45 protein-coding genes (1 of these 45 only partly in view) are annotated in these 45,976 nt (G+C 66.7%); 14 read left to right on the top strand and 31 right to left on the bottom strand.

Features of this window, described 5'->3' with window-relative positions:
- Both I7X39_RS15890 and I7X39_RS15895 read left to right on the top strand, forming a co-directional pair.
- Positions 1 to 45, top strand: the 3' end of a protein-coding gene (locus I7X39_RS15890; protein WP_198112141.1) for a sensor histidine kinase. 1,026 nt of this gene lie to the left of the window's left edge; 45 of the gene's 1,071 nt are visible here — the last part of the coding sequence; the start codon falls outside the window, past its left edge; its stop codon occupies positions 43 to 45.
- The gene (locus tag I7X39_RS15895; protein WP_198112142.1) at positions 42 to 800 is read left to right on the top strand and encodes a LytR/AlgR family response regulator transcription factor; all 759 of its coding nucleotides are present in this window, start codon (positions 42 to 44) and stop codon (positions 798 to 800) included. Before I7X39_RS15890 ends, I7X39_RS15895 begins: the two co-directional genes overlap by 4 nt.
- 9 nt (positions 801 to 809) lie before the next feature.
- Here I7X39_RS15895 and I7X39_RS15900 read toward each other — a convergent pair whose 3' ends face one another.
- The 3 genes from I7X39_RS15900 to I7X39_RS15910 all read right to left on the bottom strand — a co-directional run bounded on the left by I7X39_RS15900 (position 810) and on the right by I7X39_RS15910 (position 3,977).
- Positions 810 to 2,195 carry an MHFG family PEP-CTERM protein gene (locus tag I7X39_RS15900; protein ID WP_198112143.1) on the bottom strand — a complete coding sequence of 462 codons (1,386 nt, stop codon included), beginning with the start codon at positions 2,193 to 2,195 and terminating at the stop codon, positions 810 to 812.
- 221 nt (positions 2,196 to 2,416) lie between these two features.
- Complete coding sequence (locus I7X39_RS15905; protein WP_198112144.1) at positions 2,417 to 2,836, bottom strand: SWIB/MDM2 domain-containing protein; 420 nt, start codon at positions 2,834 to 2,836, stop codon at positions 2,417 to 2,419.
- Positions 2,837 to 3,017: 181 nt separating this feature from the next.
- Positions 3,018 to 3,977, bottom strand: coding sequence for a TerC family protein (locus I7X39_RS15910; protein WP_198112145.1), 960 nt, complete (start codon positions 3,975 to 3,977; stop codon positions 3,018 to 3,020).
- 236 nt (positions 3,978 to 4,213) lie between these two features.
- Between I7X39_RS15910 and I7X39_RS15915 the strand changes: the two genes are divergently transcribed.
- Positions 4,214 to 4,558, top strand: a complete 345-nt coding sequence (locus I7X39_RS15915) for a phage holin family protein (protein WP_198112146.1) — start codon at positions 4,214 to 4,216, stop codon at positions 4,556 to 4,558.
- 1 nt (position 4,559) lies between these two features.
- Here the strand turns inward: I7X39_RS15915 and I7X39_RS15920 are convergent, their stop codons facing one another.
- Positions 4,560 to 6,131, bottom strand: a complete 1,572-nt coding sequence (locus tag I7X39_RS15920) for a M48 family metalloprotease (protein ID WP_198112147.1) — start codon at positions 6,129 to 6,131, stop codon at positions 4,560 to 4,562.
- Between the two features lie 101 nt (positions 6,132 to 6,232).
- On the opposite strand from I7X39_RS15920, the gene moaC reads away from it, so the two are divergent.
- Together moaC and I7X39_RS15930 are read left to right on the top strand one after the other, a co-directional pair.
- A complete protein-coding gene (gene moaC, locus I7X39_RS15925; protein ID WP_198112148.1) occupies positions 6,233 to 6,775 on the top strand; it encodes a cyclic pyranopterin monophosphate synthase MoaC in 543 nt (180 codons plus the stop codon).
- A 94-nt stretch (positions 6,776 to 6,869) separates the two neighbouring features.
- Complete coding sequence (locus I7X39_RS15930) at positions 6,870 to 7,286, top strand: GtrA family protein (protein ID WP_198112149.1); 417 nt, start codon at positions 6,870 to 6,872, stop codon at positions 7,284 to 7,286.
- Here I7X39_RS15930 and I7X39_RS15935 read toward each other — a convergent pair.
- The 17 genes from I7X39_RS15935 to recA all read right to left on the bottom strand — a co-directional run bounded on the left by I7X39_RS15935 (position 7,268) and on the right by recA (position 23,010).
- Complete coding sequence (locus I7X39_RS15935; protein WP_198112150.1) at positions 7,268 to 8,059, bottom strand: glycosyltransferase family 2 protein; 792 nt, start codon at positions 8,057 to 8,059, stop codon at positions 7,268 to 7,270. The genes I7X39_RS15930 and I7X39_RS15935 overlap by 19 nt on opposite strands.
- A 153-nt stretch (positions 8,060 to 8,212) precedes the next feature.
- Positions 8,213 to 9,154 carry a class I SAM-dependent methyltransferase gene (locus I7X39_RS15940; protein WP_198112151.1) on the bottom strand — a complete coding sequence of 314 codons (942 nt, stop codon included), beginning with the start codon at positions 9,152 to 9,154 and terminating at the stop codon, positions 8,213 to 8,215.
- Positions 9,155 to 9,400: 246 nt separating this feature from the next.
- Positions 9,401 to 10,579, bottom strand: a complete 1,179-nt coding sequence (locus tag I7X39_RS15945; RefSeq protein WP_198112152.1) for a glycosyltransferase family 2 protein — start codon at positions 10,577 to 10,579, stop codon at positions 9,401 to 9,403.
- The gene (locus tag I7X39_RS15950) at positions 10,576 to 12,513 is read right to left on the bottom strand and encodes a hypothetical protein (protein WP_198112153.1); all 1,938 of its coding nucleotides are present in this window, start codon (positions 12,511 to 12,513) and stop codon (positions 10,576 to 10,578) included. The genes I7X39_RS15945 and I7X39_RS15950 overlap by 4 nt, the downstream gene beginning before the upstream one ends.
- 3 nt (positions 12,514 to 12,516) lie before the next feature.
- Positions 12,517 to 13,290, bottom strand: coding sequence for a hypothetical protein (locus I7X39_RS15955; protein ID WP_198112154.1), 774 nt, complete (start codon positions 13,288 to 13,290; stop codon positions 12,517 to 12,519).
- 64 nt (positions 13,291 to 13,354) lie between these two features.
- Positions 13,355 to 13,816: a pilin gene (locus I7X39_RS15960; protein ID WP_198112155.1), complete on the bottom strand. Its 462-nt coding sequence runs from the start codon at positions 13,814 to 13,816 to the stop codon at positions 13,355 to 13,357.
- Between the two features lie 156 nt (positions 13,817 to 13,972).
- Positions 13,973 to 14,770, bottom strand: coding sequence for an MBL fold metallo-hydrolase (locus tag I7X39_RS15965; RefSeq protein WP_198112156.1), 798 nt, complete (start codon positions 14,768 to 14,770; stop codon positions 13,973 to 13,975).
- 133 nt (positions 14,771 to 14,903) lie between these two features.
- On the bottom strand, positions 14,904 to 15,560 hold the full coding sequence (locus I7X39_RS15970) for an FHA domain-containing protein (RefSeq protein WP_198112157.1): 657 nt from the start codon (positions 15,558 to 15,560) through the stop codon (positions 14,904 to 14,906).
- 47 nt (positions 15,561 to 15,607) lie between these two features.
- On the bottom strand, positions 15,608 to 16,408 hold the full coding sequence (locus I7X39_RS15975; protein ID WP_198112158.1) for a Stp1/IreP family PP2C-type Ser/Thr phosphatase: 801 nt from the start codon (positions 16,406 to 16,408) through the stop codon (positions 15,608 to 15,610).
- Positions 16,405 to 17,478 carry a serine/threonine-protein kinase gene (locus tag I7X39_RS15980; protein ID WP_198112159.1) on the bottom strand — a complete coding sequence of 358 codons (1,074 nt, stop codon included), beginning with the start codon at positions 17,476 to 17,478 and terminating at the stop codon, positions 16,405 to 16,407. Before I7X39_RS15980 ends, I7X39_RS15975 begins: the two co-directional genes overlap by 4 nt.
- A gap of 4 nt (positions 17,479 to 17,482) precedes the next feature.
- Positions 17,483 to 18,187, bottom strand: a complete 705-nt coding sequence (locus I7X39_RS15985; protein WP_198112160.1) for a TerC family protein — start codon at positions 18,185 to 18,187, stop codon at positions 17,483 to 17,485.
- 62 nt (positions 18,188 to 18,249) lie between these two features.
- Positions 18,250 to 19,143 (bottom strand): succinate--CoA ligase subunit alpha, encoded by an 894-nt coding sequence (gene sucD, locus I7X39_RS15990; RefSeq protein ID WP_198112161.1) that lies wholly within the window; start codon positions 19,141 to 19,143, stop codon positions 18,250 to 18,252.
- A gap of 17 nt (positions 19,144 to 19,160) precedes the next feature.
- Positions 19,161 to 20,321, bottom strand: a complete 1,161-nt coding sequence (gene sucC, locus I7X39_RS15995) for an ADP-forming succinate--CoA ligase subunit beta (RefSeq protein ID WP_198112162.1) — start codon at positions 20,319 to 20,321, stop codon at positions 19,161 to 19,163.
- A gap of 22 nt (positions 20,322 to 20,343) precedes the next feature.
- Positions 20,344 to 20,910: a DUF2889 domain-containing protein gene (locus tag I7X39_RS16000; RefSeq protein WP_198112163.1), complete on the bottom strand. Its 567-nt coding sequence runs from the start codon at positions 20,908 to 20,910 to the stop codon at positions 20,344 to 20,346.
- Positions 20,911 to 21,017: 107 nt separating this feature from the next.
- The gene (locus tag I7X39_RS16005) at positions 21,018 to 21,530 is read right to left on the bottom strand and encodes a regulatory protein RecX (protein ID WP_198112164.1); all 513 of its coding nucleotides are present in this window, start codon (positions 21,528 to 21,530) and stop codon (positions 21,018 to 21,020) included.
- Positions 21,521 to 21,967: a nuclear transport factor 2-like protein gene (locus I7X39_RS16010; protein WP_198112165.1), complete on the bottom strand. Its 447-nt coding sequence runs from the start codon at positions 21,965 to 21,967 to the stop codon at positions 21,521 to 21,523. Before I7X39_RS16010 ends, I7X39_RS16005 begins: the two co-directional genes overlap by 10 nt.
- Positions 21,964 to 23,010: a recombinase RecA gene (gene recA, locus I7X39_RS16015; protein WP_198112166.1), complete on the bottom strand. Its 1,047-nt coding sequence runs from the start codon at positions 23,008 to 23,010 to the stop codon at positions 21,964 to 21,966. Before recA ends, I7X39_RS16010 begins: the two co-directional genes overlap by 4 nt.
- 177 nt (positions 23,011 to 23,187) lie before the next feature.
- Between recA and I7X39_RS16020 the strand changes: the two genes are divergently transcribed.
- Both I7X39_RS16020 and I7X39_RS16025 read left to right on the top strand, forming a co-directional pair.
- Positions 23,188 to 23,874 (top strand): response regulator, encoded by a 687-nt coding sequence (locus I7X39_RS16020; RefSeq protein ID WP_198112167.1) that lies wholly within the window; start codon positions 23,188 to 23,190, stop codon positions 23,872 to 23,874.
- A 30-nt stretch (positions 23,875 to 23,904) separates the two neighbouring features.
- Positions 23,905 to 25,338: a sensor histidine kinase N-terminal domain-containing protein gene (locus tag I7X39_RS16025; protein WP_198112168.1), complete on the top strand. Its 1,434-nt coding sequence runs from the start codon at positions 23,905 to 23,907 to the stop codon at positions 25,336 to 25,338.
- Here I7X39_RS16025 and rodA read toward each other — a convergent pair.
- The 5 genes from rodA to I7X39_RS16050 are packed head-to-tail and all read right to left on the bottom strand — an operon-like array spanning position 25,325 to position 30,981.
- Positions 25,325 to 26,482, bottom strand: a complete 1,158-nt coding sequence (gene rodA, locus I7X39_RS16030; protein WP_198112169.1) for a rod shape-determining protein RodA — start codon at positions 26,480 to 26,482, stop codon at positions 25,325 to 25,327. The two genes, I7X39_RS16025 and rodA, sit on opposite strands and share 14 nt — an antisense overlap.
- Positions 26,479 to 28,488 carry a penicillin-binding protein 2 gene (gene mrdA / locus I7X39_RS16035; protein ID WP_198112170.1) on the bottom strand — a complete coding sequence of 670 codons (2,010 nt, stop codon included), beginning with the start codon at positions 28,486 to 28,488 and terminating at the stop codon, positions 26,479 to 26,481. Before mrdA ends, rodA begins: the two co-directional genes overlap by 4 nt.
- Positions 28,489 to 28,492: 4 nt before the next feature.
- Positions 28,493 to 29,014, bottom strand: a complete 522-nt coding sequence (mreD, locus tag I7X39_RS16040; RefSeq protein ID WP_198112171.1) for a rod shape-determining protein MreD — start codon at positions 29,012 to 29,014, stop codon at positions 28,493 to 28,495.
- Positions 29,011 to 29,922, bottom strand: a complete 912-nt coding sequence (mreC, locus tag I7X39_RS16045; RefSeq protein ID WP_198112172.1) for a rod shape-determining protein MreC — start codon at positions 29,920 to 29,922, stop codon at positions 29,011 to 29,013. Before mreC ends, mreD begins: the two co-directional genes overlap by 4 nt.
- A gap of 15 nt (positions 29,923 to 29,937) precedes the next feature.
- On the bottom strand, positions 29,938 to 30,981 hold the full coding sequence (locus I7X39_RS16050) for a rod shape-determining protein (protein ID WP_138858138.1): 1,044 nt from the start codon (positions 30,979 to 30,981) through the stop codon (positions 29,938 to 29,940).
- 213 nt (positions 30,982 to 31,194) lie between these two features.
- Between I7X39_RS16050 and gatC the strand changes: the two genes are divergently transcribed.
- The 3 genes from gatC to gatB are packed head-to-tail and all read left to right on the top strand — an operon-like array spanning position 31,195 to position 34,431.
- A complete protein-coding gene (gene gatC / locus I7X39_RS16055; RefSeq protein WP_198112173.1) occupies positions 31,195 to 31,494 on the top strand; it encodes an Asp-tRNA(Asn)/Glu-tRNA(Gln) amidotransferase subunit GatC in 300 nt (99 codons plus the stop codon).
- Positions 31,491 to 32,978 (top strand): Asp-tRNA(Asn)/Glu-tRNA(Gln) amidotransferase subunit GatA, encoded by a 1,488-nt coding sequence (gene gatA / locus I7X39_RS16060; protein ID WP_198112174.1) that lies wholly within the window; start codon positions 31,491 to 31,493, stop codon positions 32,976 to 32,978. The genes gatC and gatA overlap by 4 nt, the downstream gene beginning before the upstream one ends.
- 1 nt (position 32,979) lies before the next feature.
- On the top strand, positions 32,980 to 34,431 hold the full coding sequence (gene gatB / locus I7X39_RS16065; RefSeq protein WP_198112175.1) for an Asp-tRNA(Asn)/Glu-tRNA(Gln) amidotransferase subunit GatB: 1,452 nt from the start codon (positions 32,980 to 32,982) through the stop codon (positions 34,429 to 34,431).
- A gap of 6 nt (positions 34,432 to 34,437) precedes the next feature.
- Here the strand turns inward: gatB and I7X39_RS16070 are convergent, their stop codons facing one another.
- The 3 genes from I7X39_RS16070 to I7X39_RS16080 form a co-directional block, all read right to left on the bottom strand.
- On the bottom strand, positions 34,438 to 35,160 hold the full coding sequence (locus I7X39_RS16070; RefSeq protein ID WP_310739936.1) for a DUF4124 domain-containing protein: 723 nt from the start codon (positions 35,158 to 35,160) through the stop codon (positions 34,438 to 34,440).
- 4 nt (positions 35,161 to 35,164) lie between these two features.
- Entirely contained in the window at positions 35,165 to 35,824 is a 660-nt protein-coding gene (pyrE, locus tag I7X39_RS16075; RefSeq protein WP_198112177.1) for an orotate phosphoribosyltransferase, read from the bottom strand.
- A gap of 128 nt (positions 35,825 to 35,952) precedes the next feature.
- A complete protein-coding gene (locus I7X39_RS16080) occupies positions 35,953 to 38,190 on the bottom strand; it encodes a TonB-dependent receptor (RefSeq protein ID WP_198112178.1) in 2,238 nt (745 codons plus the stop codon).
- A gap of 136 nt (positions 38,191 to 38,326) precedes the next feature.
- Here I7X39_RS16080 and I7X39_RS16085 point away from each other — a divergent pair, with 136 nt between their 5' ends.
- From I7X39_RS16085 to I7X39_RS16100, 4 genes are read left to right on the top strand one after another with little or no spacing between them, the layout of a single operon-like run.
- Positions 38,327 to 39,109 (top strand): exodeoxyribonuclease III, encoded by a 783-nt coding sequence (locus I7X39_RS16085; protein WP_198112179.1) that lies wholly within the window; start codon positions 38,327 to 38,329, stop codon positions 39,107 to 39,109.
- Between the two features lie 44 nt (positions 39,110 to 39,153).
- Positions 39,154 to 40,212 (top strand): ABC transporter substrate-binding protein, encoded by a 1,059-nt coding sequence (locus I7X39_RS16090; RefSeq protein ID WP_198112180.1) that lies wholly within the window; start codon positions 39,154 to 39,156, stop codon positions 40,210 to 40,212.
- Positions 40,209 to 41,930 carry a sensor domain-containing diguanylate cyclase gene (locus tag I7X39_RS16095; protein WP_198112181.1) on the top strand — a complete coding sequence of 574 codons (1,722 nt, stop codon included), beginning with the start codon at positions 40,209 to 40,211 and terminating at the stop codon, positions 41,928 to 41,930. The genes I7X39_RS16090 and I7X39_RS16095 overlap by 4 nt, the downstream gene beginning before the upstream one ends.
- Complete coding sequence (locus I7X39_RS16100; protein WP_198112182.1) at positions 41,930 to 43,615, top strand: ABC transporter ATP-binding protein/permease; 1,686 nt, start codon at positions 41,930 to 41,932, stop codon at positions 43,613 to 43,615. The genes I7X39_RS16095 and I7X39_RS16100 overlap by 1 nt, the downstream gene beginning before the upstream one ends.
- A 1-nt stretch (position 43,616) precedes the next feature.
- Here the strand turns inward: I7X39_RS16100 and I7X39_RS16105 are convergent, their stop codons facing one another.
- On the bottom strand, positions 43,617 to 44,909 hold the full coding sequence (locus I7X39_RS16105) for an ABC transporter permease (RefSeq protein ID WP_198112183.1): 1,293 nt from the start codon (positions 44,907 to 44,909) through the stop codon (positions 43,617 to 43,619).
- 3 nt (positions 44,910 to 44,912) lie between these two features.
- Positions 44,913 to 45,848: an ABC transporter ATP-binding protein gene (locus I7X39_RS16110; RefSeq protein ID WP_198112184.1), complete on the bottom strand. Its 936-nt coding sequence runs from the start codon at positions 45,846 to 45,848 to the stop codon at positions 44,913 to 44,915.
- Positions 45,849 to 45,976 lie beyond the last annotated feature (128 nt).

The raw sequence follows: 45,976 nt of genomic DNA on the forward strand, positions 1-45,976 counted from the left end.
CAACCCCAGGGCTGCGAGGCCCGCATGCTGCTGCCCCTGCCATGACACCCAGCGCCCGCCTGCTGATTGCCGACGACGAACAAGCCCCGCGCGAGCACCTGCGCCGCCTGCTGGCCCAGCACTGGCCCCAGGCCAAGTTGGTGGCCGAATGCGCCAATGGCGTGGACGCCTGGGACGAGGCCCTGGCCCAGGAGCCCACCATCTGCTTTCTGGATATCCGCATGCCCGGCCTGACCGGTTTGCAGGTGGCGCAGCGCCTGGGGCAGTTGTCGCAGACACCGCAGGTGGTGTTCGTCACTGCCTACAACGACCATGCGCTGGCGGCCTTCGAGGCCGGAGCGATCGACTACCTGGTCAAGCCACTCGATGCCGAACGCCTGCAACGTGCCGTCGCGCGCGTGCAGCAGCGCCTGCAGCAGGCGGCCCCGGCACCCGATCTGCAGGCCCTGCTGCAACAACTGCTGCCACGCCGCGGCACGCCGCGTCCCATCCAGGCCAGCGTGGGCAAGGAGGTGCGGCTGATCCCGCCGGATGAGGTCGTCTACTTCGAGAGCGATGCACGCTACACGCGTGTCGTCACCGCCGACACCGAGGCCCTGATCCGCACGCCGCTGAAGGAGCTTATCGCCAGCCTGGACCCCGACCAGTTCTGGCAGGTGCACCGCTCCATCCTGGTGAACAGCCGCTGCATCGCCAGCGCGCTGCGCGTGGACGAGAACAACATGCTGCTGAGCCTGCGCGGCCGCAATGAAAAACTGCCGGTCTCCCGGCAGTTTCAAGCGCTGTTCAAGGGGCAGTAAGCCCCGGCTTCAGCGGCGACGCGCGGCCGCCAGGCCCAGCAGCCCCAGCAAGCCCAGCATCAGACCGCCCGGCTCGGGCACCTTGCCCCCCCCACCGCCGGGGGTGCCGCCAAGAGGCGGCGGGAAGGGGTCGCCCTCCGGCTTGGGAGGATCCTTCGGGTCGAAGGGAGGCGGCGGCGGCAGCGGATCGGGATCCGGGCCGAACGGCGGAGGCGGAGGTGGGGGCGGGTTGCCGCCGCCGCCGGGAGGCGTACCGCCGCCACCGCCGGGAGGCGTACCGCCGCCACCACCGGGAGGCGTGGCACCGCCACCACCGGGAGGCGTGGCACCGCCACCACCGGGAGGCGTGCCACCGCCACCACCGGGAGGCGTACCACCGCCACCACCGGGAGGCGTACCACCGCCACCACCGGGAGGCGTACCACCGCCACCACCGGGAGGCGTGCCACCGCCACCACCGGGAGGCGTACCACCGCCACCACCGGGAGGCGTGCCACCGCCACCACCGGGAGGCGAGTCGGGCGAATCCGGTGTATCCGGCTGCAAGGGCGGCAGGGGCTCGGGCTTGGGCGGCACGGGCGGGTTGGGCAGCAGCGTCGGCGGCTGCGGCACTTCAGGTGGCACCGGGCCAGGCGTAGGCGTCCCGGGCGGCAGCGGCTCGGGCGTGGGCTGCGCTTGCGAAGGCAGACGGCCCGGCATGTCCGGCTGCGGCCAAATGGTCGGCAGGGTCGGCATGCCCGGCAATGCGGGGCTGCTGGGGTCGCTGAGCTGGTTGAAGCTCGGGCTGGCGGGGACGAAACCGGTGGGCCGGCTGTGCGGGCCCAACTCAGATCCCTCAGGAGCACCGGCCAGGCTGTCGAAACTGGCGCCCGCCAGCGGCTGGTCGCCGCCCGCGCCCGGCGCTTCGAACTCGAGCGGTGCATCGCCGTCGAGCGCGGCGGCAAGCACCATCGGCTCTTCTTCTGCCGCACCGGCAATCGGCTCCAACTGGTTGCGCACGATGCGGCTGAGGTTGCGACACACCGTCGGCACGATCAGGCAATGGCCGTCCTGGCAGTACACCAGCCCGCGCTCCTGATGCGTGTCGCTCCAGCGCTGGCGGCTCACGGTCTTGCAGACCTGGCCACTGCCGAAGTGCATGTCGCTGATGTCGGCGTTGTAAGTCGACTTGCCCAGGATGGCGCCGCGCGTGATGAGCGCGATTTCGTCGTACTCGCGCTTGGCCATGCGCGCCTTCAGCTTGGCCCGGGTGGCTTGCGGAATGTCCTGGTAGCGGTCCACGGCCGCAATCAGATCCCCGGTGAAGGGATTGGCCCCTGGACGATTCCAGGAGCAGTGCGGCAGCGTGGCGGTGGAGGTGCTGGCAGCCAGGGCCAGCGCGGCGAGGAGGGACATGGTGGCGGTGCGCGCGCCCCCGCTGGGGGGGCAATGGGAGCGGACTCTAGGGGCCGCCCTTCGCGCGAGCCGGGAACAAAGTCACACCTGCACACACTTCCCGACAATCTGCCACCTGATCGCGGGGGTGCCGTTCCGGCGCGCGCGGCAGCAGAAACGGCAAAAAAAAGCCCGGCAGGTGCCGGGCGCATTCAGCGAACCGGCCCGCAGGCCGGCGCGCTTCACTTCAGGTGACTGCTGATCAGCTTGGTCATCTCAAACATATCGGCCTTGGCCTTGCCGAAGATTTCCTTCAGCTTGGCATCGGCCACGATGACGCGCTTCTGCACGGCATCTTGCAGCTTGTTCTTCTTGATGTACTCCCACACCTTCTTGGTGATCTCGGTGCGGGGCAGCGGCTTGTCACCCACGATGGCCGCCAGCGCAGCGCTGGGGGTCAGCGCCTTCATGAAGGCGGCATTGGGAGTGCGCTTCTTTGCCGGAGCAGCGGCCTTCTTGGCCGGAGCGGCGGCCTTCTTGGCGGGTGCAGCCTTCTTGGCCGGGGCCGCCTTCTTTGCGGGAGCGGCGGCCTTCTTGGCCGGAGCCGCCTTCTTCGCGGGCGCGGCCTTCTTGGCCGGGGCCGCCTTCTTCGCAGTTGCCATGTAATTCTCTCCGTGCGTTGAGGGGATTGCCGGGCCGGGTGAAGGTCGTGGATTCGCCTTCAAATTCTCTCTAGCACCGAGCGGCCGCAATCGTACTGCGCGCCTCTATGAAATTGAAAGGCTTTCATAGGGAAATGATGCTCAGAAACCCTTGGATGTCTGCGCGAGGTCAATCGGCCCGTCATCGCACCGGCAACTTCGGGGCGGTGCGCACGCTCAGCACCATGGTCACAGCCAGGATGCCGACCACCACGCCGAGCGACGCCACCACCGGGATCTTGACCAGGTCGATCAGCATCATTTTGGTGCCGATGAAGGCCAGGATCACCGCCAAGCCGTAGCTGAGCAAATGGAACTTGGCCGCCACGGCGGCGAGCAGGAAGTACATCGCCCGCAGGCCCAGGATGGCGAACACATTGCTCGTCAGCACGATGAAGGGATCGAGCGTGATGGCAAAGATGGCCGGGATGGAGTCGACAGCGAAGATCACATCGGTCACGCCCACCAGGCACACCACCATCAGCAGCGGCGTGGCGATGCGCTTGCCGTTTTCCACGGTGAAGAACTGCTCGCCGTCAAAGCTCTTGCTGACCGGCATCAGGCGACGCAGCAACTTCAGGGCGGGGTTGTCCTCCAGGTCCGGCTCCTTGCCGGCCGCCCACCACATCTTGACGCCGGTGAGCAGCAGGAAGGCGCCGAAGACGTACAGGATCCAGTGGAACTGCTGCAGCAACCAGCCGCCGGCCAGGATCATCAGGGTCCGCAGCACGATGGCGCCGATGATGCCGATCATCAGCACCCGCTTCTGGTAAGCCGCCGGTACCGCGAAGTAGGTGAAGATCATCAGGAAGACGAAGATGTTGTCGACCGCCAGCGACTTCTCGATCAGGTAGCCGGTGAGGAACTCCAGCGCCTTGGTGTTGGCCAGGGCCACATCGCCCGTGGTGTCCTTCACCGCCCACCAGAACAGGGCGTTGAAGGCAAAGGACACCGCCACCCAGACCACCGACCAGCGCAGCGCTTCGCGCACGCCCACTTCGTGTGCGCCCTGCTTCTTGAGGACAACAAAGTCGATGAACAGCGCGACCAGAACGGTCGCCACGAAGAATCCCCACAGCCACAGGGGCGCAATGGTTTGCATGCGTCACTCCAACAAGACCTGAAGCCAGCCCACCGGGGCCGGAACGATTCGAAAGGTCTTGCGGGGACGGTGATCAAGCACCGGCTGCGCGTCCCGGGTCTGCCGCGGGCAGACCGTCTTGACGGGATCGCGCCATGCCGGCTTTGCACCGGCACGTGGCTACTCCCCTCTCGAAGCGGGCCGCATTGTGCCAAAGCCTCCATTGCCCACAAACAGCAGCGGGCTATGCTCGCGTGATGAATTGGTTGCTGCGCTGGATCCTGCTCGCCGCTGCTCTGCTGGGCGTGGCCCATTTGTACCCGGGCGTGCAAGTGGGCAGCTTCGGCAGCGCCCTGATTGCCGCGGCTGTGCTGGGCCTCTTCAACGCCTTGCTACGGCCCTTGCTGGTGCTGCTGACCCTGCCCGTCACCCTGCTGACCCTGGGGCTGTTCCTGTTCGTCATCAACGCCGCGCTGTTCTGGTCTGCAGCGGCGGTGCTGGATGGCTTTGCGGTGCAGGGCTTCGGCGCGGCCCTGATCGGCTCGCTGATCTACAGCCTGCTTGGCCTGTTGATCGACCTGCTGCTCGCCAAACGCAGCTGAGTCATTCCGCCTCTGGCGGTACACCGCGCGGGTAGACCTCGCGCAAGAACTGGCGGCGCTCGTACAGCAGGGCGCGCAGTCGCGCATCGATGACCGACACCTCGATCGGATCGGCGCCCGGGCCACGCGACTGACGCAATGCCGCACGCAGGCGGTCGATGGCCCCCACCGTGTCACCCCGCGCGGCGTGCGCCTCCGCATGCGCACGCAAGGCGCGCAGGGCTTGACCCTGCAGCTCCCACAGCCGCGCCGCACGCGCCCAGGCACCCGCATCGCGAGGCTGCAGGGCCAAGTGGGTCTGCAAGGCCTCCAAGGCCGCGGCTCGTTGCTCGGCCGGAGCGCCGGCCGCCGCCGCGGCCTGGGCGCGCAGTTTCAGCAGCACCGGGTCACGTTCGGCCACCCAGGGCTGGAGCAGGGCCAGCGCGGCCGCGCCATCCTCGGTCAGCGCCGCACCTTCGGCTTGCAGCAGCACGAGCAGACGCTCCGCGCCCGCACGTTCGGCCTCAGGCAATTCCGCCAGGCTGCGCCGCGCCGCCTGCACGGCGGCGTCGCCGCGAGCGCGCTGCCGCAACTTGTAGGCGGCCAGCGCCGCGCTGTAGCGCGCAGCCAATTGGGGCAGCACACCCGGCTCTCGCCCGCCGGCATCCAGCGCAGCAGCCTGTTGCAGCGCCTCGGCGCGCTCATCCATCAGCACCCGGGCGCGGGCCGCCATCAGGGTGTGTTCCGCCACGCCCGCGGGCTGGGCGGTGCTGGCCTCCATGCTGACGCGCTGGCGCGCCTCGCCCACCCGTTCGCTGTTCAGCGGGTGGGTGCGCAAATAGGGAAAGGCACCCGAGTCCATCAGGCGCGTGGCCTGATCCAGGCGCTCGAACATGCGCACCATGCCCTGCGGCACATAGCCCGCGCCGCTGAGCACGGCGTGCCCCACGCGGTCGGCCTCGCGCTCCATGTCCCGCGAGAACGAAAGGCGCTGGCGCTGCGCTTCCGTCTGAGCGGCAGACATCACGCCCAGGCCGACATCCGTACTGCCCGTCTTCGCCGCGGCCAGCACGCCGAGCAAGGTGCCCAGGATGGTGATGGCAGTGTTCTTGCCCTCGCCCGCGATGCCGCGTGCGATGTGGCGTTGCGTGACGTGCGACAGCTCATGCGCCATCACGGACGCCAGCTCGTCGCGCTGGCCCGTCATCGCGATCAGGCCAAGATTGAAAACGAAGTACCCCCCCGGCCAGGCCGACGCATTGATGACACGCTCACGGACCAGCAGGGTTTCCCACGCAAAGCGCTCCCACAGCTCGTCACTGATATGGCCCTGCTGGCGCGCGGACTGGATCAGCGGCTGCCAGAGGCGCTCCACATAGTCCTGCAGCAGGGGGTCGTCGAGCACGGAAGGGTCCGAACGCGCCTGCGACATGATCCAGTCGCCATAGCGACGCTCTTCGCCCAGGCCAACCTGCTCGGAGACGGAGTCTCCGAGCGTGGGGAGCTGAATCGGATTGCTGCGGGGCGCCTCGGCATGACCATTCAGGCTCAGCAGGCACAGGGCAAGGGCCAGCGGACGCAGGCCTGAAGGCATGGGGACAGATCTCATGGCAGCAGCAACGCGGGCGTGACCGAAGCGGCCGACGCGACCGTCCTATCATCGCCGCCCCTTGTTGCTGTCTCATTTCTCCGGCCATGAGCAATCCGCTGACGCACTTCGATGCCCAAGGCCAAGCCCATATGGTGGACGTGGCCGGCAAGGGAGCCACTCACCGTGTGGCACGGGCGTCCGGGGTGATCCGCATGCAGCCTGCCACCTTCACCCTGATCGCCCAGGGTCAGGCCGCCAAGGGTGATGTGTTGGGCGTTGCCCGGATTGCCGCGATCCAGGGGGCCAAGCGCTGCGCGGATCTGGTACCACTCTGCCACCCTCTGCCACTGACGCGGGTCGCGGTCGAGTTTGAGTTGGATGCAACAGCAAGCCTGGTGCGCTGCGACGCGCAGGTCGAGACGGTCGGCCGCACGGGTGTCGAGATGGAGGCCTTGTGCGCGGTGCAGATCGGGCTGTTGACTATCTATGACATGTGCAAGGCGGTTGATCGGGGGATGGTGATCGATGCCGTGAAGGTGTTGGAGAAGCGCGGGGGGAAGTCTGGCGATTGGAAAGGAGAGTCGGTCACCCCGGCAGCGGGAGCAGTTGAAGTCGTGCGCAGCGGATGCGCCCCTTACCCTGATTGACATTGGAAACCGTGCCCGGCTGCGTCAGGAGGTCAGCAAGCTGGCCTAGGCCCCAAAAAAGAAACCTCTTCGCTCGCCAACCGAAAGCGTGCAATTGACGCCTCACAACAGGTTATTGCGCTATTTGATTGTGGGGGCCTGCAGCTTTCTCGCAGCTCAGTCCATTTTCGCAGCGCTGATCTATTTGGCGCGGTGGCCCTACTTGGTTGCCTTCACGGCCACCTTTTTTGCAGTAAACATCGCCAGCTACATTGCCTCCCGCCTCACAGTATTCGGGAGCACAACAATTGCACTTGGCGAGGGGATGGCCCGATGGTTCGGGGTAGCTATCTCCACCCTGGCAATCAACAATCTATTGATGTTCGTGCTGGTCGATGGAATGAGCTGCCACCCACTCGTCGCGAGCATTGCTCTTTCCATTATCAACATGCCAATCAGCTACTTGTTGCACCGCCGGTTGACCTTCAATGTGCAGGCAAGCCACACGGGCAATCAATCGTTGCCTCGATAGGCCAGTCGATAGGCCTGGAACAACAACCAAGCAATAGGCATGGGCCAGAAGCGGCGGAGCATCAGAATATCTTCCGCTTGGCGGATTGAGTTGGCAATGAGTTCCGTTGTCGCGCTCTGCTTGTGCACCCTATGGGCCACAAGTGCTTCCGTCACGAATGCAATATATCCCGGCCTCCGCGCCAGTCGCTCCCAAGCATCCCAGTCAAGATTGCTGGAGAAATTCCTGTCAAATTGGAAATCCGGCACCAGCGCACGATTGATCATCACACTCGGGCATGATAGTGGATTACCCCAACCGAGCAATCGCCGCCGAATCGATGGCCCGAATTGAATACCGCTCGCTTTGAAAACTCGGCTGACAAGCAGCCGCTTTATTTTCAAATTCAGCGATATGGCCCGAGGGCCCAACGTGGATAGCTCGGTATGGTCGCAAGCCGCGAAAAGAACGTCAGGAGCGAGATCAAAGGCTGCCGCAATACGCTTCGAAAACGTTGGTGCGTACTCGTCGTCTTGATGACAGAGAACCACCAATGGTGCCGCACCGACTGATAAAGCAAAGTTCCAGTCGGATGCAATCCCTTCATGCTTGGAGTTCACAACGCATTGTGCGCGATATTGCGTGGCGGCGCGAAGTATGTGGGAGTTCGGCGTTGAAGTCGAAACCCACAACGCAACCCCCTCTCCGACCTGGGGCTCAAGCGAAGCCAAGCAGCGGTCCAGATAAGGTGAGCGCCCATGCGCGCACACCACCAAATCAACAGCGCGCGTCATTCACAAGGGCGCAAATTTGTGACGCCGATGGAGCCGAATCACCCAATGCACACATCCGAAATTCAAACGAAGTCCATGGCATACCGCTCTTCTAGAAGGCCATTTATTTCAGCAGCAGGACTAGGACCAAAAGAACAATTTTCAATCATTTAATCAACCAATCTCGGCCCGCATGGAAACACACATGCTCAAGCTAATCGCGTCTCTCTTTTCTCTTGCGGCGGCGCGATATTGCCGCGCAATGAAAATCCTTGCAATGGACTTTGAAAGGGATGGCCATCGCGCAATGAGCGCCCTTGCAGCTGTATTTACAAGAGAATCACAAAAAATTACCCGCCCATCAGCATTCAGACTCTGCGGCTTACTTCTGATGTAATTTTTCGCGCCAGAGTGCGTAACACCGTAGTACGGCCCAAAGTCGACAAACGAGGGATGCAAGCCACATGCCCATGCAATGCGCCGCATCGATGTCGCGGAAAACCACCACAAATGAACAGGCGCTGGATCGGTATGCCAAGCCAAGCGGCGCGAATACATATCGCGATTTGGCGTTGTAAGTACAAGTCGACCGCCGGGCGCCAACATTTGCGCCGCAGCCCTTACAAACGCCAACGGATCTTCCAGGTGCTCTACTAGTTCCGTCGCAATAATTGCGTCGAACTTCCCCATCTCGTACGGAGCAATAGCTTCAACTGCCCCCACTCGATACAAAGGCCCAAACAATTTAGTGGCCTTCTCCACTGCCTCCTCCGATTGATCCTGCCCCATGACATTACAGCCGGCACGATGCAATGCATAGGTGAGATAGCCAAGACCAGAACCGAGCTCCAGAATTCGAGGCTGCCGCCCCTCCAGTAAAAGCTCACGCAAGGACTGTCTGACACCCCAGTAAACATCTTCGCTCTCGGCCAGAAAATCAAGCGGATTCGACGCGCATAGCAGCTCATTGCCATAACGCTCATACCGGCTGTAGCCCGGCAGCTCCGACGCCTTACGATAAATTGCCTCGTAAATGGATTTCGACGATTTTAGCGGCCACGCATAACGGGTTTCACAGCCCTCGCAGCCCCAGACTTCGAACTTGTCAGGCGCCATATAAGCAGGATGCCCAGCCAGAATAAGCGATCCTTTGCCTGCACAAAGGGGACATCTATTTGGATAATCGAGGCTTGACGCAAAATGAGCAGATTCGGTCAATTTATTTAGAGGCCAGATAGCCGAATATTATAAAATGACGGGCAAGCAAATCCACGCGGCAAATCCAATGCGAAAGCATATTGCCAGTTGTCCAACCCAGACTCCACACTGACCCTAAACGACATTAAGTCGCACGGCTAAATTTCAGGTAGACCTCCCACGCCCGCCCCTCTCGCGCACCCGAGGCGCCAGTCGAATGTATTCAAGGAGGAATGCGGATGTGCTCACCTGCATGCCCGCCAACACCAAGGCGGCAGCCGGAATGGCCACCCGCATCACAACGCCAGGGTCAATGGCCTTGAAGCCCTCTCCAGACCAGAGTTGCACGCTGCGCAAGGCCATCAACATTCCAGAGACAACCAGCACAAGGCCAATCACAAGGCCCCGCTCCAAACTGACGGACTGAAAGAATTTCAGCCTTTCTGGCATTGCCGGCAACACCCCAATCGCAACGCAATGCACAAAGGACAGGCCAGCAAATAGGACCATTTGGAGGCCCAAGCAGGCTGCCACGGCCGCATACAGCAACGTATGAAAATCAAGGGTCAGGAAGCCAAGTGGCAACGGGCCGCGCACAAGGAGGGCCGCGAAGCTTAATCCAACACAGAGCAAAACAAGTCCTGGCCACAAGAAGAGCCATGCAGGCGCGTGAATCAGCAGGAAGCGCAGATGTCGCCAGCCGTCCCGCCAACTGCGCAAATGGGGCGGGCGGCCGCGCCCATCCGGGGCCAGGGTAGTCGGCACCTCAGAAATTTGCAGGCCGTAAAGCGTGGCCTTGACGACCATCTCGCTGGCATATTCCATACCAGGACTTTGCAGATCCAAGGCCAATACTGCATCCCGCACAAACCCCCGTAGACCACAATGGAAATCGCGAATCGGACTGCTAAAGAAAAGCCTGCCAATAAAGCTCAAGACTGGGTTACCCAGGTATCGATGGAGCGGCGGCATTGCGCCCTCAGCAATTCCTCCGGCGAAACGGTTCCCCATCACTAAATCGCTTCCAGCCCGAAGCGCCTCTAGAAAGGCGTCTAGACGCGAGAAGTCGTAGCTGTCGTCACTGTCGCCCATGATGATGTAGCGTCCACGAGCAGCACGGACGCCAGCGGCCAGGGCAGCGCCGTAGCCACGTTCTCGCACCACTAGCACTCGGGCTCCAGCAGCCTGCGCCAGCTGCACAGATCCATCGGTAGAGCCGTTATCGGCGACCACAATCTCGCCATTGATGCCCGCGCGTCGAAAAAAGCTCAGGGCCTTCCGGATGCAGGTTTCCACGGTCAGCGCTTCATTCAGGCAGGGCATGAGCACCGTGAGTTCAATCATGGTCGCGCTCCCCCCGCCTGCTGCAGTTCCATGCGGCTCCATGCGTCGCATGCATCTATTCCATTGCCATCCGCCACTGCTTCTGGACTTCCAAGCCATTCTTTCTGGAGGCTACGGTGATGACTCAGTGCGACACCATTGCCATTGATAACCGTCACCACCGCATCCGAGTTTAAGTACATGATTCGAGCGGTTTCACCATCACTCTCCATTTCGAACGGAACGGGTCTGAACACCCTCGGACATTGCGCCTCAATGCGCCTGAATGCCCTCAACGCAAGGTCGTCAAAGGGGGTCGGTGCAGACACCGGGGCCGACTCCACGGCGCAACTTGCCCATTGCCGGTACTCCACGCGCTCATCCGTGAAGCGCTTGAGTCGCACGACGAGGCAGTCCTTGTAGTCGATGCGAATTCCATAGCGCGCAATTGAGTGATCCATCCTTTCCCTGAGCGGACCAACTTCAGCGTTGGTGTCATCCATAAGGTGAACGCCATTGAAAAGGAGGCGCGTTCGCCCTCGCCATTGCAGCATCAGGTCACCAAGTTTTTGCGCAAGTGGCCCGCGTGTAGGTAGGCTCATTTGCCCAATCAAATTGACTAGTCGTCCCTCCGGATGAAACTGCAGGGCCACTGCACTCAGACTTAGTGCACCAACCGATAGGTGCAAATATGGCTTCTCCTGCAATGGCGCTGGCACCTCGAACTGGAGGTAGCGCTCGGACTTCCACGGCTCGCCGTTGAGCCGTCGATCACCGCTTACACCGTAGTAGAGGCAATGAATCAATAGCAAGGCACCAAGAAAGATGCGAACCGTGATTGGCTCCGCAAGACTTTGTGCACATCGCACCAGCAGCATTCCGACGAGCATCAGGCCGGCGATACCGTAGCGTGAATTGCCGCTGCTGGCCATTACCAGCACATAGCTGATCAGTATGAAGGCAAGCAGTTGGGCGTCGGTCCGCCGAAGCCAGTCCAATCGGGCTGGCATGTCGGCACTTGCGCTGTGCCGGCGCGTAAAGCTGAGGGCGAATCCGCCCAATAGCGCCACAAGCAGAATCAACAAGACCGCTGGGCGCAGGTCAGGCACCACCCCTTCTATGTTCGTATATCCCGCAAATCGGGCCATTTCAATGGGACGCGCCAGCCAATCAACCCACGACTGGGGCAAAAACCGCATCGCAACCAGAGTTTGTTCCGGCGCATAGGGCGAGTGGAACAACTGGTTAAACAACGGAAAGACAGGGTTTCCAAAACGCTGCCACAGCCACAGGGCCCATGGCCCCCACGAAAGGAAGACTGCAATGACCACTCCGCCCCAGTAGGCCAATGCCTGCCGCCAAAGCAGCAATCCCGAACAGCACCGCCAAACCGACAGCACCAACAGCGCGACGGCAAAGACGCCGTTTGTTGGCTTGATCGCTATTGCCAACCCGAGCGAAATGCCCACCAATCCCATCTTGGAAGCGCTCGCGCTCGTCCGCATTAGCCCGGCCAATGCAACCAAGATCAGCACAGTCGCAATCGGATCGATCGAAGAAGTACCCGCCAAGTACAAAAAGGCAGGCGTAGCGAACGCCAACCCCAGAGCAAGCAAGCGAAAGGGGCGCTCCTGCGCCTCCGGCCCCCAGATCGACACCGCAATCGAGTGCAGGGGCAGCAGCACAAGCGCGTGGAGCGCAGTCAACGCAACGCCGACTACCCAGTCGGGCACGGGCAGCTTGAGCAATCCGTAGAGCGGGATGTAGCCGAGCGGATTTTGATAAGACTGGGGCCCGGCACCGAACAGGTCCAGGGCGAAACGCCCGCTCAATAGGGAAAACGGAAGGTACGCGTGATGGTTGATCAAGTCCCAGCTGATGTCACGCCCTGCGATACCCACCCAAGCCAGCAGCAGGCCAAACCCGGCAAAAAATACGAAACTGCGTTCGCGCATGGGCTAGTAGGAATCAATGTCTGCAAACGCCACAGGTTCTCCAACTTCGCTCACGAGAGCTATCCAACTGGAACGAGCAGACAAGACGGGCACCCAGCGCAGGGTGGCAGCTGGATGGGCGGCTGCTTTCAGCGCCGTGGAGAGGGCTTGGCGCTCAGCAGCATTTCTCAGCCTGAGCTGATCCAGGGGCCGGGCCCGTCTCCAGACTTGCGAGCGAACAGCCTCAAAGGGCAGCCAGTACTTCGGTTGGTGAGCAAGATGAACCCCTGTCATACCCAACAGGGTCGCTTCAACCAGGTTGGCTCCGGTCGGCTTGATCACGCCAATCAGCGTCGGGCGGCCCCATGGCAGCACCTTCAGTGGATCGGGCGCAGCCCGTAGGCTCTCGTCATCCACTTGCGTTTGCGTAACGATACGGAACAGATCGACTTCGAAGGCGAGGTGCACCGGCCGAGCCGCGAACATCGTCCAGACGCCGTACCCCAGCGCTGCAAACTGAAGGCAGGCAATCACGCAGAGATCGCGAGCCAGCACCCTGCGAAGCTTCCGCGGGTCAAACGCCACCAGGGTCAGCAAAGGCCCTAAAGCCAAATCTACGCATGCGATCAGCATGAACAGGCGATTGCCAGCCAGCATGTCGCGATACGGCGTAGGAAACCACACCCAGAATGCAAGGGCAGCGATCACCAGGATGACCGCCCCGCTGAGAGCCAGATGGATGAGTGCCACATTCAGCGAAGCCTGCCAAGGGCGCGCATCAATTCGCAATTTCGACATGGAAAAGCTTGGCACCAAAAAGTGCGGCGCCCGAAGGCGCCGCACACTCACCGAAACTTGGCGTTTACTTGCACGAACCCGGCAAGAACTTCGGCGGCATCGTGCCAGCAGCGCACTTGAAGGTGCCAACCTGGGTGGGAATCGAAGCCGTCGTCAGCGCCACGCCAGCCGAGGTCATCGGAGTCAGCGTGATGGTCTTGGTATCAATGTTGGTGTCGGAGAAGCCCTGGGCCGTGACAGTGATCACGCCATTGGCATCGGTCGCAATGCCCGAAACGTACTTCGTGGAGGTGGTGCCTTCACCACAACCCCAGCCATTCGCAGACACGGCGGTGCCAGCCGGTGCGGTCTGATAGACCTCAGCGATCGTGGTACGGCACTGACTCGTAGCCAGGATCACTTCAGACATTTTGGCCTTCTTCGTGTAATCCGAATAAGCCGGCAGCGCAACCGCAGCCAGGATACCAATGATCGCCACGACGATCATCAGTTCGATCAGGGTGAAACCTTGTTGAACGCGCTTCATGGAAGACTCCTTCATGGAAGCTAGGGTTGAGGACAGGCCCTTAAATGCAGGGGTCGTGCCAAGTGTAGGAAGGCTGATTCCGAGGGATTTCTCACGCTTTCCCTGAGGCGCCGGGCTGGGCCGACAAATTTTGTCAGCCGCTGCCGACGCATCCTGTCAGCCAAGGCTCAAAGTTTGGCCTGCCTGCAAGGGCCTGGGGCACACCGGCAGGCCAGCTTGTGCCGCCAACTGGGCCATCACGGCTTGGGTTTCGCCAGGCTTGATGTGGGTGATCCAGACCTCCGCACCCGCACGCAAGGCGTGCAGTTGGCGCAGTTCGGGCACCAACGTGCTTGGGCAGTGATGCCGACTGACGCGAGCCAAGTCCAGTTCTTCGTCGCCAAAGGCGGCCTCGATGATCAATTGGCGCACGGGGAGCTCACGCAGTCGCTCCCACAGGGCTGGATTGGGCCCGGTGTCTCCGGTGTAAATCGACCAGCGCTCTTCCGCCAGGGATCGAATGGCGTAGCCGCAGGCGGGGACGGTATGTGCCGCAGGCAGCACCTCCACCAGCCGACCACCAATCAATTCCAGGCGTTGGCCCACCTGCAGGGGATGGAAGCTCAGAACCGGCTCTTCCGGGGAGGGCAGGCGCGTGAAGTCCGGCCAAATCACCCCGTTGAACAGATGGGTCTGCAGCGCCTCAAGGGTTTCGCGCAATCCATGAATCCGTATGGGCCCCGCCTGGGCGGCGCGTCGGCGCCTCAGCACCGCATCGGCCAGCAATGGAATGCTGAGGACGTGATCCAGGTGGGAGTGGCTCAGCAGCACCTGGTCGATGCGCGCCAGCTGATCCAGGGGCAGGTCGCCGACACCCGTGCCGGCGTCGATCAGGACACGCTCATCGAGCAGGAAGGAAGTGGTTTTGCAGCCGGCAGCGATGGCGCCGCTGCAGCCCAGCACGCGCAGGCTCATGGGTTAGTTCGCGGAAAGCGGGCCGCCGGAAAACATCCGACCCACTGTAGTCCGCACCGAGCTTGGGCGCCGCGCAGTGCTGCACGCCCCTCCCCGTTCGCGCAAGCCGCGCTGACGAGGGGCGTGACAGGCATCACGCCTGATTGAACTGCATCTGCGTGCCCGCCAGTTCGATGACGTCGCCACTCTTCAGCGGCACGCCGTCGGTGAGCATGGGCTGACCGTTGATCAGCGGGCGCTGGCTGCCCTCGACATGGGAAAACACATAGCCAGTCGGGCGCTTGGTGATCGAAGCCACCTGAACGCCAGGCTTGCCCACCGTGGTCACCACCTTGGTCAGGGGCACTTCGCGGCCGGCCGCCGCGCCATTCAGCACCTTGATGCTGGCGGGGCCTGCAGAGGCGCCCAGGCCACCGAAGCCGCTGGGCGAAGCCGGCCGCGGGGGCAGGCTGGGCGGCATCTCGCCGGGCTTGAGCAGCATGGTCTTGTCGTAGTCCATGTGCTCATCGGCGAGGAATTTGATCTTGTACTTGCCAATCTCCACCACATCATTGGGGCGAAGCTGCTGCTTCTTGATGGCCTTGCCGTTGATGTAGGTGCCGTTCGTCGAATTCAGGTCTTCGATGAACACCTCGGCCCCGATCATCTGGAGCACCGCGTGCTCACCACTGACCGCGAGGTTGTCGATCACGATGTCGTTGTACGGGCGCCGCCCCAGGCTGGTGCGGTCCTTGGTCAGTTGGACTTCCTTGATCACCACGCCGTCTAGCGACAACACCAGTTTGGCCATCGGGTCCTCGATTGGTTTTTGTGAATGGAGGCAGTTGGCGCGAGGCCTTATCGACGGCCCAGGCCCCACCAGGATCTGGGCTCCGTCCGCCCCTGCGGGCCAACGCGTGCCAAAACGGCTGTGATGTTATCCCGCCCGCCCTGCTCATTTGCGCCGGCAATCAGCTGGCGGGCCGCATCCGCGAGGTTGGCGCTGCGCTGGCACAACGCCAGCAGCTGGCTGGGATTGAGCATGTCGGACAGTCCGTCCGAGCACAGGATGAACTGGTCCCCAGGTTGCAGGGGGTGGAATGCGATGTCCACTTGCACTTGTTCTTCCACGCCGACCGCCCGCGTCACCAGGTTCTTGTGCAGGGCCACGGCCGCCTGCTCCGGCGTGATCAAACCGGCATCGAGTTGTTCCTGCAGCAATGAGTGATCGCGCGTGATCTGCTCCAGCTTGCCGTCGCGCAGGCGGTAGGCCCGGGAATCTCCCACATGGGCCACGCACACACCCTCCGGCCGAAACACCGCCATCACCAGGGTCGTGCCCATGCCGGCGTAACGGGCGTTGCTGTTGGCTGCCGCATGGATGGCACGGTTGGCGTTGTCCACGCAGATCTCGACGGCGCGGCGCACGGCCTCCGGCGGCGCCGCCGCAGCGGCCTCCTTCAGCCAACGCCCCAGTTCGGAGTGAAGGAAGCCGACAAGCATTTGGCTGGCCACTTCACCGGCGTTGTAGCCCCCCATGCCATCGGCCAGCACGGCCAGGGCGGCTTCGTTGTCGAGGGCGAAGGCGTCCTCGTTATTGGTGCGGGCCCGGCCCACATCGGTCAGGCCGGCCAATTCCAGAGGGTAGGGCAAGCTCATGGACGGGGCGGCGGAGGATTGTTTTGAATACGCTGGGTCGCGGCGAAGGACTGGGGCGATGGTGCCGCAGGGGTGGGCTCGGGGGCCCGTGTCTCCCCGGAATCGAGGGGATCAAGCTGGCCCAGCACGGTCTCCAGATCTTGCGCCAGATCCTCGCCGTTCGAGTAACGCAGCTCCGGACGCTTTTCGAGGGCCAGTGCAAGCACCATCGCCAGCGCCTCCGGCAGGCCGGGGCGCAGTTCGCGCACATCGGCGACGCGCTCATTGGCAATTTCGTACATCAGTCGCGCCATGGATTCGCTCTGGTGGGGCAGCCGGCCGCTGAGCAGCTGGTACATGACGGCGCCCAGGGCATAGAGGTCGCTGCGGCCATCCACGGTCATGCCCGCGAGTTGCTCGGGCGCCATGTAGCTGGGCGTGCCCAGCACAAGGCCGGTACGGGTGCGGCTGCCGTCCGCGATGCGTGCGATGCCGAAGTCCATGATCTTGACCGTGCCGGAGGCGCGGTCGTACATGATGTTGGCAGGCTTGATGTCGCGGTGAATGACGCCCTGGCGGTGCGCATGATCCAGCGCACGCGCCACCCGGATGGCGATCTGCAGCACCTCCCGCACCGGCAGCAGGTTGCTGGGGTGGGTATGGTGGCTGAGATCGCGGCCATGCACCAGTTCCATGGCGATCCAGGCGTCGCCCCCGCTTTCTCCGATCTCGTACACCTGCAGGATGTCCGGATGGGTCAACGCGCGGGCGGCGCGCGCTTCGCGCAAAAAGCGCGCGCGCACGTCCGCCAGGTCCGCTGGGTCGTATTCGGCCGACAGCAGCAGCCGTTTGACCGCGATCTCGCATCCGCGCTGGCTGTCAAACGCGCGGTGCACCACCGCCATGGCACCGCGCCCCAGCTCGGCACCGATCTGGATGTGGGCCGGCACCTCGGCCGACACCAGCTCGCCGCCCACCGGCATGGTGCTGCCCAGCGCTTGCGTGGTCATGGGCTGGGTGCTGAGGGCCTGCGTGCGCTGGTGGCGCGGCGCTCCGCCCAGCAGGCCCTTGATCTTGTTCAGCCAGCCCATGGCGTCAGGCCTGCGCCGGTGCGGCCCGGCGTGCGAACCAGGTACCCAGCCCCCAGACCAGCACCGCCCCGAGGGCGCTGGCGACATAGGCCGACCAGACCGGCCAGTGCGCACGCAGATCTGCAAGCAGCGGGTCGCCCAATGCCAAGCCGCCCGCAATCCAGCCCAGCAGCATGCCGCCAGCCACGACGATGACGGGGAATCGATCCATCAGCTTGATCACCAGTTGGCTGCCCCAGACGATGATGGGAATGGACACCAGCAGACCGAAGACCACCAGGCTCATCTGGTGGCCCTGCCCCGCATTCTGGGCGGCGCCGGCAATCGCGATCACGTTGTCCACGCTCATCACAAGATCGGCCACGACGATGGTCTTGACGGCCGCCCAGAGTTTGTCACTGGCTTGGATGTTGCCATGGGCATCCTCGTCCTCGGGCATCAGCAGCTTGACGCCGATCCAGAGCAGCAGCGCCGCCCCGACGAGCTTGAGTGCCGGCAGCTTGAGCAGCGTGAGCGCAAAGAAGATCAGCACGACCCGCAGCACGATGGCTCCGAGCGTGCCCCAGAAGATGCCCTTGACGCGCAATTCCGGCGGCAGGCGGCGGCAGGCCAGCGCGATGACGACGGCGTTGTCGCCACCCAGCAGGATGTCGATCATGATGATCTGGCCAACGGCAAGCCAGAACGTGGGGTCGGTGAGCCAATCCATGGGTGCAGGGCAGAAAAGAAAACGGGGGCCGCTCGGCCCCCGCAGGCATCAGCAAGCTCGCATTACAGCAGTGACTTGAGCAGGCGGCCCATTTCGCTGGGGTTGCGGGTGATGGTGAAGCCACACTCTTCCATGATGGCGAGCTTGGCATCGGCGGTATCGGCACCGCCCGAGATCAGCGCACCGGCATGGCCCATGCGCTTGCCCGGAGGGGCCGTCACACCGGCGATGAAGCCGACGATGGGCTTCTTCATGTTGGCCTTGCACCAGCGCGCGGCCTCGGCTTCGTCGGGCCCCCCGATCTCGCCAATCATGATCACGGCGTCGGTGTCCGGATCGTCGTTGAAGGCCTTCATCACGTCGATGTGCTTAAGGCCATTGATCGGGTCGCCGCCGATGCCCACGGCGCTGGACTGACCCAGGCCAATCTCGGTCAGCTGGGCCACCGCCTCATAGGTCAGGGTGCCCGAGCGCGACACGACGCCGATGCGGCCCTTGCGGTGGATGTGGCCGGGCATGATGCCGATCTTGATTTCCTCAGGGGTGATCAGGCCCGGGCAGTTGGGGCCCAGCAGCAGGGTCTTCTTGCCGCCCGCCAGCTCCTTGGCCTTCATCTTGTTGCGCACTTCCAGCATGTCGCGCACCGGGATGCCTTCGGTGATGCAGATCGCCAGGTCCAGGTCGGCCTCGACGGCCTCCCAGATCGCGGCGGCGGCACCCGCCGGCGGTACATAAATCACGCTGACGGTCGCACCGGTCTGTGCGGCGGCTTCCTTGACGGTGCCGTAGATGGGAATCTCGCTGAACTTCTCGCCGGCCTTTTTCGGGTTCACGCCGGCGACGAAGCAGTTCTTGCCATTGGCGTAGGCCTGGCAGCCCAGGGTGTGGAACTGACCGGTCTTGCCGGTGATGCCCTGGGTGATGACCTTGGTGTCTTTGTTGATGTAGATCGACATGTCTTGTTCTCCAGGGCTTACTTCACCGCAGCAACGATCTTGGTCGCTGCTTCGGCCATGGTGTCGGCGCTGATGATGGGCAGGCCCGATTCGGCCAGCATCTTCTTGCCCAGGTCTTCGTTCGTGCCCTTCATGCGCACGACGAGCGGCACGCTCAGGTTGACCGCCTTGCAGGCGGTGATGACACCTTCGGCGATGGTGTCGCACTTCATGATGCCGCCGAAGATGTTGACGAGGATGCCCTTCACGCTCTTGTTCTTGAGCATGATCTTGAAGGCCTCGGTGACCTTCTCGGCGGTGGCGCCGCCACCCACGTCCAGGAAGTTCGCCGGCTCGCCGCCGAACAGCTTGATGGTGTCCATGGTGGCCATGGCCAGACCGGCACCGTTCACCAGGCAGCCGATGTTGCCGTCCAGGCTAATGTAGGCAAGGTCGAATTTCGAAGCCTCGATTTCGGCCGGATCTTCCTCGTCCAGGTCGCGGTAGGCCACGATCTCGGGGTGGCGGAACAGTGCGTTGGCGTCGAAGTTGAACTTGGCGTCCAGGGCAATGATGTTGCCCTTGCCGTCGCGGTTCAGCGGGTTGATCTCGACCAGCGAGGCGTCCGTGTCCATGTAGCACTTGTAGAGCTTCTGGCACACATCGATGAACTGCGCCACCGAGTCGGCCGGCATGCCGACGCCCTTGGCGAGCTCCTCGCCCTGGGCCTGGGTCAGGCCGGTGGCGGGGTCAACGAAGACCTTGATGATCTTCTCAGGGTGGCTGTGCGCCACTTCCTCGATGTCCATGCCACCTTCGCTCGACGCGATGAAGGCCACGCGCTGGGTGCCGCGGTCGGTCACGCAGGAGAGGTAGTACTCCTTCTGGATGTCCGCACCCTCCTCGATGTAGAGGCGGCGCACCTTCTGACCTTCCGGGCCGGTCTGGTGCGTGATCAGCTGCATGCCGAGGATGGCTTCGGACTTGTCCTTGACCTCGTCGATGCTCTTGGCGACTTTGACGCCGCCACCCTTGCCACGGCCACCGGCGTGGATCTGCGCCTTGACGACCCAAACCGGGCCGCCCAGCTTCTGCGCCGCTTCAACGGCTTCTTGCACGGTGAACGCGGGGATGCCGCGCGGCACCGGCACGCCGAATTGGCGCAGGATTTCCTTGCCTTGGTATTCGTGGATCTTCATGGCTGTGGGAGGGTTGGAGGAATCAGGAGTGGTGGCCGCCTGCGGGGCGGTACCAACGGGGGTAGTAAGTTTGCACCACGTCACCATCACGCCGCAGGGCGTGGCAGCGGTCGATCTGGAACGGCGGCTGGTCGTCGCCGCTGCCTTCGCGCGTGTCCAGCACCCGGCCCGCAAAGGCCTGGATGACGGCCGTCGGCAGCACCGCCGCCAGTTCGGTGAGATGGGTGCAGCCGCGCGTGCCGCTCAGGCGCTCCTTGAGGCCGGCACGAAAGCCCTTGAGCAGGTTCAGGCCGGCGAGCTTGGCATAAGCATCGCCGTGCTGGTCGCACTGTCCGGGGTAGGGCATGGCCAGGGTGCTGGAGCCGGCGGCGTGGATCTGGAGCTGGCGGTCCACGACCAGCCAGAGCTGCATGTCGTGGATCGGGTGGCCGGCCGGTCGGATGCCAGTAGCCAGGCGCATGTCATGGGCCTTGACGTCGCTGAGCGACGCTTCGACGTCGAACAAGCCATCGGCGCGCTCGAACACCTCAACGGCCAGGTTGCGGCGGTGCAGCAACTGGCGCTGGGTCGAGGGGGCGGGCGACAGCATGGGAATCGGGCGGGCAGCAAAAAACCCCGACGCCGCAAGAAGTTGCAATCACGCGCGTCGGGGCTGGGGGCGAAATATAGCAGGGGGGATCTGACGCCGAGCTGACCTCAGTCAAGCGTGTCGGACGCAGCGTCCGGGCGTGTCAGGCGCAGCGCCAGACCCTGGGCGAACCCGCGTGAAACCAGAAACCGCACCCGGCGCGCGCGCTCCTTGGCATCGCCTGGCGGGTCCTCGCCAAAGCGGCGCAACAGCAGGGCCTGGGCGCGTTCCGCTTCGCTGGCCTGCACCTGCTCCCAGGTTTCGCCCTCGGGTTTGAGGCCTTGCTGCGCCAGTTCGGCCGCCAGGCGTCGAGCGCCCAAGCGCGGCGAGCGGGTGCGCAGCCGGCTCTCGATGTAGCGGCTGTCGCTGAGCCAGCCCTCGCGTGCCAGCGCGTCCAGCAGGGCGTCCAGCTCGGCCTCGTCGGGCGGTGCAGGGGCTTCTTCACTTGGCCCTGCTGCCGCCTGCTGGCGCCGCAGCACGTTGAGCAGCTTGCGGCGCAGCTCGCTGCGGCTGTGCTCGCGCAGGGACAGATAGCCCAGCGCCCGCGCCCGCAGGCTGGGGGCCGGGCGTCTCAGGCCCACAGGGCCGGGTCCAGCGGCAGGCCGGGGCGGGCGTCGGGTGGCGTCAGGCGGCGGCCGGCCAAGCCCTCGCGCCAGGCCGGGGCCTCGGTGGCGTCGCTCCAGTACTCATCGATCTGTGCAATCCACTCCTGCTCGAAGCGGAAATGGCTGTGCGCCCAGAAGGAGCGGCCTTCATGGTCGACACGCACAAGGCTCAGCACAAGTTGCGGTGCCAGGCGGTGCAGCTCCAGCAGATGGATGCTCCAGCCCTCGGGGTACACCGCGTTCACATGCACGATGGCGGCGGGCCCGTCAAAGCGCTCGCGCGTGGCGCGCCAGCGGCAGCTGGCCTGCGGGTGCAGCAGGGCTTCGGCGCCCGCCCAGTCGCGTGCCTGGTAGCAGGCCCAGAACAGACCGACCCGGCGCAAGCCGGGATCGGTCGGCAGCGCCTCACTCATTCGTCGGCGCCGGCCTCGCCCGCGGCCTGCGGCGCCACGCCCACCGCTTCACGGATGCGGTTCTCGATTTCCAGCGCCAGGTCGGGGTTCTCGCGCAGAAACTCGCGCGCGTTGTCCTTGCCCTGGCCGATCTTCTCGCCCTTGTAGGCGTACCAGGCGCCGCTCTTGTCGACGATCTTGTGCAGCACGCCCATGTCGACGATCTCGCCCTCGCGGCTGATGCCTTCGCCGTAGAGGATGTCGAACTCGGCGGTCTTGAAGGGGGGCGAGACCTTGTTCTTGACGACCTTGACCTTGGTCTCGGAGCCGATGACTTCCTCGCCCTTCTTGATCGAGCCGATGCGGCGGATGTCCAGGCGCACCGAGGCGTAGAACTTCAGCGCATTGCCGCCGGTGGTGGTCTCGGGGCTGCCGAACATCACGCCGATCTTCATGCGGATCTGGTTGATGAAGATGACCGTGCAATTGGTCTTCTTGATGGTGGCGGTGAGCTTGCGCAGCGCCTGGCTCATCAGGCGCGCCTGCAGGCCGGGCAGCTGGTCACCCATCTCGCCCTCGATTTCGGCCTTGGGCGTGAGCGCGGCGACGGAGTCGATGACGATCAGATCGACCGAGCCGCTGCGCACCAGGGCGTCGACGATCTCCAGGGCCTGCTCGCCGGTGTCGGGCTGGCTGATGAGCAGATCCTGCAGGTTCACGCCCAGTTTCTGCGCGTACTGCACGTCCAGCGCGTGTTCGGCGTCGATGAAGGCGCACACGCCGCTGAGCTTCTGCATCTGCGCGATGACCTGCAGGGTCAGCGTGGTCTTGCCAGAAGACTCGGGGCCGTAGATCTCGATCACGCGGCCGCGCGGCAGGCCGCCCACGCCCAGGGCGATGTCCAGACCCAGCGAGCCGGTAGAGACGACCTGGATGTCCTCGATGGCCTCGCCCTCACCCAGGCGCATGATGGAGCCCTTGCCGAATTGCTTCTCGATCTGGGCCAGGGCGGCCGCCAGGGCCTTCTGCTTTTCGGTGTTCATTGACTTAACGGGTGCGTCCATCGTTGCCTCCTGTGGGGAGCGCATTATCACCACAGGACTGGATATTCGTACAGGTATTTCCTGCGTCGGCATGGCCTGCAGGGGCCGGCTTCGCGGAGCAGGGAAACTCGTGAGCCGGGCGCAGCCGATGATATCGACCACCCCAGGGCCCGGCGGGCGGGCCAAGGACCTTGCACGATGCGAATACTGATTGCCGAAGACGATCAAGTGCTGGCCGACGGCCTGATGCGCGCGCTGCGCGCAGCCGGGTACGCGGTCGATCAGGTGGCCAGCGGCAGCGAGGCCGATACGGCCCTGCTGACGCATGAGTTCGACCTGCTGATCCTGGACATCGGCCTGCCCAAGCTCAATGGCCTGGAGGTGCTGCGGCGCTTGCGCTCGCGCGGCGCCCTGAACGCCCATGTGCCGGTGCTGGTGCTGACGGCGGCCGACAGCGTGGAGCAGCGCGTGCAGGGCCTGGACCTGGGTGCGGACGACTACATGGCCAAGCCCTTTGCGCTGCAGGAGCTGGAGGCCCGCGTGCGGGCGCTGACGCGGCGCGGCCTGGGCAGCACCGGCAGCATCATCAAGCACGGCCCGCTGAGCTTCGACTCAACCGGCCGCGTGGCCTATCTGAACGAACAGATGGTGGATCTTTCGGCACGCGAGCTCTCGCTGCTGGAGGTGCTGCTGCAGCGCGCCGGCCGCCTGGTGAGCAAGGAGCAGCTGGTGCAGCACCTGTGCAGCTGGGGTGACGAGGTCAGCAACAACGCCATCGAGGTCTACATCCACCGCCTGCGCAAGAAGATCGAGCAGGGCCCGGTGCGCATCGCCACGGTGCGTGGGCTGGGCTACTGCCTGGAACGCATCGCCAACGATGCCTGATCCGGTGTTTGGAGCGCCGGGGCGGCCGGCATGAGCCTGACCCTGCCCGAGGTGCCGCGCGGTCCGCGCTCGCTGTTCGGCGAGCTGCTCGACTGGATGCTGGCGCCGCTGCTGGTGATCTGGCCGGTCAGCGTGTTCCTGACCTGGGCGGTGGCGCAGGACATCGCCGCGCGCCCCTTCGACCATGAGCTGGGCGAATCGGCCCGGGCGCTGGCGGACCAGGTGGTGCGCCACCCGGAGGCGGTGCCCGGCCCGGCGCTCTCGCTGCTGCGCGGCGAAGAGGGCGACCTGGTGTACTTCCAAGTGCTGGGCCCGCGCGGCGAGCTGCTGGCCGGCGAGCGCCGCCTGCCGGTGGCGGAGCGCGGCACGGCCTCGGCCGGCGAGGTGCGCCTGCGCAACGATGCCCTGGGCGGCGAGCCGCTGCGCGTGGCCACGCTGTGGGTGCGCCCACAAGCCAGCGCGGCCGACAGCGAGGGCCTGCTGATCCAGGTGGCCGAGACCCTGGGCAAGCGCCAGCGCATGGCCAGCGACATCATCCGCGGCGTGCTGCTGCCGCAGTTCGTGCTGCTGCCCCTGGCCGCCCTGCTCGCCTGGCTGGCCCTGGTGCAGGGCTTCAAGCCGCTGGACCTGCTGCAGCAGCGCATCCGCAGCCGCGCCGCCGAAGACTTGAGCCCGATCGACGAAGGCAGCGCGCCCGAGGAGGTGGCGCCGCTGGTGCGCGCCATCAACGACCTGCTGGCGCGGCGCGAGGAAGCGCTGCAAAGCCAGAAGCAGTTCCTGGCCGACGCCGCGCACCAGCTCAAAACCCCGCTGGCCGGGCTGCGCACCCAGGCCGAGCTGGCGGCGCGGGCGGTGCAATCCGGCCAGGCCACGGCCGAGGAGATGACGCGCTCGCTGGAGCAGATTGCCCTGTCCAGCCAGCGCGCCGCCAACATGGTGAACCAGCTGCTGGCCATGGCCCGGGCGGAAGGCGGCGAGGCGCTGGCCACCGAGCCCGTGGACCTGGCCAGCCTGGCGCGAGACACGGTGCAGGATTTCGTGCCGCGGGCGCTGGCCAAGCGCATCGACCTGGGCTACGACGGCCCCGAACGCTGCGAGCTCAGCTTCCCCGGCCAACCCTGGCTGCTGGTGGAGCTGATCCGCAACCTGGTGGACAACGCGCTGAACTACACCCCCACCGGCGGCATGGTGACGGTGCGCGTCAGCGAGGACCGCTTCGGCCGCGTGGTGCTGCTGCAGGTCGAGGACAACGGCCCCGGCATCGCCCCGGCGGCGCGCGAACGCGTGTTCCAGCCCTTCTACCGCCAGCTCGGCACCGGCGTGGACGGCTCGGGCCTGGGCCTGACCATCGCCGGCCAGATCGCGGCCCGGCATGGCACCCGCATCGAACTGGAAGATGCCCACGAGCGCCGCGGCAACGAGCCTCCGGGCGCGCGCTTCACGATCCGCTTCACCGCTGGATGAGCGAGCGGCTGCGGCCGATGGCGAGAAGAAGGCCGAGCGACAGCCCGAGCATCACCATGGCCGTGCCACCGTAGCTCATGAAGGGCAGCGGCACGCCCACCACCGGCAGGATGCCGATCACCATGCCCATGTTGACGAACACATAGGTGAAGAACGAGAGCGTGATGGAGCCGGCCAACAGGCGCTCGAACAGGCTGGGCGCATTGGCCGCAATGTTCAGGCCGCGCAGGATCAGCGCACCAAAGCCCAGCAGCAAGGCCAGTGCGCCGAACAGGCCGAACTCCTCGGCAAAGGCGGCAAACAGGAAGTCGGTGGTGCGCTCCGGAATGAACTCCAGATGCGTCTGCGTGCCCTGCATGAAGCCCTTGCCGCTCAGGCCGCCGCTGCCGATGGCGATCTCCCCCTGCAGCACGTGGAAGCCCTTGCCCAGCGGATCCTTGTGCGGGTCCAGCAGGGTGCACACACGGGTCTTCTGATAGTCCTTCAGCAGCGGCCACTTCACCTCGTCCTGACAGATCTGCGGCTCGTAAGCGATCAGCGCCGCGATGCCGATCAGGCCCGCACCAAGCAAGGGCAGGATGAGCTTCCAGGACAGGCCGGCGAAATAGATGACGTACAGGCCCGCGAACAGCACCAGCAGGCCGGTGCCCAGGTCCGGCTGCTTGGCGATCAGCGCGAAGGGAACGCCCAGGAGCAGGAAGGCGATCAGGAAGTCGAGCAGCTTGAGCTGGCCCTCGCGCAGCTGGAACCACCAGGCCAGCATCAGCGGCGTGGCGATCTTCAGGATCTCGCTGGGCTGGATCACCGTCACGCCTAGGTTCAGCCAGCGTGTCGCGCCCTTCTTGGTGATGCCGAACAGGGCCACGGCGATCAGCAGCGACACCCCCAGCAGATAGAGCGGCAAGGCCAGCCGCGTGAGCTTTTGTGCCGGCACCTGCGCCACCGTGAACAGGATCAGAGCGCCGATGCCGAAGTTGCGCGCGTGGTCGACGAAGCGGGTGCCATGGTCGTGACCGATCGAGTACATCGCCAGCAGGCCCCAGCCCATCAGCCACAGGCAGGCAAGCAGCAGCGGGCCGTCCAGACCGCGCCAGAGCGGGCGCAGGCGGCGCCACAGCGCGGGGCGTTGGATGACGCGGCTCATGGTTGAACTCCGGATGCTGCCGAGGATGGCGCCGAGGCCGCCGAGGCGGATTCGGCAGGCGCGGGCAACTCGTTGGGCAGGCGCCAGGCACTCGCGGGGCGCGGCTTGCCCACCGGGGCCATGGCCTTGCCCTCGCGCATCAGGGCCAGGTCTTCCTCGCTTGGCACCACCCCCAGCAGCAGGTAGTCGAACACGCGTCGCGCAATCGGCGCCGCCGCGGCCGAGCCGAAGCCGGCGTTTTCGACGATCACCGCCAGCGCCACCTTGGGCTCCTCCAGCGGCGCGAAGGCCATGTACCAACTGTGGTCGCGACGCCGCTCTTCCATGGTGGCGGCGTTGTACTTCTGGCCGGCCTTCAGGCCCACCGCCTGGGCCGTGCCGGTCTTGCCGCCGCTCGCGTAGGGCGCGCCGGCAAACACCCGCGTGCCGGTGCCCTGGTAGGTCACGCCATGCAGCGCGTCCTTCAGGAAATTGACGTGCTCGGGCTTGATGGGCAAGGGCTCCAGCGCATCGTTCGAGACATGGCGGCGCTCGTGCTTGACCACGTCCTCGATCTCGCGCACCAGGCGCGGCTTGAAGCGTTGCCCACCGCTGACCAGGGTGGCCGTGGCGCTGGCCATCTGCAGCACCGTGAAGGCGTTGTAGCCCTGGCCGATGCCCAGGCTGATGGTCTCGCCGGGGAACCAGGGCTGCTTGAAGCGGCGCTTCTTCCATTCCTGGCTGGGCAGCACCCCGGTCACCTCGCCCTCCAGATCGATGCCGGTCAGGCGGCCGAAGCCCAGCGGCTTGAGCTGGTCATGGATGCGGTCCACGCCCAGTTCGTGGGCGGCGCCGTAGTAGTAGACGTTGCTCGATTCGACGATCGAGCGCCGCATGTCCATCGCACCCCCGCGTTCGTTCTCGGGGCTGCCGAAGGCGCGGCCGCCGAAGTGGTAGACCAGGGTGTCGTTGATGATGGTGTCGGTCTTGCGCACGCCGGTGTTCAGGAGCGCCAGCGCCATGAAGGGTTTGAAGGTCGAGCCCGGCGGGTAGGTGCCACGCAGCGCGCGGTTCAGCAGCGGCTTGTCGATCGATTCATTCAGCAGCTTCCAGCTCTCGGCGTCGATGCCATCCACAAAGAGATTGGGGTCGAAGCCCGGCTTGGAGACGAAGGCCAGCACCTCGCCGTTGCGCGGGTCCAGCGCCACCAGGGCGCCACGGCGGTTGCCGAACATCTCCTCCACCAGATGCTGCAGCCGGATGTCGATCGAGAGCTGCAGGGTGTTGCCCGGCGTGGGCGGCTTGTGGCCGAGGCTGCGCACCGCGCGCCCGCCGGCACTGGTCTCAACCTGCTGGTAGCCGGTGATGCCGTGCAGTTCGGCCTCATAGGCCTGCTCCACGCCGAGCTTGCCGATGTAGTCGGTGCCCTTGTAGTTGGCCAGGCGCTCGTCCTCCCAGTCCTCCATGGCCTCGCGCTCGCGCGGATTGATGCGCCCGATGTAGCCGAGCAGATGGCTGCCCACTTCGCCCATCGGGTACTGACGGAACAGGCGCGCCTGCACGTCCACACCCGGGAAGCGCCAGCGCTGCGCCGTGAAGCGCGCAACCTCGGCGTCGCTGAGGCGGTTGCGGATCGGCAGCGAGTCGAAGCGCTTGCCGTCGGCCAGCAGGCGGAAGAAGCGGCGCCGGTCGCGCGGCTGGATCTCGACGAGTTCGCCCAGGCGGTCGATCAAGGCGTCCAGCTCGCCCTCGATCTGCGAAGGCGTGATCTCCAGCGTGTAGGCGGAGTAATTACTGGCCAGCACCACGCCGTTGCGGTCCTTGATGAGGCCTCGGTTCGGTGCGATGGGCAGCACGGTGACGCGGTTGTTCTCGGCCGCCTGATGCAGCTCCTCATGCCGCAGCACCTGCAGCGTGAAGAGCCGGAACACCAGCAGCGCGAAACACAGCAGCACGAAGGCGATGGCCGCCCAGATGCGAAGCCGAAAACGCGCCAGCTCGCGGACCGAATCGCGGATCAAGCTCATGCGCTCACAAAGGTCTGTGCTCGTCGCGATCGGGGGCGCGGCGCTGCGGGGCCAGCAGCAGCGCCGTCGCCATCGGCCACAGCAGGGCCTCGAACACAGGCGCCAGCAGCAGCCAGGGGCTCGGCGCCATGCCGCCAAAGGCCATGCGCACCAGGAACTGCAGCAGGTGCGCGGCAAAGAACAGCGGCAGCACCTGCGCGGTCTGCTCCCACACGCCGAACCAGAGCAGGCGACGGTGCAGGCTCACCCCCAGGAAGGCCAGGCCGCTGTAGGCCAGTGCGTGCTGGCCCAGCACCGCGCCCTGGTGCACATCGATCAGCAGCCCGAGCAGAAAGGCCCAGCCCACGCCGATGCGGCGCGGCTGGTGCACGTTCCAGAACACCAGCACCACGGCCAGCAGACGGGGCATGGCCGGCTGGGGGCCGAGCGGCAGCATGTCAGCCAGCAAGGCCAGCAGCAGGCTCAGGCCGATGAACCAGGGTTTGGCCGGCAGCAGCAGCTGGCCGGAACCGCGCGGCATGATCATCGGCGCCCCTTTTCCGAAGCGGCGGCCGCCTCGGCCTGCTCCGCCTTGGCGGCTTCGGCACGCGCCTGCGGCGCCAGCACCAGCACCTGGCGCGCCCCATCGGCGCGCGCCAAGGGCTGGGCCAGCACGCGCGCAAAGCTGGTCTGGCCGCGCCGCTCCACCAGGCTCACCTGGGCCACCGGCAGCCCGGGCGGGTAAACACCGTCCAGGCCCGAGGTCACCAGGGCATCACCGGTCTTGATGTCGGCATTGGCCGCCACGAAGCGCAGCTCCAGCCCGGCATGGCGCTCGCCGCCATAGGCCACCATCAGCGCCTGGGTGCGGGCGTTCAGCACCGGGATGCTGGCGTCGCGGTCGGTCAGCAGCATCACCTCGGCGGACTGCAGGTGCACGCGCGTCAGCTGCCCGAGAACCCCGCGCTCGTCGATGACGGCCGCGCCCGGCTGCACGCCATCTGCGCGGCCGCGATCGATCACCAGGCGGCGGCTGTACAGATCGCCCGACTGGAACAGCACATCGGCCGCGCGCGAGCTCACCGGCAGGCTGCCCTGCAGACCGAGCTGGCGGCGCAGCGCCTCGTTCTCGCGCTCCAGGGTCTGGGTGCGCGCCAGCACCAGTGCCTGCTGGGCCAGCAGGTTGCGGGCGGCCTGCTCGGCCTGCATGGCGGCACGCGCGCCGCGCAGGCGGTCGCGCAGCTCGTCCCAGGCGTCCACCGGAGCCAGCAGCGCACGCTGCACCGGGTTGAGCACGGTGGCCAGCGCGCTGCGCAGCGGGTTGACGAGACCGAAGCGCGCGTCGGCCGCCATCAGCACGAGCGAGAGCGCGGCGCAGAAGAGCAGCTTGTTGAGCGCCGTCGGCCCCTGGCGGAACAGCGGCGGCGGGCGGCGGTCCAGGGTGGCAAGGGCCACTGAACCCTCCCGGTGTTAGTCGCTGGTGAAGATGGAGCCGGTGCGATCCAGATGATCGAGCGCCATGCCGCAACCGCGCACCACGCAGGTCAGCGGGTCTTCGGCCACCAGCACCGGCAGGCCGGTCTCTTCACGCAGCAGGCGGTCCAGGTCGCGCAGCAGGGCGCCGCCGCCGGTCAGCATCATGCCGCGGTCGGCAATGTCGGCACCCAGCTCGGGCGGGGTCTGCTCCAGCGCATTCTTCACGGCCGAGACGATCTGGTTCAGCGGGTCGGTCAGCGCTTCGAGGATCTCGTTGCTGCTGATCGTGAAGCTGCGCGGCACGCCCTCGCTGAGGTTGCGGCCCTTGACCTCCATCTCGCGCACTTCGCTGCCCGGGAAGGCCGAGCCGATGTTCTTCTTGATGGCCTCGGCGGTGGGCTCGCCGATCAGCATGCCGTAGTTGCGGCGGATGTAATTGATGATGGCCTCGTCGAACTTGTCGCCGCCGACGCGCACGCTGCCCTTGTAGACCATGCCGCCCAGGGACACGACGCCCACTTCCGTGGTGCCGCCGCCGATGTCGATGACCATCGAGCCCGCGGCCTCGGACACCGGCAGGCCGGCACCGATCGCCGCAGCCATCGGTTCTTCGATCAACTCGACGCGCGAGGCGCCGGCGCCCAGCGCGGCGTCGCGGATGGCGCGACGCTCAACCTGGGTCGATCCGCAGGGCACGCAGATGATGATGCAGGGGCTCGGGCGCATCATGGACTGCGGGTGCACCATGCGGATGAACTGCTTGATCATCTGCTCGGTGATCACGAAGTCGGCGATCACGCCGTCCTTCATCGGGCGGATCGCCTCGATGTTGCCGGGCACCTTGCCCAGCATGGCCTTGGCTTCCTTGCCGACGGCCTGGATGGTCTTCTTGCCATTGGTGCCGCCTTCGTGGCGGATGGCGACGACCGAGGGCTCATCCAGCACGATGCCCTTGTCGCGGACATAGATCAGGGTGTTGGCGGTGCCAAGGTCGATGGCAAGGTCGGTGGAAAAGTAGCGGCGCAGGGAACCAAACATGGTGGGCGGGCGTTTCTGGCGAGGCCCGGAAACGCAAAGGTGCATTTCCGCGGCGTGAATACGGCGAGGCCGCCGGACGGGGAGTCCGGCGGCCTCGGAAAATCGGGCCAGAGATAATACCCGAAGCCCCCCGCGCGCCCTGTAGGACAAGACCCCTAAGGTCTTGCTTCTGCTGGCTTTTTTCGCCAACTGCGCGCCGACCGAGGACACCCCATGGCCCTGACCCTGACCGACGTGAGCCGCATCGCCCATCTGGCGCGGCTCGATTGCCCCCCGGCGCAGGCCGAGCAGCTGCTGACCCAGCTGAACGGCTTCTTCGAGATCGTTGAAACCATGCGCGCCGTGGACACCACCGGCGTGCAGCCGCTCTACACGCCGCTCTCGGCCGTGCAGGAAGTGGCCCTGCGCCTTCGCGAGGACGTGGTGACCGAGACCAACCAGCGCGAGGCCAATCAGCGCAGCGCCCCGGCCGTCGAGGACGGCCTGTTCCTGGTGCCGAAGGTGATCGAATGAGCGCATTGCACACCCTGGGCGTGGCCGAAGGCCTGAAGGCCCTGGCCGAGAAGAAGATCAGCAGCGTCGAGTGGACCCAGAGCCTTCTGGCGCGCACCGCCGCGCACCAGAACCTGGGCGCCTTCCTGCACCTGGATGCCGAAGGCGCCTTGGCCGCCGCGCGCCAAGCCGATGCCCGCCGCGCCGCCGGCGAGGCCGCGCCGCTGCTGGGCGTGCCGATGGCGCACAAGGACATCTTCGTCACCACGAACCACCCCACCACCGCCGGCTCCAAGATCCTGGCCGGCTACCGCAGCCCCTTCGACGCCACGGTGGTGGCCAAGCTGAACGCCGCCGGCACCTTCTCCTTGGGCAAGCTGAACTGCGACGAGTTCGCGATGGGCTCCGCCAACGAGAACAGCGCTTACGCCAAGGTGCACAACCCCTGGGACCTGGAACGCGTGCCGGGCGGCAGCTCGGGCGGCTCGGCCGCCGCGGTGGCAGCCGGCCTGGTGCCCGCCAGCACCGGCACCGACACCGGCGGTTCGATCCGCCAGCCCGCCAGCTTCACCGGCATCACCGGCATCAAGCCGACCTACGGCCGCTGCTCGCGCTACGGAATGATCGCGTTCGCGTCGAGCCTGGACCAGGCCGGCCCGATGGCGCGATCGGCCGAGGACTGCGCCCTGCTGCTCTCGGCCATGAGCGGTTTTGACGAGCGCGATGCCACCAGCCTGCAACAACCGCCGCAGGACTTCCACGCCCAGATGCTGCAGCCGCGCGCCGGCGCCAGCAGCGCGCGCCCGCTTGAAGGCCTGCGCATCGGCCTGCCCAAGGAGTTCTTCCCCGCCGCGCTGGACGCCGATGTGAACAGCGCTGTGCGCGCCGGCCTGGCCGAATTGGAGAAGCTGGGCGCCACGCTGGTGGAGGTGAGCCTGCCGCGCACCGAGCTGGCCATCCCCGTCTACTACATCATTGCCCCGGCCGAGGCCAGCTCGAACCTGAGCCGCTTCGACGGCGTGCGCTACGGCCACCGCTGCGAAGACCCGAAGGACCTGCTCGATCTGTACAAGCGCACGCGCAGCGAAGGCTTCGGCCCCGAGGTGCAGCGCCGCATCCTGATCGGCAGCTATGTGCTCAGCCACGGCTACTACGACGCCTACTACCTGCAGGCGCAGAAGCTGCGCCGCATGATTGCCGACGACTTCCAGCAGGCCTTTACACAGTGCGACCTGATCGCCGGCCCGGTGGCGCCTTCGGTGGCTTGGAAGATCGGCGAACAGGGCGACGACCCGGTCAAGGCCTACCTGGCCGACATCTTCACCCTGCCCGGCTCGCTGGCCGGCCTGCCCGGCATGAGCGTGCCGGTGGGCCTGGGCGCGCACGGCATGCCGGTGGGCCTGCAATTGCTCGGCAACTACTTCCAAGAGGGTCAGCTGCTGCACGCGGCGCACGTCCTGCAACTGGCGACCGACTGGCACAAGGCCACGCCGAAGGGCTTCTGACATGACGACCAAATCCAAACTCGTGCGGGGCTACGAGGTCGTGATCGGCCTGGAAAACCATGTCCAGCTGAGCACCGCCTCGAAGATCTTCAGCGGCAGCTCGACCGCCTTCGGCGCCGCCCCCAACACCCAGGCCTCGGCCGTGGACCTGGCCCTGCCCGGCACGCTGCCGGTGCTGAACCGCGGTGCGGTCGAGCGCGCGATCCGCTTCGGTCTGGCGGTGGGCGCGCACATCGCGCCGCTGTCCATCTTTGCGCGCAAGAACTACTTCTACCCGGACCTGCCCAAGGGCTACCAGATCAGCCAGTACGAGATCCCGGTGGTGCAGGGCGGCCAGGTGCGCTTCTTCGTGGGCGAGCAGGAGCATGTGGTCAACCTGACCCGCGCCCACCTGGAAGAGGACGCGGGCAAGAGCCTGCACGAGGACTACCACGGCCAGAGCGGCATCGACCTGAACCGCGCCGGCACGCCGCTGCTGGAGATCGTCTCCGAGCCCGAGATGCGCAGCGCCGAGGAAGCCTGCGAGTACGCCAAGACCCTGCACGCGCTGGTGATGTGGCTGGGCATCTGCGACGGCAATATGCAGGAGGGCTCGTTCCGCTGCGATGTGAACGTCTCGGTTCGCAAGCCCGGCGCGCCCTTCGGCACGCGCCGCGAGATCAAGAACCTGAACAGCTTCAAGTTCCTGATCCAGGCGGTGAACTACGAGGTCAACTGGCAGATCGACCAGATCGAGGATGGCCTGGAGATTCAGCAGGCCACCGTGCTGTTCAACCCCGACACCGGCGAGACCCGCGCGATGCGCAGCAAGGAAGACGCGGCCGACTACCGCTACTTCCCCGACCCCGACCTGCCGCCGCTGCTGATCGGCGCCGACTGGGTGGAACGCGTGAAGGCCGAGCTGCCCGAGTTGCCGGCGGTGATGGCCGCGCGCTTCGCCAGCCAGGACGGCCTGCCCGCTTACGACGCCCAGATGATGACCGCCAGCCTGCCCGTGGCGCGCTACTACGAGGCCGCCAAGGCCGCGGGTGCAAGTCCGAAGCTGGTGGCCAACTGGGTGATGGGCGAAATCTCGCGCCGCCTGAACGCGGAGGAGAAGGGCATCGAGGCCGCGCCCGTGGGCCCCGCCCTGCTGGCGCAGCTGATCGCCCGCATCAGCGACGGCACGATCAGCAACAACGCCGCACGCCAGGTGTTCGAAGCCCTTTGGGCGGGTGAATCCACCGACGTGGATGCCGTCATCGAGGCCAAGGGCCTGAAGCAGATGAGCGACACTGGCGAGCTTGAGCGCATCCTCGACGAGGTCCTGGCCGCCAATGGCAAGTCGGTGGAGGAGTTCCGCGCCGGCAAGGACAAGGCCTTCAACGCCCTGGTCGGCCAGGCCATGAAGGCCACCAAGGGCAAGGCCAACCCCGGCCTGGTGAACGAGCTGCTGAAGAAGAAGCTGGGCTGAACGGGCTCAGCGCCCGCTCGCCGGCGCCGAGCCGGCGGGCGGTGCGCTCGCGGCCAAGGCCGCATTCACCGCCGCCTCCACATCGCGGGCGTTCGGCGGCGGCCCCAGTGAGCCCGGAAGCGCACCGGCCCAGAGCTTCTCCAGGCGCGCCAGCTCCATGTCGTAGCGGATGTTGACGCGCACCTTCTCGGCGTTCTGCTGCGAAATGAAGTGGCGCTGCGCCTCGGTGGCAGCGTCGTTCACGTCGAACTGCTGCCGGAGTTTGGGCGGCAGCGGCTTGCCCTTGTAGAACTCGGCTTCCTCGTCCAGTGACTTGCGCTCGCGGGCCAGGTCGCTGAGGCGCTTGACGCTCAGCTCGGTGGCCTTGACCAGATCGTCCAGCGCGGCGGTGCGCGCCACGTCGTGCTGCGTGCGGTTGCGAAAGCGCGTCAGCAGATTGCGGTCATGCCGGGCCGCGTCGGCCTGCGCGGCCCGCTTGCCGGCCAGCTCGCGCTGGCGCAATTCCTCGGCCGCACGCTCTTCCGGCGACTGCGCCGGCGGCAGCTTGGCCCGCACGCTGCCATCGTTGCGGTGCACGATCTGCTCGGTGCCCTTGCACTCGGGTATCGGGCGGTCCGAGGTCAGGCGCCGGCCATCGGCCGTGACGCAGCTGTAGATCTTGGCGCCCGGCACCTGGGCATACGCCGCGCCCAGGGCCAGCCACAGGATGCAGGGCAGCAGGCGGCGCACGGCCTCAGACTCCGTAACGCTCACGGTAGGCCTGCACGCGCTGGGCGTGCTCGGCCAGGGCCGGGTCGTCGCGCAGGAAGTCGAGCAGATCCGCCAGACCGGCGATCGCCCAGACCGGCAAGCCCAGCTCGCGCTGCACCCACTGCACGGCCGAATGCGGCAGGTCGACACCGTTCTCGGCCGCCTTCTCCTGCCGATCCAGGGCGATGGCCACACCGGCCGGCGTGGCACCGGCGGCACGGATCAGCTGGATCGACTCGCGCACCGAGGTGCCGGCACTGATGACGTCGTCGACGATCAGCACCCGCCCCTGGAGCGGCGCGCCCACCAGGGTGCCGCCCTCGCCGTGGTCCTTGGCTTCCTTGCGGTTGTAGGCGAAGGGCTTGTTATGCCCCAGGCGCGCCAGTTCGATCGCCAGGGCTGCGGCCAGGGTGATGCCCTTGTAGGCCGGGCCGAAGATGACGTCGAACTCGTCCACGTGCGGCAAGAGACGCTGCGCGTAGGCCTGGGCCAGGCGGCCGATCTTGGCGCCGTCGTCAAACAGGCCGGCATTGAAGAAGTAGGGGCTGAGTCGCCCCGCCTTGGTCTTGAATTCGCCGAAGCGCAGCACGCCGGCCTGAACGGCGAAGGCGACAAAGTCTTGGGCAGTGCGATCGTGGGCCATCGGAACGATTCTAGGCAGCGGCCAGGGCCGCGCCCCAGGGAATGCCAGAAGGAGCAACGCCGCGCGAACGCGCGGCGTTGTCGGCTTCACGGTTCACGAAGGAACCGGGTGACGGCGGCTGGGCCGGCTCAGAACATCGCCTTGAAGGCCAGCCCGTAGGTGCGGGGCTCGTTGACGAAACCGGTCAGGTTGTTGAAGTCGATGCCCCCGGTGACGCGGATCTGGTTGGTGATGTTGCGCACGAAGCCGGCCACCTCGTACTGGCCATTGCCCCACAGATAGCCGACGCGCAGGCCGCCCTCGGTCAGCGCCTTGCCGGTGTACTCGGCGGCGTCGTAGAGGAAGAAGTTGACCTTGGAGCGATAGGCCCAGTCGGTGTAGAGGTAGACCTCGTCGCCATTGGCCAGCGGGATGCTCCAGCGTGCCGTGAAGTTGGCGGTCCACTTCGGTGCCTGCGGCATCGGGTTGCCATTCAGGTCCACCGTGGGGGCGAACTTGAAGGCGGCCGGGTTGGCCGGCACGAGGATGCGATCCAGCACGGTGCAGCCCGAACCGCAGGCCTCGGCAGCCAGGTTGGCGTCCTTGAACTTGGTGTTGTTCAGCGAGACGCCGGCGGTCAGCAGCACGTCCGGGTGCGGCAGCAGGTCCAGATTGAGCTCGAAGCCGTTGCCGGTCGACTTGGCGGCATTGATCAGGCGGTTGAAGTTGGCGCCGCCGCCCACCGCGGTGAGCTGCTGGTTCTTGACCTCGTAATTGAAGACCGAAGCCGACAGGCGCGCCTTGCGGTTCCAGAAGTCTCCCTTGACGCCGAACTCGATCGACTTGACGTCCTCGGGCTTGGCTTGGCTTTGCGGGCCGAAGGCCGAAGCCGGCTGCATGGAGCTGGCACGGAAGCCCGTGGCGTAGCGGGTGTAGAGGTTGACCGCCTTGTCGAGCGAGTAGGTGGCGGAAAGGTCCCAGCTCCACTTGCTGTCGCTGGTGGAGGCGCTGGTGCCCGCGCTGGTGTTCACTGGCCCGGTGGTGCTCAGGTCCTTCTCGTCCTTCGTGTAACGCAGGCCGGCGCGCATCTTCAGGTCGCGCGTGAGGTCGTAGTTGACGGCGCCGAACAGGGCCGCGGCCTTGTTGGTCTGGCGCGTCAGCGTGGTGGTGTTCGGCTGGTGCGTAAAGGCGTTGTAGTCGATCGATTCGATCGTGTACTGCTCATCGAACAGGTAGACACCGCCCTGCCAGCGCAGCGGGCCGCCGTCCTTGGATTCCAGGCGCACTTCCTGGGAGAGCTGGCGGTGGTCGCGCAGGCCGTCCGAGGTCTCCACCGGGAAGGGAATGAAGCCCGGGCCCATGGGCTGGGCGAACACGGCGCCGTAGCCGCCGTCGATGTCGCCGCGCGAGAACGGCTCCACCGTCTCCCAGCCGGTGATCGAGTAGATGTTCAGCCCGGGCAGCGACCACTTCAGGCGCGCACTCGCGCCGGTCTGGGTGATCTGCTGCTCGTTGATGCCGTCGATCGACACGCGCTTGGGGTCGAAGCCGTCCACCAGGTCATTCGTGCCGGGCTTGATGATGTTGGCGCGGAACAGGCGCGGGCTGCCGTTCAGGTCGCGGTGGTGCACATTGAGGAGCGCGCTGAATTCCTTGTGCGGCTCGTACAGGGCCTGGATGCGCAGGCCGGTGTCGGTATAGCCCTCGGTCTTGGGCGTCACCGCGCCGGGCAGGGTGTTCTTCACCCAGTCCTTGCGGTGCTGGGTCTGGCCCGAGAAGCGCGCCGCCCAGTCGCCGCCCAGCGGCAGGTTGAAGGCGCCTTCCAGGTTCACCATGCCCTGGCTGCCGGCGCTGATGCTGGCGTAGCCGTTCTGCTTCTGGCTGGGCTTGACGGACTCGAACTTCACCACACCGGCCGGCGTGTTGCGGCCGAACAGGGTGCCCTGCGGGCCGGCCACCACTTCGACGTTGGCTTGGTCGAACACCGGGAAGCCCTTGAGGATGGGGTTCTCCTGGATCACGTCGTCATAGATCACCGACACCGGCTGCGAGGCGTTCAGACGGAAATCGGTGTTGCCGTAGCCGCGGATGTAGAAGCGCGGGAAGGCGCGGCCGAAGCTCGACTCGATGTTCAGGCTGGGTACGCGGCCGGAGAGGAAGCGCACGTCCTGGCCGCCGGCGGACAGCACGTCGAGCTTCTCGCCGCTGAGCTTGGAGACGGCGTTGGGCACGTCCTTGATGTTCTCGACCCGACGCTCCGCGGTGATGACCACGGTTTCCAGCTGGTTCTTGTCGCGCTTCTCTTCTTCCTGGGCCTGGGCAAAGGCGGGCAGGGCGGCGGCCAGGGCCAGGCTGAGCAGGGTGGGACGCAGAGGAAGGTAGGGCATGGCGGACTCTTTGTTGGAGGGACTGCGAAGCCGCCCATCTTGCCGCTGGCCCGGGGCGGTGCCGCGTCCTGTTGCGGCAATGCGTCAGCTCGGGCGCCGACGCGATACTCCGCGACCCCCTTTTGACCGCCTCCCCATGCGCCTCATCACCGCCAATCTGAACGGCATCCGCTCGGCCGCCACCAAGGGCTTCTTTGACTGGCTGAGCCACCAGCGCGCCGATGCCGTCGGCGTGCAGGAGGTCAAGGCCCAGGGCGATGTGGTGGCCGGCCAGTTCGACCGCTGCGGCCGCCTGCAGGGCCACTTCCACTATGCGCAGAAGAAGGGCTACTCGGGTGTCGGCCTGTACGTGCACCACGAGCCCTCGGACGTGCGCATCGGCTACGGCTCGGCCGAGTTCGATCTGGAGGGTCGCTGGGTCGAGGCCCGCTTCGACAAGCCCGGCCGCAAGCTCAGCCTGATCTCCTGCTACTTCCCCAGCGGCAGCAGCGGCGAGGAACGCCAGGCCGCCAAGTTCCGCTTCCTGGCCGAGATGGCGCCGCACCTGGCGGCGTTGAAGGCCGAGCGCGAGTTCATCCTGGTGGGCGACATCAACATCGCGCACAAGGAAGTCGACCTGAAGAACTGGAAGGGCAATCTGAAGAACAGTGGCTTCCTGCCCGAGGAACGCGCCTGGCTGGACCAACTCTTCGGCGCAGCGGGCTTGGTGGACGTGTTCCGCACGCTGAACCAGAAGGAGGAGCAGTACACCTGGTGGAGCCAGCGTGGCCAGGCCTGGGCCAAGAACGTGGGCTGGCGGCTGGATTACCAGATCGCCACCCCCGGCCTGGCGGCGCTGGCGAAGAAGGAAAAGATCCATCTGGAGCCGCGCTTCTCCGACCACGCGCCGCTGATCATCGATTACGACTTCGCGCTTTGATCCAACTCGGGTCAGCCCGCCGGCGCGGCCCCTAATATCGATCCATGCAGCGTCGTGCCCTGCCCCTTGTCTGTGCCAGCCTGCTGGCCGCCCGCCTGCAGCCCGCTGCGGCGGCCCCGGCCGTGCTGCGCGTGCTGGCCTGGCCGGGCTATGCCGAGCCCGAGGTGGTGCAGGCCTTCGAGCAGCAGCACGGCGCACACGTCGAGCTCACACTGATCGACACCGACGAGGCCCTGTGGCAGAAACTGAGCCAGCGGGAGGGCGCCGACTTCGACGTCCTGGCGCTCAACACCGTGGAGCTGCGCCGTGCCCAGCAGGCCGGGCTGCTGCGCGCGCTGGAGCCCGCGCGCATCCCCGCCCTGGGGCGCCAGCTGCCGCGCTTTCAGCGCCGCAGCAGCATCCCCGGGCTGGAGCTCAAGCAGGGCGGCAGGACCGAGCTTTACGGCGTGCCCTACACCTATGCGGAGATGGGCCTGATCTACGACCGCCGCCGCCTGCCGGAGGCGCCGACCTCGATCAATGTGCTCTGGGAGCCGCGCTGGCGCGGCAAGGTGCTGGCCTACAACGGCGGCAGTCACAACTTCACGTTGGCGGCGCAGACCCTGGGCCTGCCCGCCCCCTTTCGTCTGCAGGCGGGCGATTGGCCGCGCGCCGTCGAGCGCCTGATCGCCCTGCGCCGCAATGTGCTGGGCTTCTACAGCCAGCCCGAGGAGTCGGTGCGCCTGTTCCAGCGCCATGGTGCGGCGCTGATGTTCGCCAATTACGGCACCCAGCAGCTGCAGCTGCTGCGCCAGGCTGGCGCCAATGTGGGCTATGCCATCCCGCGCGAAGGCGCGCTGGCTTGGCTGGATTGCTGGGCGCTGACGCGGCAGTGCCGCGAGACGGCACTGGCCCATGCCTGGATCGACCATGTGCTGGGTGACCAGGCCAGCCAGCTGCTGGTGCAGCGCCAGGGCCTGGCCAATACCGTGAGCGAATCGATCGGCAGCCCGGGGGCGGCCAAGCTGGTCTGGCTGGAGCCGGTGGAGGACGTGGCGCGACGCGAAACGCTATGGGCGCGCATCCGCTCGGGCGACCGGGCCGAGCGCGTGCTCTCGCCATGAGGCTCGGGCTCGCGGCGCGCTTTGGTGCGGTGATCGCCCTTACGGGCGTGCTGGCCGCGGGCCTGACCGGCTACTACGGCTACTCGGCCAGCCGGCAGATGCTGCTGGACGCCGCCGAGGAGCGGCTGCTAACCGCCACCCGTGTGCTGGCCCGCCAGCTCACGCTGGAACTGGGCAATGTGGCGCGCGACGTGCTGCTGTTTGCCGAGCACCCGGTGGCCGCGCAGCTGCTGCTGCGCAGCGACCCGCAGCTGCAGGAGCGCACCGCGCGCAATACCGCCATCCTGTTCGAGCGCATGCTGCTGACGCACCCGCAGTACTTCCAGATGCGCCTGATCGACACCGACAGCTATGGCCAGGAAGTGGTGCGGGTGGACCGCCAGCGCGACGGCGTGCGCCGCGTGCCCGAGGCCGAGCTGCAGGAGAAGGGCCACACGCCCTATGTGTACGAGACCATCCGGCTGCCCCGCGGTTCGGTGTACGTCTCGCGCGCCAGCATCAACCATGAGGTGGGCGCTCACATGGGCTCGGAAAAGCCGGTGCTGCAGATGGCCGCGCCGGTGCTCGACGCCCAGCAGCAGGTGCGCGGCGTCATCGTCGTCAACGTCGACCTCGAAGGCCTGTTCCAGCAGCTGGCGGCCGACCTGCCGGCCGGGCTGCAGCTCTACCTGATGAACGGCGAGGGCGACTACCTGATCCACCCGGACAAGGCCAAGGCCTTCGCCTTCGACCGCGGCCAGCAGGCCCGCGTGCCGGAAGACTTTCCGGCCGCCAGTGCCCTGCTGGCCGAGCCGCCGCAGCGCAAGGCGGAACTGGTAACCCATGTGGGCGGCCGCAGCGGCCGGGTGGCGGCCTTCGTGCGCCAGCCGCGCGGTGATCTTGCGATCGAGGACGATTTCATCGTCGGCCTGGCCCAGCCCATGGACCAGGTGCTGGCCGAGGGCGAGCGCCTGGGCCGCGTGAATGTGCGCATCGTGCTGGGCTTCAGCGCGCTGGCCCTGCTGCTGGCGGTGCTGCTGGCGCGCGCGCTGAGCCGGCCGATCGGGCAGATCGTGCGCTCGGTGCGCGGCTTCTCGGCCCAGGCGCCGCTCGTCAACGAGCTGCCCAGCACGCGCAACGACGAGCTGGGCGTGCTGGCGCGCAGCGTGCACGACATGCAGCGCCAGATCCACCAGCAGTTCGAGACCCTGCAGCTCAAGCAGGCCGAGATGGACCGCCTGGCCAGCCACGACAGCCTGACCGGCCTGCTGAACCGCCGCGCCTTCCTGGACCGGCTGGAGCACGCGCTGGCGCAGGCGCGCCGCAGCCAGGGCCGGCTGGCCCTGCTGTACATCGATCTGGACCACTTCAAGCCCATCAACGACCGCTTCGGCCACGCCGCCGGCGATGCCCTGCTGCAAGGCCTGGCCCTGCGCCTGCAGCACCTGGTGCGCGAATCGGACACCGTGGCCCGGCTCGGCGGCGACGAGTTCGTGCTGCTGATCGAGCAGGGCGCGGCCGACGACGGCGCGCTGCACGGCGTGGCGCAGAAGGTGCTGGCGGCGCTGAGCGAGCCGGTGCCCTTCCAGGGCCAGCAGCTGGTGTGCGGCGGCAGCATCGGCATCGCCCGCTTCCCGCATGACGGACCCACAGCGAGCGAGCTGCTGGCCGCGGCCGACCAGGCCATGTACCAGGCCAAGACCGAGGGCCGGCACCAGGCCCGTTTCGCGCGCAGCTGATGGAACGGCCGGCCACCCCGGGCTTCAACTCCCAGCTGGCGCGGCAGTTCCTGCGCATCGCCCAGCCCTACTGGCGCGATGCCGAGGAACGCTGGCGCGCCTTCGGCCTGCTGGCGCTGCTGATGCTGCTGCTGCTGGGGCAGACCGGCTTCAACGTGCTGTTCAACCAGGAGACGGGCGAGTTCACCTCGGCGCTGGCAGCGCGCGACGGCGCGCGCTTCTGGTCCTCGATCGAGCGCTTCGTCTGGATCCTGCTGGCCGCGGTGCCCATCTACGCGCTGTACTACTTCGTGCGCGACACCCTGGGCCTGCGCTGGCGGCGCTGGCTGACGGTGCGCTTCCTGGGTCGCTACTTCGAGGGCCGCGCGTACTACCACCTGAACGCCGATGGCACGCTGGACAACCCCGACCAGCGCATTGCCGAGGACATCAACAGCTTCACCAGCCAGTCGCTCTACTTTTCGATGATCGTGCTGGGGGCGCTGGTGCAGATGGCCGCCTTTGCCAGCGTGCTCTGGGGCATCTCGCCGCTGCTGATCTACATCCTGTGCATCTACGCGCTCATCAGCACCTTCTTCACGGCGCGCGTGTTCGGCCGCCACCTGGTGCCGCTGAACTTCGCCCAGCTGCAGCGCGAGGCCGACTTCCGCTTCGGCCTGGTGCGCCTGCGCGAACACGCCGAGCCCGTGGCCCTGCACGGCGGCGAGGCGCACGAGCGCGGCACCCTGCAGCGCCTCTTTGACGCCGCCTACGCCAACTACCGCCGCGTGCTGCGCTGGCAGCTCAAACTCAACCTGTTCCAGTACGCGCACAGCTTCCTGACCCTGGTGCTGCCCAGCATGGTGATCGCGCGCGATGTGCTGGAGGGCCGCCTGGAAGTGGGCCATGCGGTGCAGGCAGCCGGGGCCTTCGGCGCCATCCTCAGCGCGCTGACGCTGATCGTCGAGCACTTCGAGGGCCTGAGCCGCTTCTCGGCCGGCATCGCCCGCCTGCACGCCTTCCAGCAGCAGCTGGAGCGCCCGCACGCGGTGGACGGCATCCGCAGCGAGGCCGCGCACGAGCTCGCGCTGCAGGACCTGAGCGTCTACACGCCGGGGCGCGCGCAATGCCTGCTGCAGGGCCTGAGCCTGCACGTGCCGCCCGGCCAGGGCCTGCTGATCAGCGGCGCCAGCGGCACGGGCAAGAGCTCGCTGCTGCGTGTGCTGGCCGGCTTGTGGGACGAGGGCAGCGGCTGCGTGCAGCGCCCCGCTGCACCCGACATGCTGTTCCTGCCCCAGCAGCCCTACCTGCCGCTGGGGCCGCTGCGCGAACAGCTGCTCTACCCCCACCCCGAGCGCGCCGTCTCCGACGCCGAGCTGCAGCACTGGCTGGAGCGCGTGAACCTGGCGGACCTGGCCACGCGCTTCGGCGGCCTGGATGCCGAACGCGACTGGGGCAAGCTGCTGTCCATCGGCGAGCAGCAGCGCCTGGCTTTCGTGCGCGCGCTGCTGGCCCGCCCGCGCTACCTGCTGCTGGACGAAGCCACCAGCGCGCTCGACGCCGACAACGAACGCCGGCTCTACGAGCTGCTGGCGCCGCTCTCCATCACGCCCATCAGCGTCAGCCACCACCCGGCGCTGCGCGCCTTCCACCGCCAGGAGCTGTGCCTGAGCGGCGGGGGCGCCTGCACGCTGAACGCGCTGTAGCTCACGCCTCGGCCCACTCGAAACGCCACCAGGCGAGCCCCCCCATCAGCAGCGCCGCCGCGCCGAGCAGGCCGGCCTGCTGGGCGGCCGCGGCCAGACCCAGGCCGCGCCAGGTCATCGCGTCCAGGCCGTCGATGGCCCAGCGCGTGGGCACCAGCAGGGTCAGCTGCTGCAGCCAATCCGGGAACATGAAAGCCGGCACCCAGGCGCCGCCCAGCATCACCAGCAGCAGCGTGGCCACGATGGCCAGGCCGCGCGTGGCCTCGGGCGTGCGGCCCAGCGCCGCCACCGCCAGACCGAAGGCGGCGGTGAAGAGCGCGAAGCCCAGCAGCACCAGGGCCAGGCCCAGCCAGCTGCCCTGCACGCGCACGCCAAAAACCGCGATGGCCACCGCCATCAGCACCGTGAACACGCCCAGCGCAATCAGCGCGCTGCTGAGCAGCCGGCTGCCCAGCAGCACCGTGCGCGAGGCCGGCGCGGCGCGCAGGCGTTTCCACAGGTCCTGCCGACGCAGCAGCAGCAGGGCCACACCCATGTCCACGCCCAGCATCAGGATGAACTGCACGCCCATGCCGGCAAAGGAATGGGCGTAAGCGTTGTAGCCGGCCTGCTGCGGCGCCTGCGCCGCCACCAGCTCGGTGTCGAAGGGCTGGCGCAGGCCTGCTGAAGCGCCGGCTGGGCCCGATGCACCCGCGGCCGACGCGCTCACACGCTGCACGCGCGCCACCTGGTCGAACAGGGCCAGCAGCTCCTGCTGCTCCGCCGCGGCCAGCCCCTGGGCGTGCTGCACCTGGCCGCGCAGATCGGCCATCAGGCTGCCGTCGGCCTGGAAGGCGGCCTGGCTGAGGCTGCGCATCGCATGCTGTGCCAGCAGGCCCTGCACCACGGCCAGACCCAGGGCCTTGGAGGGGTCGTGGTGCAGCAGGATCACCGGCCGCGGCCCGGCGCCGAACAGCGCGCGCCCGGCCTGCTGGCCAAAGCCGGCGGGCAGCTGCGCGGCGGCGTCCAGCTTGCCGGCGCGCACCAAGGCCTGGGCAGGCTCGGCGTCAAGCTCCTGCAGCTTCAGATGGGGGTCGGCGCGCAGCGCGGCCACCAGGGCCTGGCTGACCGGGCTGCGGTCCAGATCAGTAATGGCCAGACCGACGCCGGCCTTCTTGGCGCTGCCGCTGCCACCGAACAGGCTGCCGAAAAAGGCGGCGATGAGGATCGGCGCCAGCAGGGTCAGCAGCAGGGCGCGGCGGTCGGACAGAAAGATCCGCAGGTCCTTCTGGATCAGGGCGAGCAAGGCATGCATGGGTCAATCCCTCAACTGACGACCCGTGAGGGTCAGGAACAGGTCTTCCAGCGTGACGCGGCTGCTGGACCAGCGGGCCGGCTGCAGGCCCTGCGCGGCCAGGGCCTGCAGCACCGCAATGCCGGCCTGCCAGTCCGCCAGGGCCAGGCGCAGGCGCGAGCCCTCGCGGCGCAGGCCCTGCACGCCGGGCAGGCTTTGCAGCGCGGCGAGCTCGGGTTCGCCCTGGGCCAGCTCGATGTCCAGGCCCTGGCCGCCTTCCAGCCGCTGCAGCAGTTCGGCCAGCCGGCCCTCGGCCACCACGCGGCCGTGGTCCAGGATGACGATGCGGTCCGCCAGGCGCTCCACCTCCTCCATGTAGTGGCTGGTGTAGATGAGCGCCTTGCCGGCGCGCTTCAGGCCTTCCAGCAGCTCGAAGATGGCGTTGCGGCTGTGCGGGTCCACGCCCGCGGTGGGCTCGTCCAGCACGATCAGATCGGGCTCGTGCACCAGGGCGCAGGCGATGTGCAGGCGGCGCTTCATGCCGCCGCTGAAGGCACGCGGCGCCTCGTCGGCGCGCTCCAGCAGGCCCACCTGGGCCAGCACGGCCTGCGCGCGCTGGCGCTGGCGGGCGCGGTCCAGCCCGTAGAGCGCGCCGAACAGCTCCACGTTGCGGCGTGCGCTCAGGGTCTCGAACAGGGCCAATTCCTGCGGCACCAGGCCGATGCGGCGCTTGGCAGCGTCCGGCTCGGCCAGCAGGGCCTGCCCGCCCAGGCGGATCTCGCCGCCGTCGGGCGGCAGCAGGCCGCAGAGCATGGCCACGGTGGTGGACTTGCCCGCGCCGTTGGGGCCCAGCAGCCCGAGCAGCTCGCCGCGGCGCACGGCCAGGCTCACATCGGCCACGGCCGGCCGCGGGCCGTAGTGTTTGCGCAGGGCGGTGGCCTGCAGCAGCGCGTCTTGCATGGGGGGCTCCCGAAAGCGAGGAGGCCGCAGCTTCGGCGCCCGCCGCGGCCCGCGCCGCCGCGCTGCGATGAGCGGCGGCCGCGCGGCGCCAACGGCCGCCGGGCGCGGCGAAGCGCTGCGCCGCGTGC

It is taken from the genome of Inhella proteolytica, from assembly GCF_016093275.1.
Taxonomy (GTDB): Bacteria; Pseudomonadota; Gammaproteobacteria; order Burkholderiales; family Burkholderiaceae_C; genus Inhella; species Inhella proteolytica.

Bases quoted from the DNA above. Each gene is read 5' to 3' on its own strand.
- I7X39_RS15895 (WP_198112142.1), top strand. From the start codon at position 42: ATGACACCCAGCGCCCGCCTGCTGATTGCCGACGACGAACAAGCCCCG.
- I7X39_RS15900 (WP_198112143.1), bottom strand. From the start codon at position 2,195: ATGTCCCTCCTCGCCGCGCTGGCCCTGGCTGCCAGCACCTCCACCGCC.
- I7X39_RS15905 (WP_198112144.1), bottom strand. From the start codon at position 2,836: ATGGCAACTGCGAAGAAGGCGGCCCCGGCCAAGAAGGCCGCGCCCGCG.
- I7X39_RS15910 (WP_198112145.1), bottom strand. From the start codon at position 3,977: ATGCAAACCATTGCGCCCCTGTGGCTGTGGGGATTCTTCGTGGCGACC.
- I7X39_RS15915 (WP_198112146.1), top strand. From the start codon at position 4,214: ATGAATTGGTTGCTGCGCTGGATCCTGCTCGCCGCTGCTCTGCTGGGC.
- I7X39_RS15920 (WP_198112147.1), bottom strand. From the start codon at position 6,131: ATGCCTTCAGGCCTGCGTCCGCTGGCCCTTGCCCTGTGCCTGCTGAGC.
- moaC (WP_198112148.1), top strand. From the start codon at position 6,233: ATGAGCAATCCGCTGACGCACTTCGATGCCCAAGGCCAAGCCCATATG.
- I7X39_RS15935 (WP_198112150.1), bottom strand. From the start codon at position 8,059: ATGACGCGCGCTGTTGATTTGGTGGTGTGCGCGCATGGGCGCTCACCT.
- I7X39_RS15940 (WP_198112151.1), bottom strand. From the start codon at position 9,154: ATGGCGCCTGACAAGTTCGAAGTCTGGGGCTGCGAGGGCTGTGAAACC.
- I7X39_RS15945 (WP_198112152.1), bottom strand. From the start codon at position 10,579: ATGATTGAACTCACGGTGCTCATGCCCTGCCTGAATGAAGCGCTGACC.
- I7X39_RS15950 (WP_198112153.1), bottom strand. From the start codon at position 12,513: ATGCGCGAACGCAGTTTCGTATTTTTTGCCGGGTTTGGCCTGCTGCTG.
- I7X39_RS15955 (WP_198112154.1), bottom strand. From the start codon at position 13,290: ATGTCGAAATTGCGAATTGATGCGCGCCCTTGGCAGGCTTCGCTGAAT.
- I7X39_RS15960 (WP_198112155.1), bottom strand. From the start codon at position 13,816: ATGAAGCGCGTTCAACAAGGTTTCACCCTGATCGAACTGATGATCGTC.
- I7X39_RS15965 (WP_198112156.1), bottom strand. From the start codon at position 14,770: ATGAGCCTGCGCGTGCTGGGCTGCAGCGGCGCCATCGCTGCCGGCTGC.
- I7X39_RS15970 (WP_198112157.1), bottom strand. From the start codon at position 15,560: ATGGCCAAACTGGTGTTGTCGCTAGACGGCGTGGTGATCAAGGAAGTC.
- I7X39_RS15975 (WP_198112158.1), bottom strand. From the start codon at position 16,408: ATGAGCTTGCCCTACCCTCTGGAATTGGCCGGCCTGACCGATGTGGGC.
- I7X39_RS15980 (WP_198112159.1), bottom strand. From the start codon at position 17,478: ATGGGCTGGCTGAACAAGATCAAGGGCCTGCTGGGCGGAGCGCCGCGC.
- I7X39_RS15985 (WP_198112160.1), bottom strand. From the start codon at position 18,187: ATGGATTGGCTCACCGACCCCACGTTCTGGCTTGCCGTTGGCCAGATC.
- sucD (WP_198112161.1), bottom strand. From the start codon at position 19,143: ATGTCGATCTACATCAACAAAGACACCAAGGTCATCACCCAGGGCATC.
- sucC (WP_198112162.1), bottom strand. From the start codon at position 20,321: ATGAAGATCCACGAATACCAAGGCAAGGAAATCCTGCGCCAATTCGGC.
- I7X39_RS16000 (WP_198112163.1), bottom strand. From the start codon at position 20,910: ATGCTGTCGCCCGCCCCCTCGACCCAGCGCCAGTTGCTGCACCGCCGC.
- I7X39_RS16010 (WP_198112165.1), bottom strand. From the start codon at position 21,967: ATGAGTGAGGCGCTGCCGACCGATCCCGGCTTGCGCCGGGTCGGTCTG.
- recA (WP_198112166.1), bottom strand. From the start codon at position 23,010: ATGGACGCACCCGTTAAGTCAATGAACACCGAAAAGCAGAAGGCCCTG.
- I7X39_RS16020 (WP_198112167.1), top strand. From the start codon at position 23,188: ATGCGAATACTGATTGCCGAAGACGATCAAGTGCTGGCCGACGGCCTG.
- I7X39_RS16025 (WP_198112168.1), top strand. From the start codon at position 23,905: ATGAGCCTGACCCTGCCCGAGGTGCCGCGCGGTCCGCGCTCGCTGTTC.
- rodA (WP_198112169.1), bottom strand. From the start codon at position 26,482: ATGAGCCGCGTCATCCAACGCCCCGCGCTGTGGCGCCGCCTGCGCCCG.
- mrdA (WP_198112170.1), bottom strand. From the start codon at position 28,488: ATGAGCTTGATCCGCGATTCGGTCCGCGAGCTGGCGCGTTTTCGGCTT.
- mreD (WP_198112171.1), bottom strand. From the start codon at position 29,014: ATGATCATGCCGCGCGGTTCCGGCCAGCTGCTGCTGCCGGCCAAACCC.
- I7X39_RS16050 (WP_138858138.1), bottom strand. From the start codon at position 30,981: ATGTTTGGTTCCCTGCGCCGCTACTTTTCCACCGACCTTGCCATCGAC.
- gatC (WP_198112173.1), top strand. From the start codon at position 31,195: ATGGCCCTGACCCTGACCGACGTGAGCCGCATCGCCCATCTGGCGCGG.
- gatA (WP_198112174.1), top strand. From the start codon at position 31,491: ATGAGCGCATTGCACACCCTGGGCGTGGCCGAAGGCCTGAAGGCCCTG.
- gatB (WP_198112175.1), top strand. From the start codon at position 32,980: ATGACGACCAAATCCAAACTCGTGCGGGGCTACGAGGTCGTGATCGGC.
- pyrE (WP_198112177.1), bottom strand. From the start codon at position 35,824: ATGGCCCACGATCGCACTGCCCAAGACTTTGTCGCCTTCGCCGTTCAG.
- I7X39_RS16080 (WP_198112178.1), bottom strand. From the start codon at position 38,190: ATGCCCTACCTTCCTCTGCGTCCCACCCTGCTCAGCCTGGCCCTGGCC.
- I7X39_RS16085 (WP_198112179.1), top strand. From the start codon at position 38,327: ATGCGCCTCATCACCGCCAATCTGAACGGCATCCGCTCGGCCGCCACC.
- I7X39_RS16090 (WP_198112180.1), top strand. From the start codon at position 39,154: ATGCAGCGTCGTGCCCTGCCCCTTGTCTGTGCCAGCCTGCTGGCCGCC.
- I7X39_RS16095 (WP_198112181.1), top strand. From the start codon at position 40,209: ATGAGGCTCGGGCTCGCGGCGCGCTTTGGTGCGGTGATCGCCCTTACG.
- I7X39_RS16100 (WP_198112182.1), top strand. From the start codon at position 41,930: ATGGAACGGCCGGCCACCCCGGGCTTCAACTCCCAGCTGGCGCGGCAG.
- I7X39_RS16105 (WP_198112183.1), bottom strand. From the start codon at position 44,909: ATGCATGCCTTGCTCGCCCTGATCCAGAAGGACCTGCGGATCTTTCTG.
- I7X39_RS16110 (WP_198112184.1), bottom strand. From the start codon at position 45,848: ATGCAAGACGCGCTGCTGCAGGCCACCGCCCTGCGCAAACACTACGGC.